Annotated in this window: 55 protein-coding genes and 1 tRNA gene; 45 read left to right on the forward strand and 11 right to left on the reverse strand. The window is 66.1% G+C overall.

The features are described 5' to 3' along the window. Positions 1–52: 52 nt before the first annotated feature. The 4 genes from ARTSIC4J27_RS07590 to ARTSIC4J27_RS07605 form a co-directional block, all read right to left on the reverse strand. Positions 53–128: transfer RNA gene (locus ARTSIC4J27_RS07590), tRNA-Arg, on the reverse strand. 127 nt (positions 129–255) lie between these two features. Continuing rightward, a complete protein-coding gene (locus tag ARTSIC4J27_RS07595) occupies positions 256–1,800 on the reverse strand; it encodes a ferredoxin--NADP reductase (RefSeq protein WP_050054612.1) in 1,545 nt (514 codons plus the stop codon). Further along, positions 1,797–2,669 (reverse strand): FAD:protein FMN transferase, encoded by an 873-nt coding sequence (locus tag ARTSIC4J27_RS07600; RefSeq protein ID WP_050054613.1) that lies wholly within the window; start codon positions 2,667–2,669, stop codon positions 1,797–1,799. Before ARTSIC4J27_RS07600 ends, ARTSIC4J27_RS07595 begins: the two co-directional genes overlap by 4 nt. Before the next feature lie 3 nt (positions 2,670–2,672). Further along, on the reverse strand, positions 2,673–3,146 hold the full coding sequence (locus tag ARTSIC4J27_RS07605) for an FMN-binding protein (RefSeq protein ID WP_050054614.1): 474 nt from the start codon (positions 3,144–3,146) through the stop codon (positions 2,673–2,675). Positions 3,147–3,318: 172 nt separating this feature from the next. On the opposite strand from ARTSIC4J27_RS07605, the gene argS reads away from it, so the two are divergent. The 26 genes from argS to ARTSIC4J27_RS07735 all read left to right on the forward strand — a co-directional run bounded on the left by argS (position 3,319) and on the right by ARTSIC4J27_RS07735 (position 32,527). Further along, on the forward strand, positions 3,319–4,983 hold the full coding sequence (gene argS, locus ARTSIC4J27_RS07610; protein WP_050054615.1) for an arginine--tRNA ligase: 1,665 nt from the start codon (positions 3,319–3,321) through the stop codon (positions 4,981–4,983). Positions 4,984–4,988: 5 nt separating this feature from the next. Next, positions 4,989–6,464, forward strand: coding sequence for a diaminopimelate decarboxylase (lysA, locus tag ARTSIC4J27_RS07615; RefSeq protein WP_050054724.1), 1,476 nt, complete (start codon positions 4,989–4,991; stop codon positions 6,462–6,464). Then, positions 6,465–7,781, forward strand: coding sequence for a homoserine dehydrogenase (locus ARTSIC4J27_RS07620; protein ID WP_050054616.1), 1,317 nt, complete (start codon positions 6,465–6,467; stop codon positions 7,779–7,781). Continuing rightward, positions 7,782–8,888, forward strand: a complete 1,107-nt coding sequence (gene thrC, locus ARTSIC4J27_RS07625; protein WP_050054617.1) for a threonine synthase — start codon at positions 7,782–7,784, stop codon at positions 8,886–8,888. Positions 8,889–8,890: 2 nt separating this feature from the next. Continuing rightward, entirely contained in the window at positions 8,891–9,865 is a 975-nt protein-coding gene (thrB, locus tag ARTSIC4J27_RS07630) for a homoserine kinase (RefSeq protein WP_050054618.1), read from the forward strand. A 298-nt stretch (positions 9,866–10,163) separates the two neighbouring features. Further along, complete coding sequence (gene rho, locus ARTSIC4J27_RS07635; protein ID WP_050054619.1) at positions 10,164–12,350, forward strand: transcription termination factor Rho; 2,187 nt, start codon at positions 10,164–10,166, stop codon at positions 12,348–12,350. A gap of 204 nt (positions 12,351–12,554) precedes the next feature. After that, positions 12,555–13,628 (forward strand): peptide chain release factor 1, encoded by a 1,074-nt coding sequence (gene prfA, locus ARTSIC4J27_RS07640; protein WP_050054620.1) that lies wholly within the window; start codon positions 12,555–12,557, stop codon positions 13,626–13,628. A 38-nt stretch (positions 13,629–13,666) separates the two neighbouring features. After that, positions 13,667–14,554 carry a peptide chain release factor N(5)-glutamine methyltransferase gene (gene prmC, locus ARTSIC4J27_RS07645; protein ID WP_050054621.1) on the forward strand — a complete coding sequence of 296 codons (888 nt, stop codon included), beginning with the start codon at positions 13,667–13,669 and terminating at the stop codon, positions 14,552–14,554. Continuing rightward, entirely contained in the window at positions 14,551–15,342 is a 792-nt protein-coding gene (locus tag ARTSIC4J27_RS07650; RefSeq protein WP_050054622.1) for an L-threonylcarbamoyladenylate synthase, read from the forward strand. Before prmC ends, ARTSIC4J27_RS07650 begins: the two co-directional genes overlap by 4 nt. 1 nt (position 15,343) lies before the next feature. Further along, on the forward strand, positions 15,344–16,255 hold the full coding sequence (locus ARTSIC4J27_RS07655; protein ID WP_050054623.1) for a glycosyltransferase: 912 nt from the start codon (positions 15,344–15,346) through the stop codon (positions 16,253–16,255). Positions 16,256–16,261: 6 nt separating this feature from the next. Further along, the gene (locus ARTSIC4J27_RS07660; protein ID WP_050054624.1) at positions 16,262–17,221 is read left to right on the forward strand and encodes a glycosyltransferase; all 960 of its coding nucleotides are present in this window, start codon (positions 16,262–16,264) and stop codon (positions 17,219–17,221) included. Positions 17,222–17,320: 99 nt separating this feature from the next. Further along, the gene (locus ARTSIC4J27_RS07665) at positions 17,321–19,189 is read left to right on the forward strand and encodes a polysaccharide biosynthesis protein (protein WP_050054625.1); all 1,869 of its coding nucleotides are present in this window, start codon (positions 17,321–17,323) and stop codon (positions 19,187–19,189) included. Continuing rightward, positions 19,186–20,211: an MraY family glycosyltransferase gene (locus ARTSIC4J27_RS07670; RefSeq protein WP_050054626.1), complete on the forward strand. Its 1,026-nt coding sequence runs from the start codon at positions 19,186–19,188 to the stop codon at positions 20,209–20,211. The genes ARTSIC4J27_RS07665 and ARTSIC4J27_RS07670 overlap by 4 nt, the downstream gene beginning before the upstream one ends. A 95-nt stretch (positions 20,212–20,306) precedes the next feature. Continuing rightward, positions 20,307–20,789 (forward strand): hypothetical protein, encoded by a 483-nt coding sequence (locus ARTSIC4J27_RS07675; RefSeq protein WP_050054627.1) that lies wholly within the window; start codon positions 20,307–20,309, stop codon positions 20,787–20,789. Then, entirely contained in the window at positions 20,782–21,120 is a 339-nt protein-coding gene (locus ARTSIC4J27_RS07680) for an AtpZ/AtpI family protein (RefSeq protein WP_050054628.1), read from the forward strand. Before ARTSIC4J27_RS07675 ends, ARTSIC4J27_RS07680 begins: the two co-directional genes overlap by 8 nt. A gap of 81 nt (positions 21,121–21,201) precedes the next feature. Next, on the forward strand, positions 21,202–22,002 hold the full coding sequence (gene atpB / locus ARTSIC4J27_RS07685) for a F0F1 ATP synthase subunit A (protein ID WP_050054629.1): 801 nt from the start codon (positions 21,202–21,204) through the stop codon (positions 22,000–22,002). Between the two features lie 79 nt (positions 22,003–22,081). After that, positions 22,082–22,285 carry an ATP synthase F0 subunit C gene (gene atpE, locus ARTSIC4J27_RS07690; RefSeq protein WP_009356484.1) on the forward strand — a complete coding sequence of 68 codons (204 nt, stop codon included), beginning with the start codon at positions 22,082–22,084 and terminating at the stop codon, positions 22,283–22,285. A gap of 52 nt (positions 22,286–22,337) precedes the next feature. Further along, entirely contained in the window at positions 22,338–22,889 is a 552-nt protein-coding gene (locus tag ARTSIC4J27_RS07695; protein ID WP_050054630.1) for a F0F1 ATP synthase subunit B, read from the forward strand. Further along, positions 22,889–23,716, forward strand: coding sequence for a F0F1 ATP synthase subunit delta (locus ARTSIC4J27_RS07700; protein ID WP_050054631.1), 828 nt, complete (start codon positions 22,889–22,891; stop codon positions 23,714–23,716). Before ARTSIC4J27_RS07695 ends, ARTSIC4J27_RS07700 begins: the two co-directional genes overlap by 1 nt. Positions 23,717–23,799: 83 nt before the next feature. After that, positions 23,800–25,437, forward strand: coding sequence for a F0F1 ATP synthase subunit alpha (gene atpA, locus ARTSIC4J27_RS07705; protein WP_050054632.1), 1,638 nt, complete (start codon positions 23,800–23,802; stop codon positions 25,435–25,437). A gap of 73 nt (positions 25,438–25,510) precedes the next feature. After that, positions 25,511–26,401 carry a F0F1 ATP synthase subunit gamma gene (locus ARTSIC4J27_RS07710; protein ID WP_050054633.1) on the forward strand — a complete coding sequence of 297 codons (891 nt, stop codon included), beginning with the start codon at positions 25,511–25,513 and terminating at the stop codon, positions 26,399–26,401. An 81-nt stretch (positions 26,402–26,482) separates the two neighbouring features. Beyond that, positions 26,483–27,937, forward strand: coding sequence for a F0F1 ATP synthase subunit beta (gene atpD, locus ARTSIC4J27_RS07715; protein ID WP_050054634.1), 1,455 nt, complete (start codon positions 26,483–26,485; stop codon positions 27,935–27,937). Position 27,938: 1 nt separating this feature from the next. Further along, complete coding sequence (locus ARTSIC4J27_RS07720; RefSeq protein ID WP_013601509.1) at positions 27,939–28,223, forward strand: F0F1 ATP synthase subunit epsilon; 285 nt, start codon at positions 27,939–27,941, stop codon at positions 28,221–28,223. Positions 28,224–28,233: 10 nt separating this feature from the next. Continuing rightward, on the forward strand, positions 28,234–28,665 hold the full coding sequence (locus ARTSIC4J27_RS07725; RefSeq protein WP_050054635.1) for a DUF2550 domain-containing protein: 432 nt from the start codon (positions 28,234–28,236) through the stop codon (positions 28,663–28,665). Between the two features lie 5 nt (positions 28,666–28,670). Beyond that, positions 28,671–29,981, forward strand: a complete 1,311-nt coding sequence (locus ARTSIC4J27_RS07730) for an alpha/beta hydrolase (protein WP_050054636.1) — start codon at positions 28,671–28,673, stop codon at positions 29,979–29,981. Continuing rightward, a complete protein-coding gene (locus ARTSIC4J27_RS07735) occupies positions 29,978–32,527 on the forward strand; it encodes a bifunctional lysylphosphatidylglycerol flippase/synthetase MprF (protein ID WP_235436598.1) in 2,550 nt (849 codons plus the stop codon). Before ARTSIC4J27_RS07730 ends, ARTSIC4J27_RS07735 begins: the two co-directional genes overlap by 4 nt. Before the next feature lie 208 nt (positions 32,528–32,735). On the opposite strand, the gene ARTSIC4J27_RS07740 is transcribed toward ARTSIC4J27_RS07735, so the two are convergent. Both ARTSIC4J27_RS07740 and nucS read right to left on the reverse strand, forming a co-directional pair. Continuing rightward, positions 32,736–32,939, reverse strand: coding sequence for a cold-shock protein (locus tag ARTSIC4J27_RS07740; protein ID WP_011692441.1), 204 nt, complete (start codon positions 32,937–32,939; stop codon positions 32,736–32,738). Between the two features lie 321 nt (positions 32,940–33,260). Next, the gene (gene nucS, locus ARTSIC4J27_RS07745; protein ID WP_050054638.1) at positions 33,261–33,956 is read right to left on the reverse strand and encodes an endonuclease NucS; all 696 of its coding nucleotides are present in this window, start codon (positions 33,954–33,956) and stop codon (positions 33,261–33,263) included. 137 nt (positions 33,957–34,093) lie between these two features. Between nucS and ARTSIC4J27_RS07750 the strand changes: the two genes are divergently transcribed. Together ARTSIC4J27_RS07750 and ARTSIC4J27_RS07755 are read left to right on the forward strand one after the other, a co-directional pair. Next, entirely contained in the window at positions 34,094–34,450 is a 357-nt protein-coding gene (locus ARTSIC4J27_RS07750; protein WP_050054725.1) for a hypothetical protein, read from the forward strand. A 35-nt stretch (positions 34,451–34,485) separates the two neighbouring features. Beyond that, on the forward strand, positions 34,486–35,286 hold the full coding sequence (locus ARTSIC4J27_RS07755) for an alpha/beta hydrolase (RefSeq protein WP_050054639.1): 801 nt from the start codon (positions 34,486–34,488) through the stop codon (positions 35,284–35,286). Between the two features lie 40 nt (positions 35,287–35,326). Here ARTSIC4J27_RS07755 and ARTSIC4J27_RS07760 read toward each other — a convergent pair whose 3' ends face one another. Further along, on the reverse strand, positions 35,327–36,634 hold the full coding sequence (locus ARTSIC4J27_RS07760; protein ID WP_050054640.1) for an AI-2E family transporter: 1,308 nt from the start codon (positions 36,632–36,634) through the stop codon (positions 35,327–35,329). 191 nt (positions 36,635–36,825) lie between these two features. Here ARTSIC4J27_RS07760 and ARTSIC4J27_RS07765 point away from each other — a divergent pair, with 191 nt between their 5' ends. From ARTSIC4J27_RS07765 to ARTSIC4J27_RS07805, 9 genes are all read left to right on the forward strand, one after another. Beyond that, complete coding sequence (locus ARTSIC4J27_RS07765; RefSeq protein ID WP_050054641.1) at positions 36,826–38,529, forward strand: hypothetical protein; 1,704 nt, start codon at positions 36,826–36,828, stop codon at positions 38,527–38,529. 52 nt (positions 38,530–38,581) lie between these two features. Then, positions 38,582–39,565 (forward strand): tetratricopeptide repeat protein, encoded by a 984-nt coding sequence (locus ARTSIC4J27_RS07770; protein ID WP_050054642.1) that lies wholly within the window; start codon positions 38,582–38,584, stop codon positions 39,563–39,565. Beyond that, positions 39,565–40,662, forward strand: a complete 1,098-nt coding sequence (locus ARTSIC4J27_RS07775; protein WP_050054643.1) for an NADH:flavin oxidoreductase/NADH oxidase — start codon at positions 39,565–39,567, stop codon at positions 40,660–40,662. Before ARTSIC4J27_RS07770 ends, ARTSIC4J27_RS07775 begins: the two co-directional genes overlap by 1 nt. A 14-nt stretch (positions 40,663–40,676) precedes the next feature. Next, a complete protein-coding gene (locus ARTSIC4J27_RS07780; protein ID WP_050054644.1) occupies positions 40,677–40,979 on the forward strand; it encodes a DUF3253 domain-containing protein in 303 nt (100 codons plus the stop codon). 102 nt (positions 40,980–41,081) lie between these two features. Next, on the forward strand, positions 41,082–42,002 hold the full coding sequence (locus tag ARTSIC4J27_RS07785; RefSeq protein ID WP_235436600.1) for an ABC transporter ATP-binding protein: 921 nt from the start codon (positions 41,082–41,084) through the stop codon (positions 42,000–42,002). Continuing rightward, positions 41,984–43,555, forward strand: coding sequence for a hypothetical protein (locus tag ARTSIC4J27_RS07790; RefSeq protein WP_050054645.1), 1,572 nt, complete (start codon positions 41,984–41,986; stop codon positions 43,553–43,555). The genes ARTSIC4J27_RS07785 and ARTSIC4J27_RS07790 overlap by 19 nt, the downstream gene beginning before the upstream one ends. A gap of 21 nt (positions 43,556–43,576) precedes the next feature. Further along, on the forward strand, positions 43,577–44,359 hold the full coding sequence (gene nagB, locus ARTSIC4J27_RS07795) for a glucosamine-6-phosphate deaminase (protein ID WP_050054646.1): 783 nt from the start codon (positions 43,577–43,579) through the stop codon (positions 44,357–44,359). Between the two features lie 119 nt (positions 44,360–44,478). After that, complete coding sequence (locus ARTSIC4J27_RS07800; RefSeq protein WP_370455872.1) at positions 44,479–44,811, forward strand: DUF3039 domain-containing protein; 333 nt, start codon at positions 44,479–44,481, stop codon at positions 44,809–44,811. Next, the gene (locus ARTSIC4J27_RS07805) at positions 44,811–46,592 is read left to right on the forward strand and encodes a DEAD/DEAH box helicase (RefSeq protein ID WP_050054647.1); all 1,782 of its coding nucleotides are present in this window, start codon (positions 44,811–44,813) and stop codon (positions 46,590–46,592) included. Before ARTSIC4J27_RS07800 ends, ARTSIC4J27_RS07805 begins: the two co-directional genes overlap by 1 nt. 64 nt (positions 46,593–46,656) lie before the next feature. Here ARTSIC4J27_RS07805 and ARTSIC4J27_RS07810 read toward each other — a convergent pair whose 3' ends face one another. Next, positions 46,657–47,295, reverse strand: a complete 639-nt coding sequence (locus ARTSIC4J27_RS07810; protein ID WP_050054648.1) for an isochorismatase family protein — start codon at positions 47,293–47,295, stop codon at positions 46,657–46,659. A 9-nt stretch (positions 47,296–47,304) separates the two neighbouring features. Continuing rightward, the gene (locus ARTSIC4J27_RS07815; protein ID WP_050054727.1) at positions 47,305–48,633 is read right to left on the reverse strand and encodes a nicotinate phosphoribosyltransferase; all 1,329 of its coding nucleotides are present in this window, start codon (positions 48,631–48,633) and stop codon (positions 47,305–47,307) included. A 273-nt stretch (positions 48,634–48,906) separates the two neighbouring features. Here ARTSIC4J27_RS07815 and clpS point away from each other — a divergent pair, with 273 nt between their 5' ends. The 6 genes from clpS to rdgB all read left to right on the forward strand — a co-directional run bounded on the left by clpS (position 48,907) and on the right by rdgB (position 53,261). Further along, positions 48,907–49,290 (forward strand): ATP-dependent Clp protease adapter ClpS, encoded by a 384-nt coding sequence (gene clpS, locus ARTSIC4J27_RS07820; protein ID WP_050054649.1) that lies wholly within the window; start codon positions 48,907–48,909, stop codon positions 49,288–49,290. Continuing rightward, positions 49,283–49,849, forward strand: a complete 567-nt coding sequence (locus tag ARTSIC4J27_RS07825) for a DUF2017 domain-containing protein (RefSeq protein WP_050054650.1) — start codon at positions 49,283–49,285, stop codon at positions 49,847–49,849. The genes clpS and ARTSIC4J27_RS07825 overlap by 8 nt, the downstream gene beginning before the upstream one ends. Before the next feature lie 105 nt (positions 49,850–49,954). Further along, complete coding sequence (gene murI / locus ARTSIC4J27_RS07830; RefSeq protein ID WP_407681124.1) at positions 49,955–50,965, forward strand: glutamate racemase; 1,011 nt, start codon at positions 49,955–49,957, stop codon at positions 50,963–50,965. Further along, entirely contained in the window at positions 50,962–51,759 is a 798-nt protein-coding gene (locus tag ARTSIC4J27_RS07835) for an MBL fold metallo-hydrolase (RefSeq protein ID WP_050054652.1), read from the forward strand. Before murI ends, ARTSIC4J27_RS07835 begins: the two co-directional genes overlap by 4 nt. Before the next feature lie 78 nt (positions 51,760–51,837). Beyond that, the gene (rph, locus tag ARTSIC4J27_RS07840) at positions 51,838–52,596 is read left to right on the forward strand and encodes a ribonuclease PH (RefSeq protein WP_050054653.1); all 759 of its coding nucleotides are present in this window, start codon (positions 51,838–51,840) and stop codon (positions 52,594–52,596) included. Next, positions 52,593–53,261, forward strand: coding sequence for an RdgB/HAM1 family non-canonical purine NTP pyrophosphatase (gene rdgB / locus ARTSIC4J27_RS07845; protein WP_050054654.1), 669 nt, complete (start codon positions 52,593–52,595; stop codon positions 53,259–53,261). The genes rph and rdgB overlap by 4 nt, the downstream gene beginning before the upstream one ends. A gap of 91 nt (positions 53,262–53,352) precedes the next feature. On the opposite strand, the gene ARTSIC4J27_RS07850 is transcribed toward rdgB, so the two are convergent. Further along, positions 53,353–54,147, reverse strand: coding sequence for a VTT domain-containing protein (locus tag ARTSIC4J27_RS07850; RefSeq protein ID WP_050054655.1), 795 nt, complete (start codon positions 54,145–54,147; stop codon positions 53,353–53,355). Positions 54,148–54,297: 150 nt separating this feature from the next. Between ARTSIC4J27_RS07850 and ARTSIC4J27_RS07855 the strand changes: the two genes are divergently transcribed. Beyond that, positions 54,298–55,308: an exonuclease domain-containing protein gene (locus tag ARTSIC4J27_RS07855; RefSeq protein WP_050054728.1), complete on the forward strand. Its 1,011-nt coding sequence runs from the start codon at positions 54,298–54,300 to the stop codon at positions 55,306–55,308. A 74-nt stretch (positions 55,309–55,382) separates the two neighbouring features. Then, entirely contained in the window at positions 55,383–55,862 is a 480-nt protein-coding gene (locus ARTSIC4J27_RS07860) for a DUF4395 domain-containing protein (protein ID WP_050054656.1), read from the forward strand. Here the strand turns inward: ARTSIC4J27_RS07860 and ARTSIC4J27_RS07865 are convergent. Further along, the gene (locus tag ARTSIC4J27_RS07865) at positions 55,843–56,925 is read right to left on the reverse strand and encodes an ADP-ribosylglycohydrolase family protein (protein ID WP_050054657.1); all 1,083 of its coding nucleotides are present in this window, start codon (positions 56,923–56,925) and stop codon (positions 55,843–55,845) included. The two genes, ARTSIC4J27_RS07860 and ARTSIC4J27_RS07865, sit on opposite strands and share 20 nt — an antisense overlap. Positions 56,926–57,079 lie beyond the last annotated feature (154 nt).

The following is a 57,079-nucleotide window of genomic DNA, read 5'->3' on the forward strand; positions in this document are numbered from 1 at the left end:
CGGATCCGGATAAAAGAGAAGCACCCCGGCCGTATGACCAGGGTGCTTCAGATGGTGCCCTCGATAGGATTCGAACCTACGACCTTCTGCTCCGGAGGCAGACGCTCTATCCCCTGAGCTACGAGGGCAATCCGGGGTTCCTGCCGTTGCTGGCGGGACGTCCTAGAGCTTAGCAGTAAGGTGGCCCGCAAGGGAAAATCGGCCCTCCGCCCGCGGGTCCGGCACGGCCGCCGGACTCCAGCAACGGTCCGGATGTCAGTACCCGGAGAACGAATCCACATGCACCCGCCGCGCCCCGGCCTGCCTTGCTGCGTGCCGCAAAGAAGCGACGCTGGCCGGTGAACCCGAAATATAGACTTCGCGGTCGGCAACGTCCGGGACAGCGGCCTTGAGGGCGTCCCCGTCCAGCCGGGATCCGTCCGGACGGAACGCCGTGATGTGCTGCGGCGGCTCCGATCCGTCTGCGATCCGGGCTACAACCCGAATGCCCGCGGCCTTGAGCTCGTCAGCGTAGGCAACCTCCTCGGCGGTCCTGGCAAGCAGGAGGAGGACAGCGTCGCGGTCCCGCAGGCCGCCGGAGGAGACATGCGAGAGGAACGGCGTGATGCCGATGCCGGCAGCGATGAGCAGTACCGGCTTCCGGGGATCGCGGGGGAGGACAAAGTCGCCGCCTACCGACGTGGCAGTCACCTCATCGCCCGGCTTCAGGGAAAGCAGCACCCGCTTGGCAGCAGAAACGGGCTCGGCAGTCCGCACCCCGAACTTCACCACGCGGTCACCGGGGGAGCCGGTCAAACTGAACACCCGGCGTCGTCCTTTCCCGTCTGCCTTCGGGTGCGGAAGGTCCAGCTCCATGTACTGTCCTGGCAGGAAACGGACCGGGCGGGAGGGCTCGAAGGAGAACTCGGTGGTGCTGAGCGTCAGCGGCCTCGTCCCGGTAAACCTCAATCTCACGCCGCCTCTCTGGCCCGCCATAAAGGCGAGCAGATTGCCCAGCAGCAGGGCAGCCTCCGGTGAGTTCGCCAGGAAGCCGAAGTTGTAGGGGACGGCAAACACGACGGCCACCACGGCGGCCAGCCCCAGTTGCTGCCACCTGCGCGGCGGCAACGTCAGCGGCTCGGTGAGCATGAACCCTACAAAGAAGAGCAGCGGCCGCTGGGCAAGAGCCTGCCACAGGGCCATGCCCGCCGTCATGCCGGCCTGCAGCAGTTCCTGGCTGATGATGGACGTGGCCACCACCAGGAAGACGGCGGCCATCAGGAGCTTCCGGGTGCGGTACAGGACCAGCAGGACGCCGGGGACCAGCAGCCACAGCATGGCAGGGGTCGCGGCCCACCACGTGGCGATGTTAAGGCCGGTGAGTCCGGCCACGAAGGCGCCGGCGGCCGCGGGATTAAAGATATGGCGGCCGCGCCACGCCAGGGCATACTTCGACGCCGAAGCGAGCACGCAGGCCAACGCTACGCCGGCCACATCCATGGGCGCGAAGGACGGCCAGAACAGGAAATACAGGAGCAGGCCGGTGATCACCGAGGACTCTGAGTGGGGCCGCACATGGAACAGCGCCGCCAGGGCCCTGTTCGAGGCGTACGTCAGGCCAAGGCAAAGGACCAGGTGTCCGAGCATCTCGGGGATGCCGAACGTCAGCCAGCCAAGGGCATCGAGCAGCAAGCTATAGGCGGCAAGCGCCGCGAGGACGAGAAGGATCAGCCGGTACATGGTGAACCGGCCCAGCGCCGTATCCACGCGGCCGGCCAGGGAAGGGGCCGGCCCTGCTTTTGGAGTTTCAACAGGGCTCATGTGAACAGTGTCCCTTCAAAGTCGGCGGAGCGGGCTGCGCTGCCATCGGAGAACACTGTGAGCCAGGAGAAATCGAATTGCTCCTGGAGCTGGTCTCCGGGGACAAAGAAAAGGGCGGTGGCCAAGGCGTCGGCCAGCATCGCGGTGTCCGCCAGGGCCCACGTGGCGACGGCGGTCCGGACCGGTTCGCCAGTGGTCCCGTCCAGCACGTGGTGCAGTCCGTCCCCCCAGGCACGCCGGTTGGAAGCCGAGGCGCACAGGGCCCGGTCTGCCAGCGGAACGATCCCAATAGCTTGTGCAGGATTGTAGGGATGCTCCAACGCCACTTCGGTGGGCAGCGGACCACACGCCAGCAGGTCCCCACTGGCATCGATGATGAACGATTCCAGACCCTCGCCCAGCAGTTCGTCCGCGAGCAGGTCAACCAGCAGGCCTTTGCCCGCAGCCCCAATGTCCAGCACCACCGGGGCGGAGGTGGTGATGGTGGTGCCTGCCCACTCGAGGACCTCGTCCCAGGGTGGCGCCATCAACGGGGAGCCCGAGGGCTTGAGGGAGTAGCCGGCGTCGTACCCCAGCCGCTCAAGGGAGGCCCCGATCAGTGGAGTCATGGCACCGTCAGTGATGCCATACAGCGTCCGGTACAAAGCACCAAGCCCCCCGGCCTCGTCCGGAAACTCGTATCGTCCCGGCTTGCGGGCAAGGGCGCTGACGCGGGAATCGGAACGGAACCGGGACCACTCGGCGTCGAAACGCTCCACCCGGTCCATCAGGCATGCCCTGACCGTCCCACCCAGCGGAACAGGCGTGGAGATTTCCCACTGCGTTCCGATCCCCTCGAACGCAAAGTCCTCCCAGTCCGCGTAAGGCACTGTCTACTGCGCCTCCTGTTTGATCTTTTCCAGGGCCTGGTTGAAACCGCCGCTGGTGAGGGAAGAGCCGGCAACCTTGGAGACGCTGAGTTCGTCGATGTTCTTGCCCACGATCTGTCCGGCTATGCCCCCGGCGAATTCACCCTGGAACTTGCGGGTGTTCGGATTGGAGGGATGCTGGGTGATGTTCACGTCCGTGACGAGGCCGTCTGCCAGGGAGAGTTCCACCCCCACCGTCTCCGTTCCGTTCGGGGAAACGTAGTTTCCATCAGCACTGTAGGTTCCGTCCTTGTAGGTGGAACCGCTGCTGGCCAGTGACGACGTCCCTGTTGACGGAGCGGCGGCAGAAGTCTCCGCAGCGCCCCCGGAGGCGGCAGGCGTGCTCTCTGTGGCGGAAGGCGCGCAGCCGGCCACCGTTCCAGCGAGGGACAGGCCGGCGATTCCGGCGAAAACACTCTTGCAGACTGACGGTCTCATCAAGGCTCTCATTTCGTTTAAGTGTCTGTGGCAGTGCTTACGCTGGTGTCAACGTCAAACCCAGCGTATTGGTTCACCTTGTAGCTGCCTTGGGTATTTCCTGTGGAATAGCTGCCGCGGCTAAGAATGTCCCAATTCTTTTGCTGTCACCCGCCCCCGGTAGGCTAGAGGGGTGACTCCCGAAGAACTCTCCCTCGCCATATCCGCCTGCCTGAAAGACGCTGTCGCCGCCGGTGACATCGCCCTTTCAGCATCAGCAGTGCCTGACGAGGTACGCGTGGAGCGGCCCAAGAACCGCGACCACGGAGACTGGGCCACCAACATTGCCCTCCAGCTCGCCAAGCAGGCAGGCACCAACCCGCGCGAGTTTGCCACGGTCCTGAGCGCCCGGCTGAAGTCCATCGACGGCGTCTCAGCGGTGGATATTGCCGGACCCGGCTTCCTGAACATCACCGTGGACGCCGCCGCCGCCGGCGCCCTCGCCAAAGTCATCGTCGAGGCCGGAAAGCAGTACGGAACCAACACGGCGCTTGTCGGGCACACGGTGAACATGGAGTTTGTCTCCGCCAATCCCACCGGCCCCCTGCACATCGGGCACACCCGGTGGGCTGCCCTGGGCGATTCCATTGCCCGCGTGCTGCGCGCCTCCGGTGCCGACGTCACGGCTGAGTACTACATCAACGACGCCGGTTCCCAGATGAACACCTTTGCCACGTCGGTGTACTCCCGCCTGCACGGCCTGCCCGTGCCCGACGGCGGCTACCCCGGACAGTACATTGCCGACCTTGGCCACGACGTGCTGACCGCACATCCGGACATCCGCGAGCTCACCGAAGTTGCCGCGCTGCCGGTCATCCGCGCGGCCGCCTATGAAGCCCAGATGAAGGACATCAAGGCCACCCTGGCGGACTTCGGCGTCGAGTTTGACGTGTTCTTCTCCGAGCAGGAGCTGCACGACGCCGGTGCCATCGAAAGTGCCGTTGCGCGCCTTCGTGAGCAGGGCCACGTGTTCGACGACGGCGGTGCGGTCTGGTTGCGGACCACGGACTTTGGCGACGACAAGGACCGCGTGATGATCCGCGCCAACGGCGAACCCACCTACTTCGCCGCTGACGCCGCCTACTACCTTTCCAAGAAGGACCGCGGCTTCACCGAAAAGATCTACCTCCTCGGCGCTGACCACCACGGTTACATCAACCGGCTCAAGGCCATCGCCGCCTGTGCCGGGGACGATCCCGAGGTGAATATTGAGGTACTGATCGGCCAGCTGGTGTCTGTGAACGGCGCCAAGCTGTCCAAGCGGGCCGGCAACATCATTGAGCTCAAGGACCTGATCGACTGGCTGGGCAAGGACGCCGTCCGCTACTCGCTGGCGCGGTTCCCCGCAGACTCGCCGCTGACGCTGGACCCGGAGCTGCTGAAGAAGCACAGCAACGAGAACCCGGTGTTCTACGTGCAGTACGCCCACGCCCGTTCACGTGGCGCTGCCCGCAACGCCGTGGCCGCCGGGGTGGAGCGCCAGGTGGACGGCCAGGACAGCTTCGACGCCTCGCTCCTGGACCACGCCACCGAGAACGAGCTGCTCTCCTACCTGGGCAGCTACCCCTCCATCGTGGCCAAGGCCGCGGAACTGCGCGAACCGCACCGCGTGGCACGGCACCTCGAGACCATTGCCGGGGCCTACCACCGCTGGTACGACGCCTGCCGCATCGCCCCCATGGGCGACGAAGCGGTGACCGATGTGAACCGTACGCGGTTGTGGCTCAACGACGCCACCAGCCAGGTGCTGGCCAACGGCCTTGATCTGCTCGGCGTTTCCGCGCCGGAACGGATGTGACCACAATGTCTGTGCAGACCGGAAACACTGCGTCCCCGCTGGCGCCTGAATGGCTGGCGGTTCCCGCCGACCTGAACGCCCTGCAGGAGCCCATGTGGGCGGGAAGCGTGCAGCGTGACGACGACGGCCAGCTCACCGTGGGCGGGACCACGGTCGCCGCCCTCAAGGAACAGTTCGGGACGCCCCTGTTCGTTATGGACGAGGCCGATTTCCGCGCCCGCGCCCGTGCCTTCAAGGATTCGTTCGACGCCGCCTTCGCGGACATCTGCGGCGGCGTGGACGTGTACTACGCCGGAAAGTCCTTCCTCTGCACCGCGGTGGTCAAGTGGGTGGAGGAGGAAGGGCTGCGCCTGGACACTGCCTCCGGCGGCGAACTGGCCGTGGCGGCCCGCGCCGGCATTGCGGGGGAGCGCGTGGCGCTCCACGGCAACAACAAGTCCGACGGCGAGATCAACCGTGCCCTGGACATGAAACTGGGCCGGATTGTGGTGGACAGCCTGTCCGAGCTTGTCCGCGTGGGCGCCATCGCCGAGTCCCGCGGTGAGCAGGCCAAGGTCATGCTGCGGCTTACACCCGGCGTCCATGCCCACACCCACGAGTTCATCGCCACCGCCCACGAGGACCAGAAGTTCGGCCTCTCCATGGCGGCAGACACCACGGACCAGGCTGGCCTGTCCGCTGCCGAGGAGGCGGTGGCTGCTGCCGCCGCGCACCCCGGCATCGAGCTCCTGGGCCTGCACTGCCACATCGGCTCCCAGATCTTCGAGCCGGACGGTTTCGCCATGGCTGCGGAGAAGCTGCTCCGCTTCCTCGCAGCGATGCAGGAAAAGTACTCCATCGTGATGCCGGAGCTGGATCTTGGCGGCGGTTACGGCATTGCCTACACCCCGGTGGACACCCCCCGCCCCGCAGCGGACATCGCGCAGGCGATGGCCGCCGTCGTGCGTTCCACCTGCGCCGAACTGGGCATTGATTCCCCCCGGATCTCCATTGAGCCGGGCCGCGCCATCGTGGGCAGCACCACGTTCACCCTGTACGAGGTGGGCACGTTGAAGACCGTCCGCGTGGACGCTCCCGCCGCTGCAACCGCTGGTGACGGCGGCAACAACGTTACGTATCCGCGCCGGTATGTTTCGGTGGACGGCGGCATGAGCGACAACGCCCGGCCGGTGCTGTACGACGCGGATTATTCGGCCGTTCTGGCGTCCCGCACGTCTTCGGCCGCGCCGCAGCTGTCCCGCGTGGTGGGCAAACATTGCGAGAGCGGCGACATAGTTGTTAGAGATGTATATCTGCCCGAGGACGTGGCAGCCGGTGATCTGCTTGCTGTACCGGGGACCGGCGCCTACTGCTGGGCCCTGTCAAGCAACTACAACTATCTGGCCCGGCCGGGCGTTGTCGCGGTGCGCGACGGATCTGCCCGGCTGATTGTCCGCGGGGAAACCGAAGAAGATCTGCTGAACCGCGACATGGGAGCCTGAATGACGGAAATGCGAACCCTGAAAGTAGCCCTGCTGGGCTGTGGCAACGTTGGGGCCCAGGTTGCGCGGATTCTCATTGAGGATGCCGACGCCCTTGCCGCCCGTACCGGTGCCCGCCTGCAGCTCAGCGGGATTGCGGTGCGCAACGTCAACTCCCGCCGCGACGTGGAACTGCCCCAGGAACTGTTCACCACCGACGCCGAGACCCTGGTCAAGGACGCTGACCTGGTGATCGAGCTGATGGGCGGGATCGAGCCGGCCCGCACGCTGATCCTTTCGGCGCTGCGCAACGGTGCCTGTGTGGTCACGGGCAACAAGGCACTCCTCGCCCAGGACGGTCCCACCCTCTATGAAGAGGCGGACAAAGCCCACGTCCAGCTCTCCTACGAGGCTGCGGTGGCCGGAGCCATCCCCATCCTGCGCCCCATCCGCGACAGCCTGTCCGGCGACCGGATCACCCGCGTGCTGGGAATCGTCAACGGCACCACCAACTACATCCTGGACCAGATGGACTCCACCGGAGCCCAGTTTGCCGACGCCCTCGCTGAAGCCCAGCGCCTGGGCTATGCAGAAGCGGACCCCACCGCCGACATCGAAGGCCACGACGCCGCCGCCAAGGCCGCGATCCTTGCCTCGCTGTCGTTCCACACCCGGTTCGCCCTCGAGAACGTGCACTGCGAAGGCATCACCTCCGTCAGCGCTGCGGACATCGCCGCTGCCAAGGATGCCGGCTTCGTCATCAAGCTGCTGGCGATCGCGGAAAAGCTTACTGATAACGGCGGCGGCGAAGGCGTTTCCGTCCGCGTCCACCCCACGCTCCTGCCGCGCGAGCACCCGCTGGCCGCCGTGCGCGGCGCGTTCAACGCCGTGTTCATCGAAGCAGAGAACGCCGGCGAGCTGATGTTCTACGGCCAGGGCGCCGGCGGAACACCCACGGCATCCGCCGTACTGGGCGACCTCGTCTCGGCAGCCCGCCGCCTGGTGCTCGGCGGCCCCGGCCGCACCGAAACCACCACGGGCCACGTTCCGGCCCTGCCCATCGACGCCGCCGTCACCAGCTACTACATCGGCCTCGACGTGGCGGACCAGCCCGGCGTCCTCGCCCGGATCGCCCAGCTCTTTGCCGAGCACGGCGTGTCCATCGAAATCATGCGGCAGACCATCCACCGCGACGCCGAGTCCAACGTGGAGTCGGCCGAACTGCGGATCGTCACCCACCGTGCATCAGAGGCTGCCCTTGCAGCCACCGTCGAGGCCGTGAAGGGCCTGGACGTCATCAATTCAGTTACATCCGTTCTGCGGGTAGAAGGAGTCTAAGTGGCTCACCAATGGCGCGGCGTCATCCGCGAATACGCTGACCGTCTGCCCGTGACGGAATCCACCAGGGTCATCACCCTGGGCGAGGGCGGCACCCCGCTGGTGCACGCGCAGAAGCTTTCCGAGCTCACGGGCTCGGAGGTGTACCTGAAAGTGGAGGGCATGAACCCTACCGGTTCTTTCAAGGACCGCGGCATGACCATGGCAATGACCGCCGCAGTGGCCTCCGGTGCCAAAGCCGTGGTGTGTGCTTCGACAGGCAACACTTCCGCCTCTGCTGCTGCCTATGCCACCGCTGCAGGCCTCAAATGCGCCGTCCTGGTGCCTGAAGGCAAGATCTCCATGGGCAAGCTGAGCCAGGCCATCGCCCACGGCGCCACCCTGCTCCAGGTGGACGGCAACTTCGACAACTGCCTCGACATCGCGCGGAAACTGGGGGAGTCCTACCCGGTGTTCCTGGTCAACTCCGTCAACCCGGCGCGCATCCAGGGGCAGAAGACCGGTGCGTTCGAGATCGTCGACGCACTCGGTGACGCTCCGGACATCCACGTCCTCCCGGTAGGAAACGCCGGAAACATCACTGCCTACTGGAAGGGCTACAGGGAGTACTCGGCCCCGTTCGAGTCCGACACCGCCGGCACGCTGCCCGCTGTTGCCACCAAGACCCCCGCGATGTGGGGCTTCCAGGCAGCAGGGGCCGCGCCCTTCGTGGCCGGCCACCCCATCACGGAACCGGACACCATCGCCACCGCCATCCGGATCGGCAACCCTGCTTCCTGGGACGGCGCCATCGCCGCGCGCGATGAGTCCGGCGGGTTCATCGACGCGGTGACCGACGAAGAGATCCTCAACGCCCACCGCTGGCTGTCCGCCCGCGAAGGCGTCTTTGTGGAGCCGGGCTCTGCAGCAGGGGTTGCCGGGCTGCTGAAGAAGCACGCCGCCGGCGAGGTGCCGTCCGGCAAGACCATCGTCATCACGGTCACCGGCCACGGCCTGAAGGATCCCCAGTGGGCCCTGCGCACCGAGGACGGCAGCGATGTCCAGCCGGTCAAGGTTCCCAACGATGTTGTCACCGTTGCTGCTGAGCTGGGACTGGAAGAAAAGTAACCTTGGACACCACCTCGCAGGCCACCGTCGGCGTGCAGCTCATTGAAGCCGGACAACGCGTCACAGTCCGCGTTCCGGCCACCACCGCCAACCTGGGCCCAGGCTACGACAGCCTGGGCCTGGCCCTGGCGCTGTACGACACCCTGACGGTGGAGAGCCTCGAATCCGCGGAACTGCTGTTCGATCTCACGGGCGAGGGCGCGGAAACGCTGCCCCGCGACGCCAGCCACCTGGTCATCAGGGCTATGGAGGCCGCTTTCGAGCGGCTCGGCTTCCGGCACGGCGGCCTCAAAGTGACGGCCGAAAATGTTGTTCCCCACGGCCGCGGCCTGGGTTCGTCCGCGTCGGCCGTGGTGGCGGCCATTTCGGCGGCAAATGCCCTGGTGCCGGAGGCAAGCCGCCGCGGGAAGGACTGGATCCTCCAGCTCACCAGCGAACTTGAGGGACATCCGGACAACGTGGCACCCGCTATTTTCGGCGGACTGGCGCTGTCCTGGCAGGACAGTGACCAGTACAGCAGCACCAGTGCCACCGTATCCGGCACGGTGGTTCCGGTTGTGGCGGTTCCGGACTTCGAGCTGTCCACGGAAACCGCCCGGGCGCTGCTTCCGGCATCCGTGGGGCACCACGCGGCCGCCATGAACGCCGGGCGCGCCGCACTGTTGATCCATGCGCTCACCACAAAACCCGAATTCCTGCTCGCGGGTACCGAGGACTACCTCCACCAGAGCTACCGGGCAGAAGCCATGCGCCCCAGTGCCGCCCTGATTGCGGCACTCCGCGCGGCGGGGCACGCAGCCGTGGTGTCCGGTGCCGGGCCCACCGTGCTGGTCCTGGCTGACGGTGAAGCTGAAGCGGCCGCCGTCGTCGCTTTCATCGAGGAGTTCGCCGCGGCAAACACGCCGGACGCACGATGGCGAGTACTGAAGCTCGCAGTGGACGTTGAAGGTGCTAAGGTGGAGTTGCACCGGCGGTAATTGACGCCTATCTGATCTGCTTATGCACTTAGTTGCAGCCTGGTCTCCTACTGCCCAATCTATTCCGGTGCCACCTGCTTGGTCTGTCGCAGGAATCTGCAGCGTTTAAAACTGCCCCTGAAGCGTCAGTCCGCAGTTCCACCTTGGGCGGAGCGCAGTGTGAATCAGTACCGGCCCTGCTGGCCGATATCCAACCGGCAAGGCCGACAAATCCCGGCTGCAGATCTGAACTGCAGCCCAGATCAAATCATCGCGTCCAGCTCCTCGTCTGGGCGCCGTCGAGGGGGAAGGATCCTTCGTGACCGAAACCACTGAGCTGTCGCCAGCTGTGGAACTATCATCTTCTGCTGCCGAATCACCGGCAGCACCCGCCAAGAGCAGCGGCCTTGCCGGCCTGAAGCTCGCCCAGCTGCAGGCACTCGCCAGCCAGCTCGGTATTTCCGGCGGATCCCGGATGCGCAAGGGAGACCTGGTTTCCGCCATCTCCGCCCACCGCGCCGGGACTCCCATCACCAAGGCCCCGGCCAAGGCAACCGCGAAGGCCGTTGACAGGGCAACCGCACCGGCAGCCATTGCTGAGCCGGCTCCCGCAACCTCCACTCCGGCCGCAGCGGAAACCGCAGAAGCCCCGGCCGAAGGCACCCGTGCCCGGGGCCGCGGCCGCAGCCGCCGTGCAGTAAGCGACGGCGTTGTGGCACCGGCAGCTGCTGAAGCCGCCGCTGCTGAGCCCACCGCCGCTCCCGTCGAGGCACCTGCCCCCGCGGGAGCTCCCGAAGCAACGGAAGCAGGCGCCGAACGCCGCCAGCCCCGCACCCGCAACCGCCGCCGCGGCGAAGCTGCCGCAGCAGCACCGCAGGCAGCGGAAGCCGTTGAGGCACCCGCGGAGCCGGCAGTAGCCGAGCAGGGCACTGCTGAACCCCGCACTGCTGAAACGCGCACCGCGGAGCCGCGCGCCACCGAGCAGCGCGCTGCCGACCGCACCGAAACCGAAGAAGCGGGCCAGCGCACCGACCGCCGCGAAGGCGGCCGCGGCCGTGGCCGCGACACCGGCGACAGCGGCCGGGACAACGCCGGCAGCCGTGAGGCCGGCCAGCGTGAAGGCACCCGCCGCGACGACAACCGCGACAGCGACGACGCCGACGGCGGCAGCCGCCGCAACCGCCGCAACCGGCGCGACCGGAATGACCGCAATGACCGGAACGACCGCTCCGGCGGGCAGGACCGGGACAACTCCCGCAATGACCGCTTCCGCGACCGCAACGACCGCCGCCGCGGACGCGCCCAGGGACCCGACGTCGACGACGTCGAAATCACCGAAGACGACGTCCTGCTGCCCGTGGCCGGCATCCTTGACGTCCTGGAGAACTACGCGTTCATCCGGACCTCCGGCTACCTGCCCGGCCCCAACGACGTCTACGTCTCCCTGGCACAGGTTAAGAAGTACAACCTGCGCAAGGGTGACGCGGTGGTGGGCGCCATCCGCGCCCCGCGTGACGGTGAAGACCGCAGCCAGCAGTCCGCCCGCCAGAAGTTCAACGCCCTGGTCCGCGTCACCTCGGTCAACGGCAAGACCTCCGAAGAGCTCAAGGACCGTGTCGAGTTCGCGAAGCTGGTCCCGCTGTACCCCTCCGAGCGCCTGCGCCTGGAGACCGATCCGAAGAAGATCGGCCCCCGCGTCATCGACCTCGTTGCCCCCATCGGCAAGGGCCAGCGCGGCCTGATCGTCTCCCCGCCCAAGGCCGGCAAGACGCTCATCCTGCAGTCCATCGCCAACGCGATCACCACCAACAACCCTGAGGTCCACCTCATGATGGTGCTCGTTGACGAACGTCCCGAAGAAGTCACGGACATGCAGCGCACCGTCAAGGGTGAGGTCATTGCCTCCACCTTCGACCGTCCCGCCGACGACCACACCACCGTGGCCGAGCTCTCCATCGAACGCGCCAAGCGCCTCGTTGAAATGGGCATGGACGTGGTGGTCCTGCTGGACTCCATGACCCGCCTGGGCCGCGCCTACAACCTGGCAGCACCGGCCTCCGGCCGCATCCTGTCCGGTGGTGTGGACTCCGCCGCGCTGTACCCGCCCAAGCGGTTCTTCGGCGCAGCCCGCAACATCGAAAACGGCGGCTCGCTGACCATCCTGGCAACGGCACTCGTGGAGACCGGTTCCAAGATGGACGAGGTCATCTTCGAAGAGTTCAAGGGCACCGGCAACATGGAGCTCCGCCTGTCCCGCCAGCTGGCGGACAAGCGCATCTTCCCGGCCGTGGACGTCAACGCGTCCGGCACCCGCCGCGAGGAGAACCTGCTCTCGCCCGAGGAAGTCAAGATCATGTGGAAGCTGCGCCGCGTCCTCTCCGGACTCGAAACCCAGCAGAGCCTTGAACTGCTGACCAACAAGATCCGGGAAACCCAGAGCAATGTTGAGTTCCTGATGCAGGTTCAGAAGACAACGCTTGGTGCGAAGTCCGATAACGACAAGTAGCTGAACCGGGGGTGGGGCCGTCGCATATTTTTGCCGGCCCCGCCCCTTCGCGTTGCGGCTGACATACTGCGTACGTCAGCCGCAACGCTCCGACAGGCCCGATGCCACTCCCGGGCCGGCAAAAATATGCGACGACGGCCGTACGTCACCTGCCGCTGTGGGCGTCATTAGACTGTTACTCAGCGCGTTGAAAGGTTTTGAAAAATGTTTGAGTCCGTACAGGGCCTGCTTGATGAGCATGATGCTATCCAGGCGCAGCTGGGGGATCCTGCTGTTTATGCTGATCAGCGGCTTGCGCGCAAGCTGGGGCGGCGGTCGGCTCAGCTTAATGGCATTGTTGAGGCCTACCACAAGTGGGAAGGCATCCGGGACGATCTTGCTGCTGCCAAGGAAATGGCTGACGAGGATCCCGAGTTCGCTGCCGAGGTTCCTGAACTGGAGGAGGCGCTGGAGGTTGCTGCGGCGAAACTGCGCCGCCTGCTCATCCCGCGCGATCCTGACGATGCCCGCAACGTGATCCTTGAGGTCAAGGGCGGTGAAGGCGGTGACGAAGCTGCACTGTTCGCCGGCGACCTCCTGCGCATGTACACCCGCTACGCTGAATCGCGCGGCTGGAAGACCGAAATCATTTCCGCCACGGAGTCGGACCTTGGCGGTTACAAGGACGTGCAGGTGGCCGTGAAGGGCAGTTCGAACGATCCCGCCGAGGGCGTTTACGCGCGGCTGAAGTTCGAGGGCGGCGTGCACCGGGTGCAGCGCGTGCCGGTCACGGAATCCCAGGGCCGCATCCACACCTCGGCGGCCGGCGTGCTGGTCCTGCCCGAAGTGGACGAGCCGGAAGAGCTCGAAATCAACCAGAACGATCTCAAGATCGACGTCTACCGTTCCTCCGGCCCCGGCGGTCAGTCGGTCAACACCACCGACTCCGCGGTGCGCATCACCCACCTTCCCACGGGCATTGTGGTGGCCATGCAGAACGAAAAGTCCCAGCTGCAGAACCGTGAAGCCGGCATGCGCGTCCTGCGTGCACGCATCCTCGCCCACCAGCAGGAGCAGATCGACGCCGAAAACTCGGCCCAGCGGAAGTCCCAGATCCGCACCATGGACCGCTCGGAGCGCATCCGCACGTACAACTACCCCGAAAACCGCATTGCGGACCACCGCACCGGCTACAAGGCGTACAACCTCGACCAGGTGATGAACGGCGACCTTGAGCCGGTCATCCAGTCCGCCATCGAGATGGACGAACAGGCGCGCCTGGACGCCATCGGCGACTAGTTCCGTCCGGCGGACCTTCAGGACACGACATTCAGGACATGACATTCGGGCCAGGCCAGTCGCTCGCTGACGCCGTCACCGCGGCCACCGCCATCCTGCGGGATGCCGGTGTGCCCAGTCCGCGCGTGGACGCGGAACTGCTCGCCGACCACCTGCTCAACGTCGGGCTGGGCCGGCTTCGCGCCATGATGCTCGGTGATGCGCCGGCGCCGGAAGGCTACGAAGCCCTCGTGGCCGAACGGGCCAGCCGGATTCCGCTGCAGCACATCACCGGCGTGGCGCACTTCCGCTACCTCGAGCTGGCCGTGGGGCCCGGCGTCTTCATTCCCCGTCCCGAGACCGAATCCGTGGTCCAGCTGGTCATTGACCACGTCAAGGGCATGGCGCAGCCGCGGATTGTCGATCTGGGCACGGGATCCGGTGCCATCGCCGGCTCCATCGCCCACGAAGTGCCCGGCGCCGAAGTCCACGCCGTGGAATTCAGCCCCTTCGCCCACGCCTGGGCGGCAAAGAACCTCGCCCCCTTGGGCGTCCACCTCGTCCTGGGGGACCTGCGCAACGCACTGCAGGAGCTGAACGGAACGGTCGACGTCGTGGTTTCCAACCCGCCGTACATCCCGTCAGAAGCCATCCCCAACGAGCCCGAAGTAGCCCTGCACGACCCTCCGGAAGCGCTGTACGGCGGGGGAGCGGACGGAATGGAACTCCCGACGGCGGCAGCCGCCTCGGCTGCCCGGCTCCTGGTACCCGGCGGCTACTTCGTGATGGAGCACGCGGAAGTGCAGGCAGAGTGGATCGCGGCGATGCTGGGCAGGTCAGGATCCTGGACCAGGATCAGCACGCACCGGGACCTGAACGGCAAGGAGCGCGCCACCAGCGCCGTGCTCGCGGACCAGACCATACGCAATGAAAGAATGGGCCAGTGACCACAACCTATAACTGCACCAGTGATGACGAGCGGGCACGGGGCCTGGAGCACGCCCAGCGTGCCATCAGCGAAAAGAAGTGCGTTGTGCTCCCCACGGACACGGTTTACGGGATCGGCGCCGACGCGTTCTCGCCACAGGCCGTCACCATGCTGCTGGTATCCAAGGGGCGCAGCCGCACCATGCCTCCTCCCGTGCTGATTCCCCGCATCAACGCCCTCGACGGGCTCGCCACCGACGTCTCCGCTGACGCCCGCAAGCTCGCCGAAGCCTTCTGGCCCGGCGGATTGACGCTGATCCTGCACGCCCAGCCGTCACTGGACTGGGATCTCGGCGAAACCAAGGGAACCGTGGCCCTGCGCATGCCCGCCGACGAAATCGCCCTGGAACTGCTCACGCTGACCGGCCCGCTTGCCGTTTCCTCCGCCAACCGCACCGGCCAGGCCCCGGGACAGACCGCTGCCGCCGCCCGTGAGCAACTCGCGGAGTCCGTTGAGGTCTACCTTGAAGGCGGCTTCCGGCCGCTTGAGGGCGAGGCTGCCGTACCCTCCACCATCGTGGACGCTACCGGGCCCCTCCTGCGCGTGGTCCGCAACGGGGCGGTGAGCCTGGATCAGCTCCGGGAACACGTTCCGGGTGTCCTGGGACTGGGCGAGATACCCATGGCAGAAGAAGAACCTGATGCATCCGGCGCACCGGAGGTTTCAGCGGCCCCTGAGGCTGCGGAAGTGCACAGCCCGGCCGGCAGCAGTGCCGTCAGCAACACCGACAAGCAGGCGGGGAACTGATATGCAGCCCAAAGTTGCCGTAGCAGCCGTAACCTTTGACCGCCACGAGGAGCTTGCCCTGCTCCTGAAGGGCCTGGCCGGGCAGACGGCGCCGATCCATTCGATCGCCCTGGTTGATTCCGGCACCGTGCCGGCCACCGACGTCGTTAACGCCGGGGGAGCGCAGAACATCAACTACCTGCGCTCCGAAGCCAACCTCGGCGGCGCGGGCGGCTTCGCCTACGCCATCCTGGCGGCCATGGCCAGCGGCGCCGAGTGGATCTGGATGATGGACGACGACGGCCATCCCGAGGATGACAGCTGCCTGGCCGAGCTGCTCCGCACGGCCGACGAGCACCAGCTGGACATCATCAGCCCCCTGGTAGCGGCCACAGCGGACCCCAACAGGCTGTCCTTCAACTTCCGCATCAACGGACTGCTCACCAACGACCGTTCACGGCTGGCGCCGATGGGCTACCTTCCGGACATGGTTCACTTCTTCAACGGTGCACTGATCCGGACCGAGGTTTTTTACCGGATCGGCATTCCCGATGTGAAGTTCTTCATCCGCGGCGACGAGGTCGACTTCCTCTCACGGGTGAAAAAGGCCGGGCTCAAGTACGGCACGCTCGCCACCGTCGCAGTGCAGCACCCCGCCACCTGGACGGAGATGAAGCCGGTGTTCGGCGGGTTCATCACCCCCGTCATTCCCGAGGGTGATTTCAAGCGCTACTGCTATTTCCGCAACCGCGGCTACCTGACCCGCAAATACCGGAACCTGCGGTGGTTCAGTGCGGACATCGTGGGCTTCCCCTATTACTTCCTGAAGACCGGGGACCTCAAAGGCCTGGCGCACTGGTTCAGGGCCTATTCCACCGGCTTCCGCGGCAAGGGCTTCGGTTCGCCCGCGGAACTGATGTCCGCCAACAGCTAGGCCGCCGTGGAGAACCTTTACGCCGTCGTCGTCACATACAACCGCGCCGACTTCCTGCGGAACCTGCTTGATTCCTTCGCCCGGCTGGACACCGCACCGGCACGGATCCTGGTGGTGGACAACGCCGGCAGCGACCATACGCCGGACGTCGTCGCCCAGGCCACCGCCGCGGGGCTGCCCATCCAGTACGAACGGCTGGACCGGAATATCGGCGGTGCAGGCGGCTTCTCGCGGGGCGTGGAACTGGCGCTGGAATCGGGGGCCGAATGGCTGTGGCTGATGGACGACGACGTCGAAGTGCTTCCCGGCGCTGTGGAAGCCCTCGAAAAGTTCACACCGGAATACTCGTGCATGATCGGCCGCCGTTACGACGCCAACGGTAAACCGTTCTTCTGGCAGCACCACTTTGTCGAGGCACTGGGCATTTTCCTGCCCGTTTCCCGCGACGTGTTCCGGCATTCGGACGTATTCCGCACCAACGTGGGAAACTTCGAAGGCATGCTCATCAACGCCTCCGTGGCCCGCAGCATCGGCCTGCCGGACCCGCGGTTCTTCATCACCTGGGACGACCTCATCTACGGCTGGCTCGCCGCGCAGGAAACCCCTGTGGTGTACGTGAACGCTTTTGTCATCAAGAAGGTCCGCGCCCAGCGGCAAGTGGACCTGGGACTGCGCCACCTCAATGATTCGTCCGACCTGAGCCGACGCTACGTGATGCGCAACCGGGGGCACGTGGCGCATTACCTGCGGGCCCACGGCAAGTTCAACCCGGCCGGTTTCGCAGTGGGTACCGCACTGACTTTCCTGAAGGAACTTGTCCGGCTGGTCCTCGTTGAGCGGACCCTCAAAGGGGCCGGTGCGCTCTGGCGCGGATGGCGTGAATCACGGACTATTCTTGCGGACGCCGGCTGGAAACCCATGCCGCCGCTGCCGGCGTATCCGGGCAGCGGAACCCGAAGCGATTAGTATCGTTCTAAGCCCCGACGCCGTCCGACAGTTTTGCGGCGGGGTATTTTGAAACAGGCGCCTGGCCGCCGTGGTAGTGGAAGTCGGTTGCATCTTTCGTTGAGTACACAATCAGAAACGCGCGCATCTGCCGCAGTACGGGACGAGAAGCCCGCCCTCTGGATCTGGATCCAGCTCTTCCTCGACTCGATGTCGTGGGTGGTGGCGATCGGCCTGGCGCTGCTGCTGCGCTACGAGATGGGCATCCGGGTTGAACAGCTCGCCGGAGCGTGCCTCATCGCAGCCATCGCCGTGGTGGCACAGATGCTGGCCGGCTACTCCCTTGCCCTGTACCGGGGCAGGTATCCCTTCGGCAGCTTCCAGGAGGCCAGGGCGCTCGTTTTCGTCACCGTCATTGTGGCCGCCACCATCACGGCCAGCCTGCTGGTGCTTTACGCGGAGATCAACATCGGCCGCAGCGTTGGCCTGATCGCCTTCCCCTTTGCCTGCCTCTTTATGTGCGCGGCCCGCTACGCCAAACGGCTTTACGTCGAGGGCAAGACCAGGCCCGGGGACGGGGCACAAAACACCCTGGTCTACGGTGCCGGCTTCCTCGGCAACTCCCTGGTGACCCGGATGCTGCAGGACCCGGATTCCCCGTACTTTCCTGTAGGCCTGGTGGACGACGACCCCGCCAAAAAGCATCTGCGGCTTTCCGGCGTCCAGGTCCAGGGCCGCGGCGACGACCTGCCGGCGATTATCCGCCGCACGCGCGCCAAAGTGCTGGTCCTTGCGTTCGCCAACGTGGAGGCCGCCGTGGTCCGCCGGATCTCGGACGCTGTTGCCGGCCTGAACGTGCGCGTACTGGTGCTGCCCCCCTTGCGGGACATGCTGGGCACAGGCGCGCCTGCCGGTTTCTCCGACTTCCGCGACGTCGCGGTGGAGGACCTGATCGGCCGGCGGCCCGTGGACATCGAGGTTGACGAAATTGCCGGATACATCACAGGCAAGCGGGTGCTGGTCACCGGAGCCGGAGGTTCCATCGGCTCGGAGCTCTGCCGGCAGATCGTGCAGTTCGACCCCGCGGAACTGATCATGCTGGACCACGATGAGACGGGCCTGCAGCAGACCCAGATTTCCATCACCGGCCACGGCCTGCTGGCAGGCCGCGACACCGTGCTGGCGAACATCCGCGACGGCGAAGCGCTGCAGGACATCTTCGAGGACCGGCAGCCGGAAGTGGTGTTCCACGCTGCCGCACTTAAGCACGCCCCGCTGCTGCAGCAGTACCCGGTGGAAGCCTGGAAAACGAACGTCTGCGGCACCCTGAACGTCCTGCGTGCCGCCCGGCGCGCCGGCGTCTCGCACTTCGTGAACATTTCCACCGACAAGGCCGCCAACCCCACCACCGCCCTTGGCCACTCCAAGCGCGTCGCCGAGAAACTGACTGCCTGGATGGCCGGCCAGACCGGCCGCAAGTACGTCTCCGTCCGCTTCGGCAACGTGATGGGCAGCCGCGGATCGATGCTGCCGCTCTTCACCGAGCAGATCCGCGTCGGCGGGCCGGTGACGGTCACCGACCCCGACGTGACGCGTTTCTTTATGACCATCCCCGAAGCCTGCCAGCTGGTGATCCAGGCAGGTGCGATCGGCACCGGGGGAGACGTGCTGATCCTGGACATGGGCGAACCGGTCCGGATCCTCGATGTGGCCCAGCGGATGATTGCGATGTCGGGTAAGGACGTGGAAATCATTTACACCGGGCTGAGGCCGGGGGAGAAGCTGCACGAGGAACTGGTGGGCACCGGCGAACTGGACAAGCGCCCGCTGCATCCGAAGATTTCACACACGAGGGCCATGGAACAGGACCCGGACAAGCTTGACCTGGACGTCTGGCTGGCCCGCTGCGAGGCGGAGCAAGGTGCCAGCATCGCCGCCATTCCCGACGACGAGGCCAACGACACCGGCGACATCCGGGTGGCGTCGTGACGCCGTTGCTCCTGGTGGCCGCCATTACGCTGGCAGCCGGCCTGCTGCTTCCCTTCGCCGTAAAGCCGCTGCTGGTCCGGATGGGCGTGGTTGATGTTCCCTCCGCCCGTTCCTCGCACGTCAAAGTGACCATCCGCGGCATGGGTGTGGCCACGGCCCTGGCCACGGCCATCGGAACCGCCGCAGCGGTGCTGCTGGGCGTCGTCACCGTGGACCGCTCCGTTTCCGCCGTCGTGCTTGCCGTCATTGCCGCCTGCGCCGCTGTGGGCTGGGTCGAGGACCTGCGCGGCATGTCCATCCGCGGCCGCGCCGCCGCCCAGCTCGGCATCGGCGCGGCCGGCTCCGCGGTGCTCATCGTCCTCACCGGACAGTCGTTCTGGTGGCTGCCCCTGGCTGCCGTGGCGGTCGCGGCCTACGTGAACATCGCCAACTTCATGGACGGCGTCAACGGCATCTCCGGCCTGCACGGGGTGACTGCCGGGGTGGCCTACGCCGTGGCCGGCATACTGTCCGAACAGCCCTGGCTGACCGCCGGCGGTACCGTGCTGGCCATGTCCTTCCTCGGTTTCCTCCCTTGGAACCTGGGCCGCGGTTCAGTCTTCCTGGGCGACGTCGGCAGCTACCTGCTGGGTGCCTCGGTAGCCGCCCTCGCCGTGGCCGGCTTCCTCAGCGGCGTCTACGTCGAGTACGTCCTCTCACCGATCCTGGTCTACGCCGCGGATACCGGCTATACGCTGCTTCGCCGGATTAAGGCGGGGGAGCGGTGGTACGCGTCGCACCGGGAACATGTCTACCAGCGGCTCACGGACGTGGGCTTCTCACACCTTCAGTCAGCCGCCACCGTCACCCTGTGCACCGCTGCCGTAATCATCCTCGGGTTCGTTGCCGCAACGGCCCAGCTTCCGATTGTTGCGCTGTGCGTCGCCGCAAGCGTGCTGGTTCTCGCTGTTTACCTGGCCAGCCCGGACCTGATCCGCCGCTACCGGCGCCCGTCAAAGGTCACGCGCCTGCCAGTGACCTGAGCGGTGTTCTATCTCGTGTAGAATTTGAGGGCAGCCAAAGCTGCCCTCCACACTGCTACTGGCCACCTGCCTTTGGTGCCGACGATTGGGATCGAATGACCTCCAACGCCGAGTCCGGACCTGCGTCCGGCAACGGAAAAGTTGGCGCATCCGGCCCCACGCCGTCCCTCTGGCTGAACCTCCTCAAACGGAGCTCGCTGGCCGCGGCGGCCGGGCTGGTCCTGTGCGCCGTTCCTGCAGCAATCCTCGAAGGACCGGGCGGAGCCCTTTCCAGTACCGCCGGCGGGTTGCTGGTGATGCTGTTCTTCGGCATCAGCCTGCTGGTGGGACACTTTGTGGGACGCGACAACCCTTCCGGGGCCATCGGCATGTTCGTAGCCACCTACTTTGTCAAAGTGGTGGGCTTCGCCGCCGTCCTGTTCGTGGTCGGTGCTCCGGCGTGGCTGCACGGCCGCTGGTTCGTCGCCGGCGCCGTGACCGCCGTCGTCCTGTGGCAGGCCGCTGAAATCCATGGTTTCAGCAAAGCCCGCCTGCAGATCTACAACGATCCAGAAACCAAGGAAACCCCCCATGCGTGATCCGAAGAAGCCAGGCAAGGCCGCCAGCGGCGGCCGCGCCTCCGGCAGCTCTGCGCCGGGTGTATCCGGGGACAACTCCGACGGCGGATACAACGCCGGAATGGCTGTCTTCAGCTACATCATTGGCGGGATCATCGTCTGGAGTTTGATAGGGTGGGGACTGGATTATCTGTGGGGAACGCGCTGGATTGTGCTCGCAGGCGCTCTGCTTGGAGCCGTCGGAGGTTTTTACCTTTCCCACATGCATGGCCTCACCAGTTCTCGCAAAAATACTGGCGAGCGTCCTGCTGCCAGCGGGCCGTCCCAGGACGGCAACAGTAATGCCAAATAATTTCACAGGGGGAACAGCAGGCCGTCAGGCTGCCGGTCCCCGCCCAACGCCCAATGATGGACACTGCAGAGAGGAAACGCGTTGATCGCGCTTGCGCTCCCGGCCCAAGATTCAGGAGAGTTCGCTCCTCCTGGAATTAACGAAATGCATTTGCCGGCAATCCTGCCGTGGGGTGCCGCAGAAGGATTCTCCAAGCAGATGCTGCTGGTCCTCCTCTCTGTCGTCATTATCGGCGCTTTCTTCGTGCTCGCCGCACGCAAGCAGCAGCTGGTTCCCGGCAAGCTCCAGTTCGCCGGCGAGGCCGCCTACGGCTTCGTCCGCAACGGAATCGCCAAGGACATCATCGGCGGCAGGGACTTCATCAAGTACGTCCCGCTGCTGTTCAGCCTGTTCTTCTTCATTCTGGTGAACAACATCTACGGCGCCATCCCGCTCATCCAGCTCCCCACGTTCTCGCACGTCGGCGGCGCATATGTGCTCGCAGGCATCGTCTACGTCACCTGGATCGCCATCGGCATCAAGAAGAACGGACTCCGTTACTTCAAGCTGGCCACCGTACCGTCCGGTGTTCCCTGGTTCATCCTTCCGATCGTGATCCCGATCGAGATCATCTCCAACTTCCTGGTCCGGCCCGTGACGCACAGCCTCCGTCTGTTCGCCACCATGCTCGCAGGACACCTCATCGTGATGATCGCCGGCTCCGGCATCGAGTACCTGGTCATGCAGGAGAACATCCTGCTCAAGGGAACCTCCGTCCTGGTCCTCGCAGGCGCCATCGCCATGTACATGCTTGAAGCCCTGATCATGGTTCTGCAGGCCTACGTCTTTACCCTGCTGACAGCGATCTACATTGAAGGCGCACTTCACGCCGACAGCCACTAAGGCACCCTAAGCTTCCCCTCGCGGGGATGAAGCAACCCAAACAACCTGCCACATGGGTGGCATCTTGAAAGGAAGAAAAATGGAAGGCAATCTCAACCTCGTAGGTTACGGTCTGTCCGCAATCGGCGGTGGTATCGGTGTTGGTCTCGTATTCGCTGCGTACATCAACGGCGTCGCCCGCCAGCCCGAAGCACAGCGTGTCCTGCAGCCGATCGCATTCCTCGGCCTTGCGCTGACCGAAGCCCTCGCCATCCTCGGCCTGGTCTTCGCCTTCGTTCTCTAGTCCTTAGAGCGAAGCGAACTTACAGAACCGAGTAGAAAAGGACGGGTGAAATATGAATCAGCTGATCATCTCAGCCGCCACTGAGGGCGAAGTCAACCCCCTGGTTCCCAATGTCTGGGAAATGGGCGTTGTCCTCGTGGGCTTTGCCATCCTCATGTTCATCGTGGTCAAGTTCGTTGTCCCGATGTTCGAAAAGACCTTCGCTGAGCGCGCCGAGGCCATCGAAGGCGGCATCGCGAAGGCTGAAAAGGCTCAGGCTGAGGCGTCTGCTGCACTCGAAGAGTACAAGCAGCAGCTGACCGACGCCCGCGCCGAAGCCAACCGCATCCGTGAGGAAGCCCGCGCTGAAGGTGCCCAGATCCTCGCGGATCTCAAGGAAAAGGCAGCTGCAGAGTCTGCCCGCATCACGGCCCAGGCCCACGCCCAGATCGAATCCGAGCGCCAGGCGGCTGTTGTGTCCCTGCGTTCGGAGGTCGGCACCCTCGCCACCACCCTCGCTGGCCGCATCGTCGGCGAATCGCTGAACGACGACGAGCGTGCAGCACGGGTAGTGGACCGCTTCCTGGCAGATCTGGAGACCCAGAACGCAGGTGCAGCTAAGTAATGGCAGGCGTATCGAGCGTTTCGCTGGCAACAGCCCTGGCCGAGTTGGAAGCCAAGCTTCCGACGGCGTCGCTGCAGCTGGCAAAGGAACTCTTCGGAATTCTGGGAATGGTGGACAGCTCGGCTGGCTTGCGCCGCGCCCTGACTGACCCGTCCCGTAACGGTGACGAAAAGTCGGCGCTGGTCAGGCAGCTGGTTGGCGGAAAAGTCTCCGCTGATGCTGCAGAGATCGCGGGCGGACTGGCCAGCTCACGCTGGGCAAACGCCCGGGATATCGGCGATGCACTCGAGACTCTTGCCGCAACGGTGGTCATTTCCGTTGCTGAAAACAAGTCGGCCGTTTCTGCCTCCGGAATCACTGGCCTGGAAGAGCTGGAGAACGACCTGTTCTCCTTCAACCAGGCTGTTGCCTCCAGCCATGAGGTACAACGTGCTCTGTCCGAACCGCAGGCCAGTGCTGCAGCCAAAGCGACGCTGGCCGAGCGGCTGGTGCCCGGTGTGAGCGAGGAAGCGAAAGTCCTCATCACACAGGCGGTCACCCAGCCCCGCGGCATCAAGCCCACCCGGCTGGTGGGACGGTTCGCCGAACTGGCGGCCAAACGGCAGCAGCGCTGGATTGCAACGGTCAGCGTGACCCGTCCCCTGACGCAGACGCAGCTGGCACGCCTCCAGGCGGGCCTGAACGCACTGTACGGGCGGGAACTGAAGGTCAACGTCAACGTTGACCCGGCACTCATTGGCGGTATCCGCGTCCAGGTCGGTGACGAAGTGCTCGACGCTTCGGTCATCACCCGCCTGAGCGAGCTGCAACGCCAGCTGGCCGGCTAGCCGGACAAGCACACCACAACTGATAGAAACCCCGGTCATCGTGGACAACGGTGATCACAAAAACAGGAGAGCAGGGACTGCAGATGGCCGAATTGACCATCAACGCCGACGACGTCCGTAATGCGCTGAACGAGTTCGCGGCGTCCTACGAACCCGGAAACGCAGAGCGCGTAGAGGTCGGCCGCGTAACCACCGCTAGTGACGGCATCGCCCGTGTTGAGGGCCTTCCCTCGGTCATGGCGAACGAGCTGCTGCGCTTCGAGGACGGCACCCTGGGCCTGGCCCAGAACCTGGACGTCCGCGAAATCGGCGTTATCATCCTCGGTGACTTCACCGGCATCGAAGAGGGCCAGGAAGTCCACCGGACGGGACAGGTTCTGTCTGTTCCCGTCGGCGATGCCTTCCTCGGCCGCGTTGTCGACCCGCTGGGCGTGCCCATCGACGACCTCGGCGAGATCAAGGCCGAGACCACCCGCGCCCTGGAGCTCCAGGCTCCCGGCGTGACCCAGCGCAAGTCGGTGCACGAGCCGATGCAGACCGGACTCAAGGCCATCGACGCCATGATTCCGATCGGCCGCGGCCAGCGCCAGCTGATCATCGGCGACCGCCAGACCGGCAAGTCCGCGATCGCGATCGACACCATCATCAACCAGAAGGCCAACTGGGCTTCTGGCGATGTGACCAAGCAGGTCCGCTGCATCTACGTGGCAATCGGCCAGAAGGCGTCAACCATTGCCGCCATCCGCCAGACCCTCGAGGACAACGGCGCGCTGGAGTACACCACCATCGTGGCGTCCCCCGCATCCGACCCCGCAGGCTTCAAGTACCTGGCACCGTACGCCGGTTCGGCCATCGGCCAGCACTGGATGTACGGCGGCAAGCACGTCCTCATCGTGTTTGATGACCTGTCCAAGCAGGCAGAGGCCTACCGCGCAGTATCCCTGCTGCTCCGCCGCCCGCCGGGACGCGAAGCCTACCCGGGCGACGTCTTCTACTTGCACTCCCGCCTGCTGGAGCGTTGTGCAAAGCTCTCCGACGAGCTGGGCGCGGGTTCCATGACCGGCCTGCCGCTGATCGAAACGAAGGCAAACGACGTTTCGGCCTACATTCCCACCAACGTGATCTCCATCACCGACGGCCAGATCTTCCTGCAGTCGGACCTCTTCAACGCCAACCAGCGTCCCGCTGTTGACGTTGGTGTGTCGGTGTCCCGCGTGGGCGGTGCCGCACAGGTGAAGTCCATGAAGAAGGTTTCCGGCACGTTGAAGCTGGACCTCGCCCAGTACCGCGACATGCAGGCCTTCGCCATGTTCGCCTCGGACCTGGACGCCGCTTCACGCCAGCAGCTCACCCGTGGTGCACGCCTGATGGAACTGCTCAAGCAGGGCCAGTACTCGCCGTTCCCGGTGGAGAACCAGGTTGTATCCATCTGGGCAGGCACCAACGGCTACCTCGACGACGTTCCGGTTGAGGACATCAGCCGCTTCGAGTCGGAGTTCCTGGAGCACCTGTCGCACAAGTCCTCCATCCTCACCACGCTGGCGCAGACCAACGTGCTGGACGATGACACCGTTGCAGCTCTGAAGTCCGCGATCGTGGATTTCAAAAAGGGCTTTTTCGGCGAGGGTGACAACCACCTGGTAGGCGCCGGCCACGAGGAGCATGACGCTATCTCCGAGGGCGACGTAGACCAGGAAAAGATCGTCAAGCAGAAGCGCTAATTCCACTGACCGGGTGTGCCGGCCCGCCAAGGTCCGGCACACCCGGTTTAGGGAATGTTAGGAAAGGATAAGTATGGGAGCCCAGATTCGGGTCTACCGCCAGAAGATCAGCTCGACCACGTCGATGCGCAAGATCTTCAAGGCGATGGAACTGATCGCTACCTCGCGCATCGGCAAGGCCCGTGCGCGCGTAGCAGCTTCACTGCCTTACGCGAACGCGATCACGCGCGCCGTTTCTGCTGTCGCCAGCCAAAGCGAAATCGACCACCCGCTGACCACTGAGCCGGAGCAGATCCGCCGTGCCGCCGTCCTGGTAATCACCTCGGACCGCGGCTTGGCCGGATCCTATTCGGCAAGCGTGCTCAAGCAGGCGGAAGGTCTCAACGAGCTGCTCCACGCTGAAGGCAAGGAAGTCAAGACGTACCTCGTCGGACGCAAGGCGCAGGCCTACTTCGAGTTCCGGAACCGCGAATACGCACGGGTCTGGACCGGGGGCACCGACGCACCGGAGTTCGCCACCGCCCGTGAAATCGGCGAGGCGCTGCTGACGGAATTCGCCACCGACTATGAAGAGGGCGGCGTGGACGAGATCCACGTGGTGTACACCCGCTTCAAGTCCATGGTTACCCAGGAGCCCACGGTCATCCGCCTGCTTCCGCTGGAAGTAGTGGAAGAGCAGGCAGCTTCTGAATCCGACCTGTTGCCGCTGTACGAGTTCGAGCCGGAAACCGAGCGTGTTCTTGACGCCCTGCTGCCGCGCTACATCGAGTCACGCATCTTCGCGGCCATGCTGCAGGCAGCAGCTTCCGAGCTTGCTGCACGCCAGCGGGCCATGAAGTCCGCGGGCGACAACGCCACGGACCTCATCAAGAAGTACACGCGTCTGCGCAACACGGCCCGCCAGGCTGAAATTACGCAGGAGCTTTCCGAGATTGTTGCCGGCGCCGACGCCCTCGCGTCCTAGCCTGCAGCAGCCGGTTCCGCTGGACCTGCACCACCACAGATAAACTTAAACCCACGCCATCTACTGAGTGAAGTGAGAGAGATGACTGCCACTGCTACCGAACACGTAGCCGCAACGTCCGGTGCCACCGGCCGCATTGCGCGCGTAATCGGCCCGGTTGTCGACGTCGAATTCCCGGCCGACGCAATCCCGTCCATCTACAACGCCCTCACCACCGAGATTACTCTCAACGGTGTAACCAAGACCATCACGTTCGAGACCTCCCAGCACCTGGGTGACAACCTCGTCCGCGCCATCTCCCTGCAGGCCACCGATGGACTCGTCCGCGGCACGTCCGTAGTGGACAGCGGTGCCCCCATCTCCGTGCCGGTCGGCGACGGCGTCAAGGGCCACATCTTCAACGTCCTGGGCCAGCCCCTGGACGTTACCGAGTCGGAACTGGAGATCAGCGAACGCTGGCCCATCCACCGCAAGGCACCGAGCTTCGCTTCGCTCGAAGGCTCCACCGAGATGCTCGAAACCGGCATCAAGGTCATCGACCTCCTCACCCCCTACATCAAGGGTGGAAAGATCGGCCTGTTCGGCGGCGCCGGCGTGGGCAAGACCGTTCTGATCCAGGAAATGATCACCCGTGTTGCCCGCAACTTCGGTGGTACCTCGGTCTTCGCCGGCGTGGGTGAGCGTACCCGCGAAGGTAACGACCTCTGGGTTGAAATGGAAGAGGCAGGCGTCCTCAAGGACACCGCCCTTGTGTTCGGCCAGATGGACGAGCCGCCGGGAACGCGTCTGCGCGTGGCCCTGTCCGCACTGACCATGGCGGAGTACTTCCGCGATGTGCAGAACCAGGACGTGCTGCTCTTCATCGACAACATCTTCCGCTTCACCCAGGCAGGTTCCGAGGTTTCCACCCTCCTCGGCCGCATGCCTTCGGCTGTGGGCTACCAGCCCAACCTGGCTGACGAGATGGGCCTCCTGCAGGAGCGCATTACGTCCACCAAGGGCCACTCCATCACCTCGATGCAGGCCATCTACGTCCCCGCAGATGACTACACCGACCCGGCGCCGGCAACCACCTTCGCACACCTCGACGCGACCACGGAACTGTCCCGTGAAATCGCCTCCCGTGGTCTGTACCCGGCTGTTGACCCGCTGACGTCGACCTCCCGCATCCTGGATCCCCAGTACATCGGCAAGGACCACTACAACACGGCTGTTCGTGTGAAGCAGATCCTGCAGAAGAACAAGGAACTCCAGGACATCATCGCCATCCTTGGTGTTGACGAACTCTCCGAAGAGGACAAGATCGTCGTGTCGCGTGCACGCCGCATCCAGCAGTTCCTCTCGCAGAACACCTACACCGCCAAGCAGTTCACCGGCGTCGAGGGCTCCACGGTTTCCATCAAGGACACCGTCGAAGGCTTCTCAGCCATCTGCGACGGCGAGCTGGACCACATCGCGGAGCAGGCGTTCTTCAACGTCGGCGGCCTCGATGACGTTGAGCGCCAGTGGGCCAAGATCCAGGAACAGACCAAGTAATATGGCTGAGCTTGAGGTTGAGATTGTCGCAGCGGACCACTTCGTGTGGTCCGGAGCGGCCAAGATGGTCAAGGCCCGCACCAGCGATGGTGAAATCGGAATCCTGCCCGGCCACTCGCCCCTGCTGGCGATCCTGGCCGAGGGTGAGCTGGCTATCCAGCCGGTGTCCGGAGACCGTATTGCGGTAGACGTCGACGGCGGATTCTTCTCCGTGGACAACAACCGCGTGGTTATTGTTGCTGACAACGCCCACCTGGGCGGCTCGGCTACCGCTGGGATCCGCTAGCACCACCTTGATGGACGCACCGAGTCTTCCGTTCATCGCCATGGCAATCACGTTTGGATTGCTGGTATTTGCACTGTGCCTTTCGGGGGTGCGCCGCTTCAACCTGCGGCGTGCCCTCGGCACAGTGGACGCCTCCATCTGCATGGCTGGAAACAGCTGGCAGGTGGGGGTTTGTCGTTATCAGGACAACGACCTTGAGTGGTTCCGTCTGTTCTCGTTGAGTGTCCGGCCGAAGCACAAGTTCAAGCGGCACTCGCTGGAGCTGCTGGGCCGCCGCAAGCCCACGGAGGCCGAGGCAGTGAAGGTCCAGCCCGACGTCGTCATCGTTGAACTCCGGTACGAGGGGCAGGACCTCCGCCTTGCCATGAAGTTCGACGCCTACGCCGGACTGTCCTCCTGGCTGGAGGCCGGGCCGGTCATCGGCGTGGGCACCTGGCGCTAGCCAACGTGGACTGGGTTTTTGACGTCCGGCTGACCGACGGCCCCGTGTACTGGGGGTCCCTGGCATTGGGCCTCGCGGGTGCGGTCTATCTGCTCGCACCTCCCGTGCCGGCAGGCAGGCGCCGCTGGCTCGTCCAGGCCATTGCCGCGGTTGCCGCGGCCTTCGCCCTGGTGGCCACAGTCCACTGGGCGCTCATCAATCTCTTCTCGGTCTTCCCGGAAAATATCCCTGACACGGTCCTGCTCTGGGTAGTGCCCGCTGTGGCCGCCCTGATCCTCCTGCTGCTCCGCCTGCCGCGAAGCACATGGCGCCGCCGCGCGGCAGGCCTGGCCGCGGTACTGCTCGTCGCCGCCCTGTCCTGCGTACAGGTCAACGCCTACTTCGGACTGAACCGCACCGTGAGCGACCTCCTGGGGACTGCCGTGGCCCGCATCCCCACGCTGGAACCGGCCCTGATGCGGCAGCAGGGCCAGCCCGACGGCGTCCCGCTCCCCGGTTGGGCACCTCAGGGTGAGCTTCCGGCCGGGGGAGCCCTGCGCAAGGCTGCCATTCCCGGCACCGCGTCCGGCATGACTACCCGGGACGCGTACATCTACCTGCCGCCCGCGTACTTCGCCAAAAACCGTCCTGCCCTTCCGGTGCTGGTCCTGGTGGCAGGCCAGCCGGGCGGGCCGCCTGACTGGCTGACCGGAGGCGCCTTGGACGGGCACATGGACTCCTTCGCCGCGGCCCACGGGGGGCTGGCACCGGTGGTGGTCATTCCCGATCCAAACGGTTCGCAGTCCGCCAACACCATGTGCATGGACAGCCGGATTGCGCAGGCCGATACTTTTATGTCCCGGGACGTGCCGGCCTGGATCGGCGCCACCCTTGCCGTGGACACCAACCACCGCCAATGGGCCATCGGCGGATTTTCCTTCGGCGGCACCTGCGCGCTTCAAATGGGAACCAGGCACCCCGATCTTTTTCCCGCCGTCCTCTCGTTCTCCGGCGAAGCAGAGCCGGCCCTTGCCAAGGAACGGCAAAAGACTATTGATGCCGCCTTCCCGGGCGAGCCGGAGAAATTCGACCGGCAGACACCCCTGGCCATTATGAAAGAGCGGCGCTTTGAGTCCAGCGGCGTGTACTTGACTGCCGGTCAGGATGATCCGGAATTCGTCGCCTACCTCAACACGCTGGCTGCTGCTGCCCGCGGCGCCGGGTTCGACGTGCGCGCCTACGAGGTGGAACATACCGGCCACTCCTGGGACACGTCTTCCAAGCGGATCGCAGATGCCCTGCAGTTCCTTTCCGACAGGTGGGGACTGGGCCAGTGACTTCCGGACAGCAGATCCGCACAGTCTCCCTGGCCTGGACAACAGTGGTGCGCCCGGCACGGGACCGGATCATCGCCGGACTAAAATCGATGCCGTTCTCCGTGGCAGTCCTCGCGGTGTTCCTGGCCGCCGGCGCCGTCACCGGCAGCTACCTGGCTGGGCCGCCCGAGCAGTTGCTGGACGGGGCCGGAGTCAGCGGTCCGGGCCTGCGGGCCGGCAACTGGTGGTCCCTCTTCACCAGCCTGTTCTTCGCCACCAATCCTCTGGCTTACATCTCGGCATCGCTGATGATCCTGCTGCTGCTGGGCCTGGCGGAGCGAAGGCTGGGAACCCCGGCCGCGGTGGCGCTTTTCCTCGGCGGCCAGTTCGGGGCCGTCACACTCTTCCTGCTGGTCACCCAGGTTGCCGGCTATGCCGGTGACGGATGGCTCGACCGGATGGCCGACGACATCCTGATCGGACCCTACCCGGCAGTCCTGGCGGCAGGCCTGGCCGCCACCGGCCGGCTGCCGGTCCTGTGGCAGCGCCGGCTCCGGACCGGCGTGCTCTCCATCTCCCTCCTCCTGGTCCTCTACATCGGGCATGCCGAAACGGTGATCGGCTTGATTGGCGCGGTGCTGGGACTCCTGGTGGGCTGGTGGATCCAGGGTGACCACGGCCAGCTGCACCGGCACCGTTCCACCGGCCGCGAAGCCAGGAACCTCCTGGCCCTCACGGTGGCCGTCTTTGCGGTGGGCCCGATCCTCACGGGCATCGCCCGGGCTCCCACCGGTCCGCTGGCGCTCCTGCGGGACGTGGTGCTCAATCCCATGCCCACGCTGAGCCAGCTGGCCTTCAACTGCGGCACCACGGTGGAGGCATCCTGCCTGGAAGCCGGACGGGCAGGATTTGCCGGCCCCTTCGGCCTCGCCCTTGCAGTGGTCCCGGTGGTGCTGCTGCTGATCTGCGCCGACGGGATGCGCCGCGGCCGGCGCCTTGCCTTGAACATCGCCATCGCCATCCAGCTCGCGGTGACCGCCCTGGCTGCCGTTTACCTGGCCCTTTTCGCACTGGTTCCGTCCAGGTCGCAAGGAACTTCCGCCCCGCCCATGGGCTCGGCCTTTGCCCACGTGCTTCCCCTGGTGTGCGTACCCCTGCTGCTGGCGGTTCTCCTCTGGCTGAACCGGCGGCAGTTCCGCGTCCAGACGCTTCCGGCCGCCCGCCGCCTGCTGGCACTCGTGGTGGGAGGTTCCTGGCTTGTCCTGGCTGCTGCCTACGCCACGGCCTGGTTGTGGGCGGGGGGACTGCTGCGCGACGGCGGCCTGCTGGGACTTTTCGCCGAACTTGCCCGGCAGTACGTGCCGGTACCTATTCCGCAGCACTACCACCGTGTGTTTGCCGAGCGGAACAGTGTGGAAGCCGTCCTCTTCGCCTACTCAGGCCCAGTGTTCTGGGTGATTGCCCTGGCGGCCGTCTGGTGGGTGCTGCTGGGCGGGCACCATGGCAGCGATTCCGGACGGCAGGACAGGATCAAGGCGCGGAACCTGCTTCACCAGGGCGGCGGACCGCTGTCCTGGATGGCGTTATGGGAACCCAACAGCTACTGGTTCAGCCCTGACGGCCGCGGCGCTGTGGCTTTCCAGCGGCACGGCAGTGTGGCACTGACGCTGGGCGGTGCCTTCGGGCCGGCTGATGCGCAAGGGCAGGTGACCGAAGGGTTCCTGGCGTACTGCGGCCGGCAGGCCCTGATCCCCGCGCTCTACTCCTGCGACGATACGCTGTGGCCCATGCTCCGGGACCGGGGGTTCTCCCGCGTTGCCGTGGCCCAGGAGACGCGACTGGCCATCCGGGAACTCGAGTTCAAGGGTAAAGAGTGGCAGAACGTGCGGACTGCCCTGAACCGGGCCGCAAAGCTGGGGGTTGAAGCAGTCTGGGGAACCTACGGATCACTGCCGGCGGCGCTGCGTTCAAAGCTGAGCGAGGTGTCCGAGGAGTGGGCAGCAGGCAAAACTGTTCCCGAGATGGGTTTCACGCTGGGCGGGATCGACGAGCTCGACGACCCGGAGGTGCTGTGCTGCCTCGCCGTGGACGGCAACGGCACAGTCCACGGGGTGACGAGCTGGCTGCCGGTTTACGACGGCGGCCGGCTGGTCAGCAGGACGCTGGACGTGATGCGGCGCGGCGCCGACGGCTTTCCCGGCGTCATGGAATTCCTGATTGCCTCCGCGGTCCTTGAACTGCGCGATTCGGTCGAGGTCATCTCCCTTTCCGGGTCTCCGCTGGCGAGCCTTCCCGGCGCCGGGACCGAAGCAGGGCCGGACGGCGGGGACCGGGCGGACAACCTGGTCCGGATCCTTGACCTGGTGGGGCATGCCCTGGAACCGGTCTACGGGTTCCGTTCGCTGGCCGCCTTCAAGTCACGGTTCAAACCGGAGTACCGGGCCCTGTACCTCTATTACCAGGACCCGCTGTACCTGCCGGCGATTGGCCGGGCATTGACAAGGGCCTACCTGCCAGGACTTTCGCTTCCGCAGGGCGCCCGCCTGGTCCGCAAATTGGTGAACTGAACCCGGCGGACAGCCAACGGGCTGCCGGCCCCACAATATCCGGCAAAAGCCGTTGGGCGGGTTAGTAGCCATATCCATAACCGGCAGCGCAGGATCTCCTGGTAATTGCACTTGATTGTCTATAACCGTTAACAACAATGGTCCCCGGCATTGTTGCCGGGGACCATTGTTTCGCTGATGGCCGCATTAAGCGGCCGTCAGGCGGGGACTAAACCAGCGTGACGCCGGTAGCCTGGGGGCCCTTGGCGCCCTGGCCGATCTCGAACTGAACGCGCTGGTTCTCGTCGAGGGTCTTGAAGCCGCCGGTCTGGATCTCGGAGTAGTGAACGAAGACATCACCATCGGAGTCATCCGGGGTAATGAAGCCGAAGCCCTTTTCAGCGTTGAACCACTTGACGGTTCCCTGTGCCATTTATTTCTCCTCATTGTGGAACTTTAAGATCGGCACACCTCGTGCCGGCCTTGGTTACTCCGCGAGAAGAATCCTGGATTGCCCGTCCGGAAAGGGACCGGCGCTGCAGGAGCTTCGCGCTCGCAACATGTCTTGCGAGCATGAAAAACACCTACACAAAGACTGAGATAAGAATTTCACGCCGGTCCGCGGAGGTCAACGGTTTGGGCGGCTAAACGCATAAATTTTAGGTAAAAGGCCGGTTAAATGTCCTTGTTGGAACGAATTCCGCGCCGCCGGAAGGGCAGCCTGCTGATTATCTGCGGCCGGCGAAAGGCAGCGTCAGAAAAGCCGGGACTCGACGTCGTCCACGCCGCGCATTGCGTCGTAGTCAAGGGTTACGCAGTCAATGCCGCGGTCGTTTGCCAGGACCTTCGCCTGGGGCTTGATCTGCTGGGCGGCGAAAATCCCGCGGACCGGCGCCAGCAGGGGATCGCGGTTCAGCAGTTCCAGGTACCGGGTGAGCTGCTCCACGCCGTCGATGTCGCCGCGCCGTTTGAGTTCCACGGCCACTGTTGCCCCGTCCGCATCCCTGGCCAGGATGTCCACAGGTCCGATGGCCGTGAAGTACTCGCGGCGGATCAGCGAATAGCCTTCGCCCAGCGTTTCTATCTGTTCGGCCAGGAGCCGCTGCAGGTCCGCCTCTACACCGTCTTTGATGAGGCCGGGGTCGACGCCGAGGTCGTGGGAGGAGTCGCTGAGCTTTTCATGGATATTGATGATCAGGCGGTCGTCCGTTTTGGCTGACTGCACGGTCCACTGCTCAACTACCCCCATTTCGAGGTCCACGTCCTCGGGGGACGAGACGCGCAGCGTTGCCGGCGGGCTCATCCAGTTCAGCGGCTTGTAGGAGCCGCCGTCCGAATGAACCAGGACGGAGCCGTCGGCCTTGACCAGCAGGAGCCTGGTGGCAAGGGGAAGATGGGCTTTGAGCCGGCCAACGTAATCAACAGAGCATCGGGCTATGACAAGTCGCACGCCGTACAGACTACCGTCTGGAGCGGCCGGTCCCTGCCCCGGCGGGTCCTGCGGACAGGGCTCTGCCACGGCCGCAGGACCTGTCCGGAAGCAGGCAAAGGAAGCTGGCCATGCCGGGGCTGGGGCAGAATGGAGGCATGCCGCGTTCCAACCGACCCCGCCGTCCAGTGTCCGGAAAAGCCGGTACGGGTTCCGGCCGGGCAGCCGGAAGAAAAGGGAGCGGTGAGGTACCCGAGCTGGACCTGGAGCGCGCGCGTGCAGGCATCGCCCGCCGGGAAAGCGCCCCCGACGGCGAATGGATGGTCCGCACCATGACCGCCAAAAATGCGGAAAAAACCTACATCTGCCCGGAGTGCTCCACAGCCGTGCTGCCCGGAGTCGCCCACCTGGTGGTGTGGAAGGATGACCACCTGTTCGGCGCGGCAGCGGGCCTGGCCGAACGGCGGCACTGGCACACCAACTGCTGGAAGACCCGCAGTTACCGGTACCGGTAACGGGCAGGCGGGCCGCTGTCGCTAAGCTGGCAGGCATGACTTTTGATCCGGCGTCGTACGAATTCAGCCAGCCCACCGGCCCCACTCCCATCCGTGCCTCCACTGTCCTGCCGGCCAGGCGGGAAAACGTGGAGTTGAAGACGGCGGACGGACATATCCTGGTGGGCGAACTGGCGCTGCCGGAGTCCGGACCGGTCAACGCCACCCTGATTACGCTCCATCCGCTGCCCACCCATGGCGGCTTTATGGATTCCCATGTCTACCGCAAGGCCTCCTACCGGCTGCCGGCCCTGGCAGGAATCGCGGTGCTGCGGTTCAACACCCGCGGCACTGAATCCCCCCGCGGCACCAGCACGGGGTCCTTTGAGGAGGGCATCGGGGAGCAGCATGATGTGGAGGCAGCCGTCCGCTTCGCCGTCGAACGCGGCCTGCCCAACCGGTGGCTGGTGGGCTGGTCCTTCGGCACCGAGCTTGCCCTGATGTACGGGGCCGGTGAACCGGTGACGTCAGAAATCGAGGGCGCCATCCTGCTTTCGCCCCCGCTGCACCGGGCCAAGGACGCCCACCTGCAGCAGTGGGCGCAGTCCGGCAAGCCGCTCACGGTGCTGGTGCCCGAGCACGATGACTACCTGCAGCCGGACGCCGCATCGGAGCGCTTCAGCCTGGTGCCCCAGGCGCACGTGGTGGGCGTCAAGGGTGCCAAGCACCTGTGGGTGGGGGAGAAGTACGCCGCACGGGTGCTGAACGAGATCGTGCATGAGGTCACCGGCGCAGGCTCCGCGGGAAACAGCCTTCCGCAGGAATGGGACGGACCGGTGGCCAGCGCGCCGGCCTAATCGTTGAAAGAGGGGCCGGTGAGTTAAGGGTTCCGGCCCCTTAGTGCTTGTCCTGCCGCACGATATAGATTTCCTTGATCAGCAGCAGGATGGCCGCCGCGGTGGGAATGGCGATCAGGGCGCCGAGGACACCCAGCAGGCTGCCGCCCGCGATGACTGAGATGACGGCCACTGCGCCGGGCACGGCCACGGCCTTCTGCATAATGCGCGGCGAGATGAAGTACGCCTCGAACTGCAGGTAGGCGAAGTAGCAGATGCCGTAGACCGTGGCGGTCTGCCAGCCCACAGTGAGGGCAATAAGCACCACCACCACGCCGGCGATCATGGCCCCCACCAGCGGGATAAAGGCGAGCAGCGCCACCACAAACGCCAGCAGCAGGGCGAACGGAACCCCCACGATGGACATCACGATAAAGGCGAACGTGGCATTCAGGATCGCAACGCAGGCCTGTCCGATGACGTAGTTGCCCACCGACTTGGTGATTTCCTCGGACAGTGCCTCCACACGGTGGCGGCGCGAGCGCGGCGCAAGCCGGTAGCCCCACTTCTTCATCGCGGGCAGCGCCGCCAGGAAGTAGAGGCTGAGCACCAGGACGATCAGGGCGCCGAACAAACCGTTGGCCACCGTGGAACCGAATCCCACCACTCCACCGGCAATCCCGCCCATGGCTTCGGGATCGTTGACGAATTTGTTGACCTCTTCGGCGATGCGGTCGCGGACCCCGAACTGGTCATCGAGGGTGCGGAACAGGTCCGAGTTCATAAAATCGCGGACCCAGACCGGAGCCTGCTCCACGATCTCGGTGACCTGTTCCACGATGGTGGGGATCAGGGTGGCAAAAAAGCCGACGACGGCAGCCACCAGCACGCTGACGGACACCAGGATGCCGGCCGGCCGCGGAATCCTGCGGCTCTCCAGCCACCCCACCACCGGTTCAAGGCCGAGGGCGATGAAAAGCGCGGCGACAATCCACAGCAGCAGCTGCGTGGTGTGGGACCCGATCCAGTACACCAGCAGTGCCACCCCCACGCCCACGGTGCCCATAAAGCCCATGTAGAGCGGATGCTGCGGGGACATCCGGGGGCCGGGATCACCGAACTGCGGCCGGCTGACGCCGTCGGGATCCTCGACAAATTCCTCGTGCTGGGAGTACTCCGGCGGCATCTCGAAGCGGAGCCGCGGCTGGGCCCCGGGCAGCGGCTGGCGAAGGCGGCGGACCACCAGCCCGAGAGCAGCCGCGGCCCCCCTCCGGCGCGCCGGCACAGGGTCCTGGCCCGGCTTCGCCGTGGGGTCTGCGCCCTCCGGATTCTCGTGTGCCGCGGAGGACTCGTCCGTCTTGTCAGTCACTGGGATGTGGGGCCTGTTCGGTGCATGGCGCCGCTGCTGCGGGCCGGTGTGATGATCATCGCAAACACTATCAGCAGCCTTGTCAATACCCGCGGAAGGGCCTTGTCCGGGAGCCTGCGCAGGCTCCATTACGGTGTCTGATCAGGGGCCGTGGTAACAAAACGGTTACTATTGAAGCTAAACCCCCGCTGATGATAGGTGTTCCCTTGCGTTTAAAGACTGCAGTCGCACTTGTGCTGCTCGGCCTCCTGACACTGCTGGCCGGCATCGGCCAGAGAACCATCTGGGCCCCTTCCGAGACCTTTACGGCCGCTGCGCCCGCTGACGGGCAGGCAGCGCCGTTGACCGTCATTGACCAGAGCCTGCGCACGCTGCATGGCGGAACGGTCAAGATCAACATCGAGGGTGACGGCAACTTCCTCCTCGCTGCCGGCCGTCCCGACGACGTGGACGCCTGGGTGGGGCAAACAGCGCACAACACCGTCACGGGGGTTTCTGAGGACGGAAAGTCCCTGCAGGTGGAACACGCCGACGGCGAGGCCACTGCGCCGAGCCCGGCCGGCTCGGATCTTTGGGTGTCCACCGAGAACGCCAGCGGCGAGCTGGAATACTCCTGGACGCCGCCCGCTGGCGGCGACTGGACGCTGCTGCTGGCCTCCGACGGAACCCAGCCCGCGCCCTCCTCGGTCTCGATGACGTTCCCGAACGATACCTCCACGCCGTGGGCGGTGCCGCTGATGGTGCTTGGTTCGCTCCTGATCCTGGGCGGCATCGTCCTGGCCCTGCTCTCTGCCCGCAAGCGCGACGGTGAAGGGGACGGCAAGGGCAGTGGTTTTGCCCAGCGTGCCCGTGCCCGGTCCGAGGCCCGTTCGTCCTCCCGCCTGGGCATGGTGGCCGCCGGAGCGGTAACCGTGGCCGTGGTTGCCGGGGCCGGCACGGCGGCGCAGGCAGCCTCGCCCGCGCCGTCCCCGGATCCGGCATCCTCGCCGGCCGCTGCCCAGGAGCAGTCCGGCTCGCCGGTGCTGCTGGACGCACAGTTCCGCCGCATCCTGGAGCAGGTCTCCGCCGCAGCGGATGCCGGTGACGCAGCAAAGGACGCCGCGAAGCTGGCCGAGCGCGTGGGCGGGACCGAGCTTGAAGTCCGCACACAGAACTACAAGATCCGCTCCCAGGTGGGCTCCTACGAGGCACGCATGCCCGTGCGCTCCACCAAGCTCCTCACCACGGTGGTCACCAAGGACCGCGAGTGGCCCCGGTCCGTCCTGGCCGTCACCCAGGGGGACGGCAACGTGGTGCCGCAGCTGCTGACGCTTGTCCAGGCGTCGCCGCGCGAGAACTACAAGCTGGTGGAAACCAATCCGTTGCAGCCGGGCACCACCTTCCCCACGATTAACCGGGACGGGACCGAAACGTTGGCTCCGGCCGACAAGACCGGGCTCCTCTACAGCGGTGAAGAAGCCATGTCAGGCCTGGCCGACCGGCTCACCAGCGCGGATTCCGCCTTCAAGGACAGGCTGGTGGAGGGCGAGTCCTCGCCGTACATCGCTGACACGCTGTCCTACCAGTCCGAGGTGGTCAAGGCCGGCGAGAACGGAAACTTCTCGTTCACCCACAAGGTGGTTCCGGAAAGCACAGTGGTGTTCCGTACGGCCGACGGCGGCGCGCTGGTCCTGGGCCGGATCAACTTCGGCTTCGAGGGAACCCCCAAGGCCGCCGGTGACAAGCTCACCATCGGTGACGACGCCGCGGCCTTGGCCGGCGGCAAGGAAACCACCACCGGGATGGTCCTGAGCTTCGCCGAATCGATGGCCGTTTACGTTCCGCCGGCCGGCTCCAGCGACCCCATGAAGCTTGTGGCCGCTACCCGCGGCCTGGTGGGGGCCAGCTTCAAGTAGGCCCGTCTTTGCAGTACCCCCGGCAGCGGCCGGAGTGGCTAGAGTGGAAAGCATGAGTTCGCCAGCTTCCCGCCCAGTCCCTCCTGCCGCTGCCAACCTGCTTAACCTGCGCGGCGCCGTCGACCTTTCCTCGCTGAAGCAGCGCCCGGCCCCGGCCGGCCCATCCGCCCCGCCATCCGGAACGGGTGGTGCCCAGCAGGGCTCGGCTCCCGGCGCGCCGGAACTGAAGGTCAACGTCACCGAGGCCAATTTCCAGCAGCTCGTGGAGCTCTCAGCCCAGGTGCCCGTGGTGTTTGCCCTGTGGGCGTCCTACTCGCCCGAGTCCGCCGGGATGCTGGACGTCCTCGAGCAGGTGGTGGACAGCTACGGCGGCCGGCTGGTCCTCGGCGCTGCCGATATCGAAGCCTTCCCGCAGCTGGCCCAGGCGTTCCAGGTCCAGGCGGTGCCCACCGCCGTTGCCGTGCTGAAGGGGCAGCCCGTCCCGCTCTTCCAGGGCGGAGCCGACGAACAACAGGTCCGCAGCCTCTTCGACGAACTGCTGAAAGTCGCCGCTGCCCACGGTGTGACGGGCAGCCTGGGCGGGGGAGCCGGCGCCGAAGCGGAGCCGGCGCCGCTCCCGCCGCTGCACCAGGCCGCGTTTGATGCCATCGAAGCGGGCGACTATGCAGCCGCGGCTGACGCCTACCGACAAGCGCTGAGTGACATGCCGGCCGACCATGAGGCCAAGGCCGGGCTGGCCCAGGTGGAGCTGATGCTGCGGCTCCAGCCGCTGACTGCCCAGGACAGCGAAGCCCTCCGCACCCAGGCAGCGGATGAACCGGACAACCTGGAGGCCCAGTTTGCTGTTGCAGACCTGGATGTTGCCGGGGGACATGTCGAAGATGCACTGAACCGCCTGGTCAGCTTCATTGGCCGGAACTTCGGGCCGGAGCGCGAGACCGCCCGCGTCCGCCTGCTGGAGCTGTTCGAGGTGGTGGGGACGTCAGACGAGCGGGTTGCCAAGGCGCGGCAGGCCCTGGCCCGGGTGCTCTTCTAGTGTCCGCACTGTTCGAGCCGCTCAAACTCCGTTCACTGGAGCTGCAGCACCGCGGCTGGGTATCGCCCATGTGCCAGTACAGTTGCGATCCCGACGACGCGCCGGGGGTTCCACACGACTGGCACCTGATGCACCTGGGCTCGCTCGCGGCGGGCGGGGCAGCGCTGATCCTCACCGAGGCAGCCGCCGTTGATGCCGAGGGCCGGATCAGCCCGCGGGACGCCGGCCTGTACAACGACGCCCAGGCGGAGGCCTGGCAGCGTATCACGTCCTTCGTGCACCGTTATAGCGCGGCAGACGCCAAGATCGGGGCCCAGCTGGCGCATGCCGGCCGTAAGGCTTCCACGTACTGGCCCTTCTCCGGCCAGCACGGCAGTGTCCCGCAGTCCGATGGCGGCTGGGCCACCGCGGGACCCTCACCTTCGGCGTTTGATGGCTATGCCGTGCCCGCCGAAATGACGGAAGAGCAGATCCAGGAAGTCATCCGCGATTTCGCCGCCGCCGCAGTCCGGGCCGTGGACGCCGGGTTCGACACCCTGGAGATCCACGGGGCGCACGGCTACCTCCTGCACCAGTTCCAAAGCCCGCTGATCAATGCGCGGACTGACTCCTGGGGCGGGGATGAAGCCGGCCGGAACAAACTCATGCTGGCAGTGGTGGACGCGGTGCGGGACGTCATTCCTGATTCGATGCCCTTGCTGCTGAGGATCTCGGCGAGCGACTGGGCCGAGGGCGGCGTTGACCTGGCGGCCTCCGTGCGGCTGGCCCGCGAGGCGGCCGAACATGGCGTGGACCTGGTGGACGTTTCCAGCGGCGGAGCCGTGGCGCACCAGCAGATCAAGGCCGGTCCCGGCTACCAGACCGGGTTCTCCGCCGCGATCCGAAATGAGGCGGGAGTGCCCACCGGTACCGTTGGCCTGCTGACCTCCGCAGGCCAGGCAGAGCATGCCATCGCCACCGGGCAGGCCGACGGCGTTTTTATCGCCCGGGCCGCCCTGCGGGATCCGCACTGGTGGCTGCGTGCCGCGTTTGAACTGGGCCACAACATCCCGTGGGCACCGCAGTACGAGCGCGCCGTGCCCCGCAGGACCTTCTGACCGCCGGGTGCGACATGGCCGACGGGAATCAGGACAAGGCACAAACCCCGGGCGGCAGCTTGGGCCGGCAACTCGAAACCACCATCCTGGCGCTCCTGGCTGCCAGGGCCGCCACGTCCACCATCTGCCCGTCGGATGCAGCCCGCGCTGTTGGCGATGACACCTGGCGCGACCTGATGGAGCCCGCCCGCGAGGCTGCGCGACGGCTGGTGGACGCCGGCGAGGTGGAGATCACCCAGGGCGGGTCAGTGGTGGATCCGGCCACCGCCAAAGGTCCCATCCGCATCCGCAGGAAGCGGCAGGACCGGGAGCGGTAGGGCCAGGGCGGCAGGACTGGCCGGCTTTTCGGGAAGTCCTGCCTGGTTTTCTACTCCTGCAGGAGGACCCCGCGGCCGCAGGGTGAGGACTAGTCTGGCATCATGACTGCCCAGCACCCCGATCCGGTAAACCAGCCTGATCCGGCCCTGTACCCCGTTCCGGTAAACCAGCCTGATCCGGCCCTGTACCCCGTTCCGGAAAGCCACCCCGTTCCGGTAAACCACCCTGATCCGGCCCAGCACCCTGCTCCGCCACAGGCCGCCGCGCCCGTAGCCGCATTGTCCATCCGCGGGCTGGCGAAGCGCTTTGGGCAGAAGATCGCGGTGGACGGCCTCAGCCTGGACGTTCCGGCCGGTTCGTTCTTCGGGATCGTGGGCCCGAACGGTGCCGGCAAGACCACCACGCTGTCGATGGCCACCGGCCTCCTGCGCCCCGACTTCGGAACGGCAGTGGTCCACGGGGTTGATGTCTGGGCCCGGCCGCTGGAGGCAAAGCGGCTGATGGGCATCCTTCCCGACGGCGTGCGGCTGTTCGACAGGCTCACGGGCGAGCAACTTGTCACCTACGCCGGGCTGCTGCGCGGCATGGACAAGGATGTGGTGGCCAGCCGCGTCGGGGAACTGCTGGCAGCACTGGACCTGGCCCAGGACGCAGGCACGCTGGTGGTGGATTACTCCGCCGGCATGACCAAAAAGATTGCCCTGGCCTCAGCCCTGATCCATGCGCCCCGGCTGCTGGTGCTGGATGAACCTTTTGAGGCGGTTGATCCCGTCTCTGCCGCCAATATCCGCTCCATCCTGGACAGCTACGTGGCTTCGGGCGGAACAGTGATCGTCTCCAGCCACGTGATGGACCTGGTCCAGCGCATGTGCGACCACGTGGCCGTGGTGGCCGCCGGCCGGCTGCTGGCGGCCGGCACCGTTGACGAGGTCCGGGCCGGGGCGTCCCTGGAGGACCGCTTCGTCCAACTGGTCGGCGGCCGCAGCCACACGGAAGGGCTGGAATGGTTGCGCACCTTCTAAGGCTCAAACTGACGCTGCTGCGCAACGGCCTGCGCCGCAGCCCCTGGCAGTTGGTGGGAATGGCCTTCGCCGGACTTTATGCCCTGGGCCTGGTGGGCACGCTGGTGCTGGTGCTGGTCCTGCTGCGCCGGGCAGACCCCGAACTTGCCCACACCGCGGTGGTGCTCGGCGGCTCGGCCGCCATCCTGGGCTGGGGCATCATTCCGGTGGTCGCATCGGCCACGGACATGACCCTCGACCCGGCCCGCTTCACCACCTTTGCCGTCCCCATGAAACAGATGCTGGCAGGGCTGGCGCTGGGCGGGCTGATCGGCATTCCCGGGCTGGCCACAACACTGGTGGCACTGGCCACGGTAGCGACCTGGTCCCGCGGGGTGCTGCCCGCGCTCGCAGCCCTCGTGGGAGCAGTGCTGGGAGTACTGACCTGCATTGTGCTGTCCAAAGTGGTCACCACGGCAACTGCGAGCCTCGCCGCATCCCGGCGCTTTAAGGACGTCAGCGCCATCGCCTTTATGGTGCCCCTGGTCCTCCTGGGACCGATCGTGGCGGGAGTCAGCCGCGGAATCTCCGCCTCGACCGGCTTCCTGCCGGAATTTGCGCAGACGATGTCCTGGACTCCGCTGGGCGCCCCCTGGTCCATTGCCGGGGACATAGCTGCCGGGCGCCCGGGAGAAGCCGCCCTGAAGCTGCTCATTTCCGCTGCGGTCCTGGCCGGACTCGCCTGGTGCTGGAAGCTGCTGCTGGTGCGGGCCCTGGTCAATCCGCCCTATTCCGGCAGCGGCAGGCGCAAAGGCGGAAAGCTGGGCCTGTTCGGGCTGCTGCCCGCTGTTCCGGCGGGAGCCGTGATGGCCCGCTCCCTCACCTACTGGATCCGTGATCCGCGCTACTCCGGCTCACTTATTGTGGTGCCGCTTCTTCCCGTGCTTCTGGTGTTCCAAGGCAGCCAGACCGGCGACTTCAGCACGCTTGCCTTCCTGGCGCCCCTGACGGCGTTTATCCTGGCCTGGTCCATCTCCGCCGATGTCTCCTATGACAACACGGCCTTCGCGCTGCACCTGGCCAGCGGCGTCCGGGGCGTGGACGACAGGCTGGGCCGGGCGCTCGCCTGCCTGGCCTTCGCCCTGCCGGTTGTCCTCGCGTTCGCCATTGGCCACGCTGCTTTCACCGGGCAGTGGGCTTCCCTTCCCGGCCAGCTGGGGTTGAGCCTGGGAATCCTCTTTACGGGGCTGGGACTGTCCTCCGTGGTGTCTGCCCGGTACACGGTGGCCGTTCCGCTGCCGGGGGACAGCCCCTTCAAGAAGCCGCCCGGAAACGTGGGCCAGACCCTTGCAGTGCAGTTCGCCGGGATGGGGATTCTGTTTCTCCTGGTCCTGCCCGAGGCGGCGCTGCTGATCGCCCAGCTGGTCACGGGCAACAGCCTGTTCGGCTGGCTCAACCTCGGGGCCGGGCTCCTGCTGGGGCTTGCGCTTCTTGTCACCGGCGTAAGGCTTGGCGGGAAATGGCTGGACGCCCGCGTGCCCGAACTGCTGGCCCAGGTCACCGTCAACCGCTGAGAACGCCCTGGAAGGAACAAGATGGAAATCGTCATCCTCAACGGCAGCAAACAGATCGGCAAGCTGGCAGCCGACGCCATCGAGGAGCTGCTCCGGCACAAGCCGGACGCGGTCCTCGGCCTGGCCACCGGGTCTTCGCCGTTGCCCGTCTATGACGAGCTGGCCGCCCGCCACGACCGGGACGGCCTGGACTTCAGCCGCGCGCACGGGTTTGCCCTCGACGAATACGTTGGCCTGTCAGCAGGCCACCCCGAGTCCTACCGCGAAGTGATCCGGCGCGAGTTCACCGACCGGGTGAACATCGCGCCGGAGAACGTCCACGGCCCGGACGGCACGGCGGCCGACATTCCCGCCGCCTGCCAGGCGTACGAGGAATCCATCGCTGCGGCGGGCGGCATCGACCTGCAACTGCTGGGCGTGGGCACCGCCGGCCACATCGGCTTCAACGAGCCCGGTTCCTCCTTCGCCTCACGCACGCGGATCAAAAGCCTCATCGAGCAGACACGCCGGGACAACGCCCGGTTCTTCAACAGCCTCGCAGAGGTCCCGCACCACGTCCTCACCCAGGGGCTGGGCACCATCATGGAAGCCAGGCATGTGATCCTGGTGGCAACGGGGGCACAAAAGGCGCAGGCCGTGCGGGAATTCGTTGAAGGGCCGGTGGCTGCCATCTGCCCGGCATCGGTGCTGCAGTTCCACCCGCACGCCACTGTCTTACTGGACGAAGCTGCCGCCTCGGCGCTGAAGCTGGCGGATTTCTACCGCCACACCTATGACAACAAACCTGCCTGGCAGGGCCTCTGAAGCGGCCACGGCAGTGGACGCAACCCGGAGGAAAAGTACGACGGCGGCAGGTCCCGGGCGGCGCGGCGGGAGCCTCCGGCGTCGAACGCCTGCCCGCCGGAACGGCTAAGATGGATCGCATGACTAGCATGACGGACCCCCTCGACAACGACCCGATGCGCGAGCTTTCCGGGGCTGGATCGTCCACAGCCACCATTGAGCGCGAGGAACTGCGCCAGGAAGTGGAGCCCGGGGACCGGGAGCGCTTTTCGCACTATGTGCGCAAGGAAAAAATCATGGAGTCCGCGCTGACTGGCGAGCCTGTCATCGCCCTGTGCGGCAAAGTCTGGACGCCGGGCCGGGATCCGCAGAAGTTCCCGGTGTGCCCCATGTGCAAAGAGGTCTATGACGGCCTCCGCCCGGGCAACGACGGCGGCAAGGGTCCCGGAGGGGACTCAGGCAACAACAAATAGTGACGGAGACGCTCTTTGGCGGCCCCACCCTGCCTCCGGCTTATCCGGAACGTGCAGCCTGGGGAACCGCCCCGAAACTCCGTGCCTGGCAGCAGGAAGCCCTGGACCTCTACCTGAGGACGAGTCCGCGGGACTTCCTGGCGGTAGCTACTCCCGGCGCCGGTAAAACCACCTTCGCGCTGCGGATCGCATCCACGCTCATAGACTCCGGCGCCGTCAACCGGGTGACTATTGTGGCGCCCACTGACCACCTGAAGCGCCAGTGGGCGGATGCGGCAGCAAAGGTTGGCATCGCCATCGACCCCAACTTCAAGAACTCCGACGGCCAGCACGGCCGCGGGTTCATTGGCGTGGCCGTCACCTATGCCCAGGTGGCCAGCAAGCCCCTGCTGCACCGGGCCAAAACGGAGGCCGCCCGGACCCTGGTGATCCTGGACGAAATCCACCACGGCGGCGAAGCCCTCTCCTGGGGCGACGGGCTGCGGGAGGCGTTCGACCCCGCGGTCCGGCGGCTGTCCCTGACCGGTACCCCGTTCCGTTCCGACACCTCGCCCATCCCGTTTGTCGAATACGCCGAGGACCGGGACGGCATCCGCCGCTCAAAGGCTGACTACACCTACGGCTACGGCAACGCCCTGCGGGACCATGTGGTGCGTCCGGTGATGTTTATGGCCTACTCCGGCCAGATGCGCTGGCGCACCAGTGCCGGCGAGGAAATGGCTGCCTCGCTCGGCGAAGCCGCGGTCACCAAGGACATCACGTCCCATGCCTGGCGGACGGCGCTGAACCCGGCCGGCGAGTGGATTCCTGCAGTCCTGGCCGGCGCGGACAAGCGGCTCAGCGAAGTGCGCCGGACCGTGCCCGACGCCGGCGGCCTGGTCATTGCCACCGACCACGAGGACGCGCGTGCCTACGCCGGGCAGCTGAAGCGGATCACGGGGGAGTCGCCCACTGTCATCCTGTCCGATGACGCGAAGGCCTCCAGCAAGATCGAGGAGTTCTCCGCCGGCGAGCAACGCTGGATGGTGGCCGTCCGCATGGTGTCCGAAGGTGTGGACGTTCCGCGCCTTTCCGTCGGCGTCTACGCCACCTCAACGTCCACCCCGCTGTTCTTCGCCCAGGCCGTGGGCCGCTTCGTGCGCGCCCGCAAAAGGGGCGAGACGGCGTCGGTCTTCCTGCCCTCGGTACCCCAGCTGATGGCCCTGGCCAACTCCATGGAAATGGAGCGCGACCACGCCCTGGACCGGCCGGAGAAAGAGGACGGGGACGGACTGTTCAACCCCGAAGACTCGCTCATGGAGGAGGCCAACCGCGAGGAGAAGGCCTCCGACAGCCTGACCAAGGGCAAGTTCGAGGCACTGGACTCCCAGGCGTCCTTCGACAGGGTCCTGTTCGACGGCGGCGAGTTCGGAACCGGCGGCGAGGTTGGCTCCGAGGACGAACTGGACTTCCTGGGGATCCCCGGGCTGCTGGACGCCGAACAGGTGGGAACGCTCCTCCGGCAGCGCCAGCACGAACAGCTCAACCGCAAGAACCGAAAGGCTCCCGCGGCTGCGCAGGCTCCCGCGCCCGCCGTCCCGGACCACCGGCTGCTGATGGACCTCCGGAACGAGCTGGCCAAAAACGTGGCTGCCTGGTCAGCGCGCACCGGAACGCCGCACGGCGTGGTGCATACCAAGCTGCGCACCGTCTGCGGCGGTCCGCCCGTTGCCCAGGCGAACGAGGAACAGCTGCAGTCCCGCCTGCGGAAACTGCAGGACTGGTTCATCGGCAGGAAATAACATACGCCGGCGAGCAGCAGTGGCCCCGTGCACAGCACGGGGCCACTGCTGCAGCTGCGGGTGTTCAGGCGACGTCCACGCCGCCGAGCTCCAGTTCCGTGACGGTTTCCTCCAGGTCGTCCGCGATGCCTGCTGTCAGGGAGCGGATAACCGTGACGGAGTAGCCCGCCTGCACGGCATCCAGCGAGGTGGCCTTGACGCAGTAGTCGGTGGCGATGCCCACCACTACAACCTCCTCCACGTCATTGCTCTGCAGCCAGTCGTCCAGGCCGATAGCGTCTTCATCCGGGGTGAGCCGGTCAACCTCGCCGGCACCGGGCAGCGCGCCGGGCTGCCGCTCACCGGTGGGCACGGCATCCTCGGGTGCCAGCAGCCCTTCAAAGCCGGAATAGGCGGCGGCGAATTGCCCTTTCTGGAAGTAGGCCTCGATGTATTCAGTGTCCAGGTCCGGGTGGAGCTCGGCTCCCCGGGTCCCGGCCACGCAGTGCGGCGGCCAGCTGTCAACGAAATCCGGGGTCTCGGAGAAGTGGTCGCCCGGATTGATGTGCCAGTCCTGGGTGGCCACGATGTGGTCGAACTCGTTGTGGTGCGCGTCAATGTATTCGCTGATGGCGCCGGCCACGTCCGCGCCGCCGGCGACGGCCAGGGAGCCGCCTTCGCAGAAATCGTTCTGGACGTCGACGATGATCAGGGCCCGGGACATCAGTTCTCCTCAGTTTTCTTCATAGTGAGTAGGGATGGCTGCTTCCCCGCGCTGGAGGCGGTTGACGACGGCGGGCAGCTCGGCCATGGTTTCAGCGTGGCGGCGGCGGGCGCGTACCACTCCTTCGTGGCCGGTCCAGCCGGGCATCAGTTCGCCGTTCTTCATAAACTGCTGCAGCAGCGGACGGTCGTTGCCGTCGTCCTCCGGCCGGTGGCCCACACCCACCACCTCGGCGGTGGCAATGCCGCGTTCGTCCAGTTTCCGCAGGGCGTACTTCCGGCCGCCCACGCTTCCCTTGTTCTTCGCGGCCTTGGCCACGGAGACGAAGTTCCCGTCGTCGTCCGTGCGGCTGACCAGCTTGTAAACCATGGACGCGGTGGGAGCCCCGGATCCGGTGACCAGCGAGGTTCCCACGCCGTAGGAGTCCACCGGCGCGGACTGCAGCGCGGCAATGGCGAACTCGTCCAGGTCCGAGGTGACCACGATCTTGGTGTTCTCGTTGCCCAGCTGGTCCAGGAGCTGGCGCACCCACTGGGCCTGCGCAACGAGGTCGCCGGAATCAAGCCGCACGGCGCCCAGGCGTGGACCTGCCAGGTCCACGGCAGCACGCACGGCCGTTTCGACGTCGTACGTATCCACCAAGAGGGACGTGCCCTCGCCGAGGGAGGCAATCTGGGCCTCGAAGGCGTCCCGTTCGGTGTCGTGCAGCAGGGTGAAGGAGTGTGCGGCGGTGCCCACGGTCTTGACCCCGTACCGGATGCCGGCTTCGAGGTTGGACGTGCTGTCGAAGCCGGCGATGATGGCTGCCCGGGCGGACGCGGTGGCGGCCTCCTCGTGCGTGCGGCGGGAACCCATCTCGATGCAAGGCCGGCCGCCGGCAGCGCTGACCATCCGGGATGCGGCGGACGCGATGGCGCTGTCGTGGTTGAGGACCGAAAGCAGGTAGGTCTCCAGCATGCAGGCTTCGGCGAAGGTGGACTCGACGATGAGGATGGGGGAGTACGGGAAGTAGGCTTCGCCTTCCGGGTAGCCCCAGATATCCCCGGAGAACCGGTAGGACGCCAAGTACTCCAACGTCTCTTCGTTCACCACGTCGGTGCGGGCCAGGAAGTCCAGTTCCGCCTCCCCGAACCGGAAGTTCGCGATGCCCTCCAGAAGCCGCCCCGTCCCTGCCACGATGCCGTAGCGGCGGCCGTCGGGGAGCCGCCGGGCGAAGGCCTCAAAGACGGACTTGCGGTGCGCGGCGCCCGAATGGAGTGATGCCTGCAGCATGGTCAGCTCGTAGTGGTCAGTGTAAAAGGACGTGCGGGGATGGTCCCAGCCGGCAGAGGTGCTCACGAAAATCACTCTAGTCCCCACCGGCTCCCACGTCTCGCTCCGCTTCGCCGCGGGCCCCTCGCCGGTGTGGGCCCACCCACCGGCTCCCACGTCTCGCTCCGCTTCGCCGCGGGCCCCTCGCCGGTGTGGGCCCACCCACCGGCTCCCACGTCTCGCTCCGCTTCGCCGCGGGCCCCTCGCCGGTGTGGGCCCACCCACCGGCTCCCACGTCTCGCTCCGCTTCGCCGCGGGCCCCTCGCCATAGACGCGCGGCCCTCCCCATAGAATGGACAGATGACCTTAAGCGTTGCGCTCGGCCCTGATACGCAAGAGGGCACCCGGACCGGCACGGCGGAGTCCACCGACTTCCTGGCCGCACCGGACATCCCCTGGAACCTGGTGATCTGGAATGACCCCGTTAATCTCATGAGCTACGTCAGCTATGTGTTCCAGAGCTACTTCGGCTACTCGGAGACCAAAGCCAACAAGCTCATGATGGAGGTCCACAAAAAGGGCCGCTCGATTGTTGCCCATGGCAGCAAGGAACAGGTGGAGCGGCACGCCGTGGCCATGCACGGCTTCGGGCTGTGGGCCACGGTGGAGAAGGCCAGCGGCGGATCGGGCGGCAATTCAGGCAAGTCCGGCGGACCGGGCCAGGGTAAGGGGAAGCGTGGCTAAGGCGTTTAAGTACGGACTCAAAGGAATTACCGGCTACCTGGAGCCCACGGAGCGGGAGCTGCTGCGCAGCCTCATCGACGACGTGATCTCCATGCTCCAGCCGGAAGACCGATCGGGCCAGGACCCGCTGGCTGCCCTGATCGGCCTCGACATGGACGTTGCCGTTCCCACGGACAGGGCAGTCAAGCGGCTCCTTCCCAACGTGATGAAGAACGACGACGCCGCGTCCCTGGAGTTCCGGCAGCTCACCGAGCGATCCTTGCGGGAGACGAAAATAGGCGCCCTCCGGGCGGCCGCGCTGGACCTGGACAAGGACGAGATTGTCCTGACCGCCGAAGGCGCCCGGCACTGGTCCATGGCACTGAACGATGTCCGGCTGGTCCTGGCCGAACGCCTGGACATCCAGGACGAAGAGGATGCCGAGCACGTCCACCTGATGCAGGACTGGTCCCAGGCCGAGGATGTGGAGAGCTACCTGGCCCTGGTGTACAACTTTGCCACCTGGCTGCAGGAATCACTGGTCCAGGCCATGCTGCAGTCACTGGACACCCGCCGTTGAGCGGTAGCCGCGGCTTCGGCTGTGAGCCGTGTGACAAATTAGACATGAGTCGCAGGCCACAAGATGATGGCTGAGGTTGCGGGGAAGCCCTATCCTCGAATAATCATGACAACAGCCTCGAGCATGGATCCAGCTGCGGCAGCAGGGTCCGAAGCCAGCGACCTGCCCGCCGCTGCCGTGGAATCACGGCCCATCGGTGTCTTCGATTCCGGCGTCGGCGGCCTTACGGTGGCACGCTCCATCATCGACCAGCTCCCGAACGAGTCCATCCTCTACGTAGGGGACACCGCGCACGGGCCGTACGGTCCTTTGCCCATCGCGGAAGTCCGGGCCAACGCCCTGGGCGTGATGGACGAACTGGTGGACTCCGGCGTCAAGCTGCTCACCATCGCCTGCAACTCGGCGTCGGCCGCTGTGCTCCGCGACGCGCGGGAGAGGTACACGGCAAGGTACGGCATCCCCGTCATTGAGGTCATCCAGCCCGCGGTGCGGCGCGCCGTCGCCGCCACCCGCAGCGGCAGGGTGGGCGTGATCGGCACCTCCGCCACCGTGGGCTCGCGGGCCTACGAGGACACCTTCGCGGCGGCCCCGGACCTTCACATCACCTCGGTGGCCTGTCCCGAGTTCGTCAGCTACGTGGAGGCCGGCGTTACCACCGGCCCGGCCCTGCTGGCCGTTGCCGAGGAATACCTGGCCCCGCTCAAGGCCGCCGGCGTGGACACCGTGGTGCTGGGCTGCACCCACTACCCGCTGCTGACCGGCGTCATCTCCTACGTAATGGGCGCGGACGTCACCCTCGTGTCCAGCGCGGAGGAAACCGCCAAGGACGTCTACCGGGCCCTTGCCACGCACAACCTGCAGCGCACCGAATCCTCGCCGCCCGAGCACCACTTCGTGGCCACCGGAGACGCCGCCCAGTTCGAGGCACTGGCCCGCCGCTTCCTGGGCCCCGAAGTCCTCTCGGTCCGGCACGTGGACCATGTGGCGGCCCAGTATCCCACCGGCAGCCTGGCCCGTATCACTCCGGAAATGATCGCCGCCGCGCAGCGTGCCGGCACCCGTCCCCGAATCTCCAACTTCGTGGGCAGTTCCGTCCCCGGGGGTTCAGACCAGTGAAGCTCACCATCGTCGGCTGCACCGGGTCCTTTCCCGGGCCGGGATCCCCGGCGTCGTGCTACCTGCTGACCGCCAATGACGGCGAGCGGACCTGGAAAGTGGTTATGGACCTCGGCAGCGGCGCCCTGGGCGCCATCCAGCGGTACACCGACCTTGAAGACATCGACGCGATCTTCCTCACCCACCTGCACCCCGACCATTGCATGGACCTTTGCGGCCTGCACGTGGCAGTCCGGTGGAAGCCGGGCGGCTGGGGCCGGGGCCGGATTCCGGTATGGGGGCCGGCCGCCACGGCTGACAGGATGGCCACGGCCTACGGCCTGGAACTCGATCCGGGCATGCGCGAGGAGTTCGACTTCACCAACTGGGCCGAGCGCGAGCCGGTGACCGTGGGTCCCTTCACCGTCACGCCGTACGCCGTGAACCATCCCATCGAGGAATGCTATGCCCTCCGGGTGGAGGTGGTGGAGCCGGACAAGGAAGGCAACCGGATCGCCAAAACGTTGACCTACTCGGGCGACACGGATTCCTGCGCGGCCCTTGAGGAGGCCGCCAAGGATGCGGACCTGTTCCTGTGCGAAGCAGCTTTTGAAGAAGGCCGGGATGACGGCATCAAGGACGTCCACCTGACCGGCAAGCGGGCAGGCGAAGCAGCTGCCGCTGCCGGTGCCCGCCGGCTCCTCCTCACGCACATTCCGGTGTGGACCTCGCAGACCACCGTGATGGCAGAGGCCAGGCCGGTTTTCGGTGGCGACGTGGCTGTTGCCGTGGCGGGCGTGCACTACACCATCTAGCTGGTTCTTCATCGGCAGGTTGCCCTGCGCGATTTTGGTGCGGGCATCCCGGCGGCCGGCAGTGGATAAGCTAAAGGCATGACTTCTGAAGCAACTGCAGTGCCCATCGTGCGCGCCGACGGCCGCGCCCCGGACCAGCTCCGGCCCATCAGCATCACCCGTGGATGGTCCAACCAGGCCGAAGGATCGGCCCTGATCGAGTTTGGCAACACCCGGGTCCTGTGCACAGCTTCCCTCACCGCGGGAGTTCCGCGCTGGCTCAAGGGCGAGGGCCGCGGCTGGGTCACCGCCGAGTACGCCATGCTGCCCCGCGCCACCAACACCCGCTCCGACCGGGAGTCAGTCAAAGGCAAGATCGGCGGGCGCACGCACGAAATCTCCCGGCTCATTGGCCGTTCCCTGCGCTCCATCATCGACACCAAGGCCCTGGGCGAGAACACCATCGTGCTGGACTGCGACGTTCTGCAGGCTGATGGCGGAACCCGGACCGCAGCCATCACCGGCGCCTACGTGGCGCTCGCTGACTCCATCCGGTTCGCCCGCGACAACAAGCTGATCGCCAAGAACGCCCAGCCCCTGATCGATACCATCGCGGCCGTATCGGTGGGCATCATCGACGGCGTTCCCATGCTGGACCTGCCGTACGTTGAGGACGTCCGGGCCGAAACCGACATGAACGTGGTGGTTACCGGTTCGGGCAAGTTCGTGGAGGTCCAGGGGACCGCCGAGGGCGCGCCTTTCGACCGCGCCGAACTGGACCAGCTCCTGGACCTGGCCCTGCTCGGCACCACCCAGCTTGCGGCCATTCAGCGCGAAACCCTGGCAGACACCCTGTGAGCGCGGCCGGCGCCGCGCCGGGTCAAGGCACAACACCGCGCCTGGTCCTGGCCACGCACAACAAGGGCAAGCTCCGGGAGCTGCGTGAACTGCTGCGCGGGCAGGTGCCGGGGCTCGACGTCGACACCCAGGTGGTGGACGCAGCAGCGGCAGGTGCCCCCGACGTCGTCGAAACGGGCGTGACGTTCGCCGAGAATTCCCTGCTCAAGGCACGGGCTGTCGCTGAGGCCACCGGCCTGGTGGCCATCGCCGATGACTCCGGCCTCGCTGTGGATGTGATGGGCGGAGCGCCCGGCATCTTCTCGGCGCGCTGGGCCGGCAGCCATGGGGACGACATAGCGAACCTTCGGCTGCTGCTCAACCAGCTCTCCGACGTCCCGGACGCCCACCGCGGCGCCGCTTTTGTCTGCGCGGCAGCCCTGGCGGTCCCGGCGGCCGACGGGGATTCCGGGCACGAAGTGGTGGAGTACGGGCAGCTGGAGGGCGTGCTCCTGCGCGAACCGCGCGGTGACGGCGGCTTCGGCTACGACCCCGTGCTGCAGCCGGCGGGGGAGACCCGCAGCTGCGCGGAACTGTCCGCCGACGAGAAGAATGCCATCAGCCACCGCGGCAAGGCGTTCCGCGCGCTCCTGCCCGCCATCGTCAAGGCCCTCCAGGACCGCTGAGCAGGCGACTGCGAAGCTGGCACAAAGAAGGGTGCGCTCCGGGCCGATGCCCGGAGCGCACCCTGATCTTTTCGTGCGGTAAGACCCGCTGCTACTCGGGCCGTGTTCCGTGGACATGCCGGGGAGTCTTGTGCTCTTCCTCGGGCGCGTGTTCTTCGATGAATTCGTCCACCGGGTCCGTGCCGTAGGCGGTGGCCTGGCGCCTGGCGGACATGCCGCGCAGGACCTCCACGCCGATGGGCAGCACCGAGACCAGAACGATGGCGATGAAGATGATGTCCAGGTTGTCGCGGACCCAGGGGATGCGGTCGCCCAGGAGGTACCCCAGGAGGGTTACGCCGCCGCCCCAGAGGAAGGCGCCGATGACGTTGTAGAGGAAAAACTTCTTCTTGCTCATCTGCGCAACGCCCACGATAACCGGGACGAAGGTCCGGATGATCGGTACGAAGCGGGCAAGGATCAGCGCTTTGCCGCCGTGCTTTTCAAAGAAGGCGTGCGCATTTTCAACGTTCTCGCGCTTGAACAGGCGCGAATTGGGCTTGTTGAAGATGGCGGGGCCGGCTTTGGAGCCGATCAGGTAACCGGTCTGGTTGCCGATGATTGCCGACACGATGATCAGCAGCGCGAAAAGGAACACGTTGAACTTGATGGTGTCGGTGGCCACCAGCAACCCCGCGGTGAACAGCATGGAGTCACCCGGCAGGAAGAAGCCCACCAGCAGCCCGGTTTCCGCGAAGACGATGCCGCAGACGAGCAGGACCACCCAGGGTGCGAGGGCGGGATCGGCCAGGAAGACCTGGGGGTTCAGCCAGTCGGGCAGGAAGGAGGCCAGCTGTGGCTGCACCGGTCCCGCACCGCCCAGCATGGACACAGCGAAGTCGTTCATCACAGGAAAGTTCACTCCTCAAGGGTACTTGACATGCCTCTTCTTCCCGGTGGCGGCGGAAGGCGCCGGCCCGGGGCGGTCGGGTGATTTCGGTGACAGGACGGCATGGGTGACCCGGGAACGGCCCGGTCCGGCGGTAAGGTGGGGCCCGTGGGTTTGGACTTTACGGCGATCGACTTCGAGACTGCGAACGGATTCCGGGGCTCCCCGTGTTCTGTGGGCCTGACGAAAGTCCGCGGCGGCAAGGTGGTTGAGGAAGCTTCCTGGCTCATGCGCCCGCCGGCCAGCCACGACCACTTCGACTACCACAACGTCCGGATCCACGGCATCACTGCCGCCGACGTTGCGGGCCGGCCCCGGTTTGGGGAGCTCTTTCCGGAGATCGGCGCATTCATCGGCGATGACATCCTGGCGGCCCACAATGCGGCGTTCGATCTCGGCGTGATCCGCTCCGGCCTTGAGGTCTCCGGGCTGCCCGGTCCGGCCTACGACTACGTCTGCACAGTGATGTTGTCCAGGCGCTGCTACTCGCTGGTGTCCAATTCGCTGCCCTTCGCCGCCGAGGAGGCCGGGGTTCCCCTGGTCAATCACCACGACGCCGCCGAAGACGCCCGTGCCTGCGCCGGTATCCTGATCGACATCGCAGCCCGCAACCAGGCGAACAGCATCGCCGAGCTCTACCTGTCGCTGGGGCTCGTGATGCCCCGTCAGGAGGCGTTCGACCCCGCCCGGGACACGTTGTCCAAGGCAAGCCTCGCCGCCCTTTCCAGTGCCGCAGGCAGCGGAGCCGGGCTGGTGCGGCCCTTTTACAGCGGCTGGCCCGAAGAGGGCGCAAACCCCGAGCCGAATCCGCACGCGGAGCCCGGCCACCCGCTGTTCGGCCAGACAGTGGTTTTCACCGGCCAGCTGTCCATCGGCCGGCCTGAAGCGAAGCAGCGGTCTGCCGAGTTCGGCGCACGGCCGGAGAGCCGGGTCACGGGACGCACCACCGTCCTGGTGGTGGGGGACGGCTTTGTGGCCTCCGACCTCCGCTCGGGCAGGCTCACCGGCAAGGCACGCCGGGTCCTCGAACTCCACGAGCGGGGGCAGTCCATCGAGGTCCTTTCCGAAGGCGAGTTCCTGCAGATGGTGGGCAGTTTCGCCGGAGCCGTCAGCGCCTAGGGAAATGCGCGCCCCCGGGTCACGCAGCGCAACAAACTTACCGCCCGGCGTCTGCTGCCCCCTAGCCTTGCCTCATGCGCACGCTTTTTGCCTTCCCCAACCCCGTGAACGAGTACGCTGCCCGCGTGACGGCGGGACTGGTGGTGGTGCTGGCCCTGGCAACAGCAGCTGCAGGGTCGGGATGGGGACTGCTGGCCATCGCCGCCGGATTCTGGCTCCGTGTGCTCTTCGGGCCCCGGGTTTCGCCGCTGGCGCTGCTGTCCGTGAAAGTCATCACGCCACGGCTGGGCCGGGTGAAACCCGTTCCGGGGCCGCCCAAGCGCTTCGCCCAGGGCATCGGGGCAGTGGTGTCCACTACAGCCCTTGCCCTGTTCGCGGCCGGCGCCGCCCCTGCCGCCTGGGCAGTCCTGGGAGTCCTGATCGTGGCGGCGGCGCTGGAAGCCTTCGCCGGCTTCTGCCTTGGCTGCGTGATCTTCGGATTCCTGCAGCGGCGCGGGCTGATCCCACAGGAAGTCTGCGAAGCCTGCAACAACATCAGCCTTCGCCGGTTGTGACCTTCACCAATTGATCGGCCATACCGCCGATAACCTCCGGTCCTTCGAGCGCTGCAAGCCACTCCGGGGGCAGGCATGCTTCGCCGTAGAAGGCGCCGAGGATGTTCCCGGCGATCGAACCGGTGGAATCGCTGTCGCCGCTGTGGTTGACCGCCAGGGCCACAGCATCAAGGAAGTGCTGTGCGGGTTCCGCCGCGTCGGCCTCCGGAAGGGTGGCCAGCGCGGCGTAAAGCCCGACGGCGAGGGCTTCTTCAGCGACCCAGCCCTCACCGAGTGCCTGGACCATTTCCTCAGGTGTCACAACGCCCTTGCCCGCCAGCCGGAGGGCAGCCTCCAGCCGTTCCGGCAACTCAGTGGCCACGCCGTCGAGGCCTGCAGTATGGGCCAGCGCCTCGGCTGCGGCTTCGCGCAGCCCGTCGCCGGACACCAGACGGTGGATGAGGAGACTGAAGGTACCTGCGCTCTGGCGGGCTGACGGATGCCCGTGCGTTAGTGAGGCGGCGTCGGAACTCAACTTGTAGACGGCGTCGGGCGCGATGTGGGGAATGAGCCCGAACGGGGCCGAACGCATCACCGTCCCGCAGCCCTTCGAGTCAGGATTCACCGGCCGGGCAGAGGTGCCCATTTCCCCGGTGGCGAGCCCGGAAAGGCAGGCTTTACCCGGGTGCCGCCGCTGGTGGAGCACCTCTTGGGCATCAATCCAGCGCGGCTGGGGGGCCGGGGCCGAGGCCGGCGCGGTTTCCCCCTGAGTGGCATACCAGCGCAGGTACGCGAGCCACAGGCAGGCGTTGACGTCCGCGCCAACACCCGAGTTCGCCCACTCCAGGGCCTCCACCAGCCCGTCCACCGTGTAAAGGGTCATCTGGGTGTCATCGGAGAAATGGGTTGGGCCGGTGAGCTTATCAAGTCCCGTGAGTCCGGCCGCGCCGTAGCGGCTGCGGATCTGCCCTATTGAGTCGAACTCGACGGCGTAACCCAGGGAGTCGCCCAGCGCGCCGCCCAGGAGGCAACCGCGGATGCGGGACTTCAGGGAGGGAGTGGCAGCGTCCGGCTCAATACTCATGGTTGCCAATTTACCGTGGCCGCCGGCGGCCGGCCGACGCCTGCCCGGGCGGCAGCACTGGCATGAGGCAGCGGGCCCGGGCGGTGCGGCAGAGCTGTCCAGCGAACGCACAGCCTGTACTGGAATAATGCCGGGGTTGCCTGAACGCAGCGCC

The organism is Pseudarthrobacter siccitolerans (assembly GCF_001046895.1).
GTDB lineage: Bacteria > Actinomycetota > Actinomycetes > Actinomycetales > Micrococcaceae > Arthrobacter > Arthrobacter siccitolerans.

Coding starts and splice junctions, on each gene's coding strand:
- ARTSIC4J27_RS07595 (WP_050054612.1), bottom strand. CDS start 1,800: ATGAGCCCTGTTGAAACTCCAAAAGCAGGGCCGGCCCCTTCCCTGGCC.
- ARTSIC4J27_RS07605 (WP_050054614.1), bottom strand. CDS start 3,146: ATGAGACCGTCAGTCTGCAAGAGTGTTTTCGCCGGAATCGCCGGCCTG.
- lysA (WP_050054724.1), top strand. CDS start 4,989: ATGTCTGTGCAGACCGGAAACACTGCGTCCCCGCTGGCGCCTGAATGG.
- ARTSIC4J27_RS07620 (WP_050054616.1), top strand. CDS start 6,465: ATGACGGAAATGCGAACCCTGAAAGTAGCCCTGCTGGGCTGTGGCAAC.
- prfA (WP_050054620.1), top strand. CDS start 12,555: ATGTTTGAGTCCGTACAGGGCCTGCTTGATGAGCATGATGCTATCCAG.
- prmC (WP_050054621.1), top strand. CDS start 13,667: ATGACATTCGGGCCAGGCCAGTCGCTCGCTGACGCCGTCACCGCGGCC.
- ARTSIC4J27_RS07655 (WP_050054623.1), top strand. CDS start 15,344: ATGCAGCCCAAAGTTGCCGTAGCAGCCGTAACCTTTGACCGCCACGAG.
- ARTSIC4J27_RS07675 (WP_050054627.1), top strand. CDS start 20,307: ATGACCTCCAACGCCGAGTCCGGACCTGCGTCCGGCAACGGAAAAGTT.
- ARTSIC4J27_RS07680 (WP_050054628.1), top strand. CDS start 20,782: ATGCGTGATCCGAAGAAGCCAGGCAAGGCCGCCAGCGGCGGCCGCGCC.
- atpE (WP_009356484.1), top strand. CDS start 22,082: ATGGAAGGCAATCTCAACCTCGTAGGTTACGGTCTGTCCGCAATCGGC.
- ARTSIC4J27_RS07695 (WP_050054630.1), top strand. CDS start 22,338: ATGAATCAGCTGATCATCTCAGCCGCCACTGAGGGCGAAGTCAACCCC.
- ARTSIC4J27_RS07700 (WP_050054631.1), top strand. CDS start 22,889: ATGGCAGGCGTATCGAGCGTTTCGCTGGCAACAGCCCTGGCCGAGTTG.
- atpA (WP_050054632.1), top strand. CDS start 23,800: ATGGCCGAATTGACCATCAACGCCGACGACGTCCGTAATGCGCTGAAC.
- ARTSIC4J27_RS07710 (WP_050054633.1), top strand. CDS start 25,511: ATGGGAGCCCAGATTCGGGTCTACCGCCAGAAGATCAGCTCGACCACG.
- atpD (WP_050054634.1), top strand. CDS start 26,483: ATGACTGCCACTGCTACCGAACACGTAGCCGCAACGTCCGGTGCCACC.
- ARTSIC4J27_RS07720 (WP_013601509.1), top strand. CDS start 27,939: ATGGCTGAGCTTGAGGTTGAGATTGTCGCAGCGGACCACTTCGTGTGG.
- ARTSIC4J27_RS07725 (WP_050054635.1), top strand. CDS start 28,234: ATGGACGCACCGAGTCTTCCGTTCATCGCCATGGCAATCACGTTTGGA.
- ARTSIC4J27_RS07740 (WP_011692441.1), bottom strand. CDS start 32,939: ATGGCACAGGGAACCGTCAAGTGGTTCAACGCTGAAAAGGGCTTCGGC.
- ARTSIC4J27_RS07750 (WP_050054725.1), top strand. CDS start 34,094: ATGCCGCGTTCCAACCGACCCCGCCGTCCAGTGTCCGGAAAAGCCGGT.
- ARTSIC4J27_RS07755 (WP_050054639.1), top strand. CDS start 34,486: ATGACTTTTGATCCGGCGTCGTACGAATTCAGCCAGCCCACCGGCCCC.
- ARTSIC4J27_RS07765 (WP_050054641.1), top strand. CDS start 36,826: ATGATAGGTGTTCCCTTGCGTTTAAAGACTGCAGTCGCACTTGTGCTG.
- ARTSIC4J27_RS07770 (WP_050054642.1), top strand. CDS start 38,582: ATGAGTTCGCCAGCTTCCCGCCCAGTCCCTCCTGCCGCTGCCAACCTG.
- ARTSIC4J27_RS07780 (WP_050054644.1), top strand. CDS start 40,677: ATGGCCGACGGGAATCAGGACAAGGCACAAACCCCGGGCGGCAGCTTG.
- ARTSIC4J27_RS07785 (WP_235436600.1), top strand. CDS start 41,082: ATGACTGCCCAGCACCCCGATCCGGTAAACCAGCCTGATCCGGCCCTG.
- ARTSIC4J27_RS07790 (WP_050054645.1), top strand. CDS start 41,984: ATGGTTGCGCACCTTCTAAGGCTCAAACTGACGCTGCTGCGCAACGGC.
- nagB (WP_050054646.1), top strand. CDS start 43,577: ATGGAAATCGTCATCCTCAACGGCAGCAAACAGATCGGCAAGCTGGCA.
- ARTSIC4J27_RS07800 (WP_370455872.1), top strand. CDS start 44,479: ATGACTAGCATGACGGACCCCCTCGACAACGACCCGATGCGCGAGCTT.
- ARTSIC4J27_RS07810 (WP_050054648.1), bottom strand. CDS start 47,295: ATGTCCCGGGCCCTGATCATCGTCGACGTCCAGAACGATTTCTGCGAA.
- clpS (WP_050054649.1), top strand. CDS start 48,907: ATGACCTTAAGCGTTGCGCTCGGCCCTGATACGCAAGAGGGCACCCGG.
- murI (WP_407681124.1), top strand. CDS start 49,955: ATGACAACAGCCTCGAGCATGGATCCAGCTGCGGCAGCAGGGTCCGAA.
- rph (WP_050054653.1), top strand. CDS start 51,838: ATGACTTCTGAAGCAACTGCAGTGCCCATCGTGCGCGCCGACGGCCGC.
- ARTSIC4J27_RS07850 (WP_050054655.1), bottom strand. CDS start 54,147: ATGAACGACTTCGCTGTGTCCATGCTGGGCGGTGCGGGACCGGTGCAG.
- ARTSIC4J27_RS07860 (WP_050054656.1), top strand. CDS start 55,383: ATGCGCACGCTTTTTGCCTTCCCCAACCCCGTGAACGAGTACGCTGCC.
- ARTSIC4J27_RS07865 (WP_050054657.1), bottom strand. CDS start 56,925: ATGAGTATTGAGCCGGACGCTGCCACTCCCTCCCTGAAGTCCCGCATC.